The organism is Campylobacter sp. RM16189, from assembly GCF_012978815.1.
GTDB lineage: Bacteria > Campylobacterota > Campylobacteria > Campylobacterales > Campylobacteraceae > Campylobacter_A.
In genome coordinates this window covers 1-57671 of record NZ_LIWR01000001.1, presented here as the reverse complement: position 1 = coordinate 57671, position 57671 = coordinate 1, and the positions used below count along the sequence as shown (strand labels likewise).

General features: G+C 36.6%; 66 protein-coding genes (1 of these 66 running past the window's edge). 39 read left to right on the top strand and 27 right to left on the bottom strand.

The window, feature by feature from the left end:
- The 14 genes from atpA to CDOM16189_RS00260 form a co-directional block, all read left to right on the top strand.
- Positions 1 to 746, top strand: the final stretch of a protein-coding gene (gene atpA / locus CDOM16189_RS00325) for a F0F1 ATP synthase subunit alpha (RefSeq protein WP_502707244.1). It extends 775 nt beyond the left edge of the window; the window shows 746 of its 1521 coding nt (coding positions 776-1521); its start codon lies off the left edge, out of view; its stop codon occupies positions 744 to 746.
- A 9-nt stretch (positions 747 to 755) separates the two neighbouring features.
- A complete protein-coding gene (gene atpG, locus CDOM16189_RS00320; RefSeq protein ID WP_169973391.1) occupies positions 756 to 1643 on the top strand; it encodes an ATP synthase F1 subunit gamma in 888 nt (295 codons plus the stop codon).
- A gap of 12 nt (positions 1644 to 1655) precedes the next feature.
- Positions 1656 to 3053, top strand: a complete 1398-nt coding sequence (atpD, locus tag CDOM16189_RS00315; RefSeq protein WP_169973389.1) for a F0F1 ATP synthase subunit beta — start codon at positions 1656 to 1658, stop codon at positions 3051 to 3053.
- A gap of 19 nt (positions 3054 to 3072) precedes the next feature.
- Positions 3073 to 3462, top strand: a complete 390-nt coding sequence (gene atpC, locus CDOM16189_RS00310; RefSeq protein ID WP_169973387.1) for an ATP synthase F1 subunit epsilon — start codon at positions 3073 to 3075, stop codon at positions 3460 to 3462.
- Complete coding sequence (locus CDOM16189_RS00305; RefSeq protein WP_169973385.1) at positions 3462 to 4037, top strand: MotA/TolQ/ExbB proton channel family protein; 576 nt, start codon at positions 3462 to 3464, stop codon at positions 4035 to 4037. Before atpC ends, CDOM16189_RS00305 begins: the two co-directional genes overlap by 1 nt.
- 4 nt (positions 4038 to 4041) lie before the next feature.
- Positions 4042 to 4434, top strand: coding sequence for a biopolymer transporter ExbD (locus CDOM16189_RS00300; protein ID WP_169973382.1), 393 nt, complete (start codon positions 4042 to 4044; stop codon positions 4432 to 4434).
- Positions 4427 to 5167: a TonB C-terminal domain-containing protein gene (locus CDOM16189_RS00295; RefSeq protein ID WP_169973380.1), complete on the top strand. Its 741-nt coding sequence runs from the start codon at positions 4427 to 4429 to the stop codon at positions 5165 to 5167. Before CDOM16189_RS00300 ends, CDOM16189_RS00295 begins: the two co-directional genes overlap by 8 nt.
- A gap of 10 nt (positions 5168 to 5177) precedes the next feature.
- Positions 5178 to 6452: a Tol-Pal system protein TolB gene (tolB, locus tag CDOM16189_RS00290; RefSeq protein WP_169973378.1), complete on the top strand. Its 1275-nt coding sequence runs from the start codon at positions 5178 to 5180 to the stop codon at positions 6450 to 6452.
- A gap of 51 nt (positions 6453 to 6503) precedes the next feature.
- Positions 6504 to 7025 carry an OmpA family protein gene (locus tag CDOM16189_RS00285; protein WP_170000674.1) on the top strand — a complete coding sequence of 174 codons (522 nt, stop codon included), beginning with the start codon at positions 6504 to 6506 and terminating at the stop codon, positions 7023 to 7025.
- Positions 7026 to 7031: 6 nt separating this feature from the next.
- Complete coding sequence (locus CDOM16189_RS00280; protein WP_169973374.1) at positions 7032 to 7904, top strand: tol-pal system YbgF family protein; 873 nt, start codon at positions 7032 to 7034, stop codon at positions 7902 to 7904.
- Positions 7905 to 7965: 61 nt separating this feature from the next.
- A complete protein-coding gene (locus CDOM16189_RS00275) occupies positions 7966 to 8613 on the top strand; it encodes an FKBP-type peptidyl-prolyl cis-trans isomerase (RefSeq protein ID WP_502707243.1) in 648 nt (215 codons plus the stop codon).
- 9 nt (positions 8614 to 8622) lie between these two features.
- Positions 8623 to 9549, top strand: a complete 927-nt coding sequence (gene fabD, locus CDOM16189_RS00270) for an ACP S-malonyltransferase (protein ID WP_170000673.1) — start codon at positions 8623 to 8625, stop codon at positions 9547 to 9549.
- Complete coding sequence (locus tag CDOM16189_RS00265; protein WP_170000672.1) at positions 9546 to 10229, top strand: 5'-methylthioadenosine/adenosylhomocysteine nucleosidase; 684 nt, start codon at positions 9546 to 9548, stop codon at positions 10227 to 10229. Before fabD ends, CDOM16189_RS00265 begins: the two co-directional genes overlap by 4 nt.
- A complete protein-coding gene (locus tag CDOM16189_RS00260; protein WP_169973368.1) occupies positions 10226 to 10981 on the top strand; it encodes a tRNA 2-thiocytidine biosynthesis TtcA family protein in 756 nt (251 codons plus the stop codon). The genes CDOM16189_RS00265 and CDOM16189_RS00260 overlap by 4 nt, the downstream gene beginning before the upstream one ends.
- On the opposite strand, the gene recO is transcribed toward CDOM16189_RS00260, so the two are convergent.
- The 14 genes from recO to CDOM16189_RS00185 all read right to left on the bottom strand — a co-directional run bounded on the left by recO (position 10978) and on the right by CDOM16189_RS00185 (position 23711).
- Positions 10978 to 11592, bottom strand: coding sequence for a recombination protein RecO (gene recO, locus CDOM16189_RS00255; protein WP_169973366.1), 615 nt, complete (start codon positions 11590 to 11592; stop codon positions 10978 to 10980). The two genes, CDOM16189_RS00260 and recO, sit on opposite strands and share 4 nt — an antisense overlap.
- A complete protein-coding gene (locus tag CDOM16189_RS00250; protein ID WP_169973364.1) occupies positions 11593 to 12519 on the bottom strand; it encodes a tRNA dihydrouridine synthase in 927 nt (308 codons plus the stop codon).
- Positions 12516 to 13517 (bottom strand): LapA family protein, encoded by a 1002-nt coding sequence (locus tag CDOM16189_RS00245; RefSeq protein ID WP_169973362.1) that lies wholly within the window; start codon positions 13515 to 13517, stop codon positions 12516 to 12518. Before CDOM16189_RS00245 ends, CDOM16189_RS00250 begins: the two co-directional genes overlap by 4 nt.
- 9 nt (positions 13518 to 13526) lie before the next feature.
- Complete coding sequence (dksA, locus tag CDOM16189_RS00240; protein WP_169973360.1) at positions 13527 to 13883, bottom strand: RNA polymerase-binding protein DksA; 357 nt, start codon at positions 13881 to 13883, stop codon at positions 13527 to 13529.
- Positions 13884 to 13892: 9 nt separating this feature from the next.
- A complete protein-coding gene (locus tag CDOM16189_RS00235; protein WP_169973359.1) occupies positions 13893 to 14348 on the bottom strand; it encodes a 23S rRNA (pseudouridine(1915)-N(3))-methyltransferase RlmH in 456 nt (151 codons plus the stop codon).
- A 3-nt stretch (positions 14349 to 14351) separates the two neighbouring features.
- Positions 14352 to 15257, bottom strand: a complete 906-nt coding sequence (gene accD / locus CDOM16189_RS00230; RefSeq protein WP_169973357.1) for an acetyl-CoA carboxylase, carboxyltransferase subunit beta — start codon at positions 15255 to 15257, stop codon at positions 14352 to 14354.
- 127 nt (positions 15258 to 15384) lie between these two features.
- Positions 15385 to 15813, bottom strand: coding sequence for a ribosome maturation factor RimP (gene rimP / locus CDOM16189_RS00225; protein ID WP_169973355.1), 429 nt, complete (start codon positions 15811 to 15813; stop codon positions 15385 to 15387).
- Positions 15800 to 16171: a 30S ribosome-binding factor RbfA gene (rbfA, locus tag CDOM16189_RS00220; RefSeq protein WP_169973353.1), complete on the bottom strand. Its 372-nt coding sequence runs from the start codon at positions 16169 to 16171 to the stop codon at positions 15800 to 15802. Before rbfA ends, rimP begins: the two co-directional genes overlap by 14 nt.
- A complete protein-coding gene (gene infB, locus CDOM16189_RS00215) occupies positions 16168 to 18870 on the bottom strand; it encodes a translation initiation factor IF-2 (protein ID WP_169973351.1) in 2703 nt (900 codons plus the stop codon). Before infB ends, rbfA begins: the two co-directional genes overlap by 4 nt.
- 276 nt (positions 18871 to 19146) lie before the next feature.
- Positions 19147 to 20031, bottom strand: a complete 885-nt coding sequence (thrB, locus tag CDOM16189_RS00205; RefSeq protein ID WP_169973347.1) for a homoserine kinase — start codon at positions 20029 to 20031, stop codon at positions 19147 to 19149.
- 8 nt (positions 20032 to 20039) lie between these two features.
- Positions 20040 to 20408, bottom strand: a complete 369-nt coding sequence (locus CDOM16189_RS00200) for a glycoprotease (RefSeq protein WP_349304313.1) — start codon at positions 20406 to 20408, stop codon at positions 20040 to 20042.
- An 83-nt stretch (positions 20409 to 20491) separates the two neighbouring features.
- On the bottom strand, positions 20492 to 21376 hold the full coding sequence (gene lpxC / locus CDOM16189_RS00195) for a UDP-3-O-acyl-N-acetylglucosamine deacetylase (RefSeq protein ID WP_169973345.1): 885 nt from the start codon (positions 21374 to 21376) through the stop codon (positions 20492 to 20494).
- Positions 21377 to 21441: 65 nt separating this feature from the next.
- The gene (gene pgp6, locus CDOM16189_RS00190; RefSeq protein ID WP_169973343.1) at positions 21442 to 22812 is read right to left on the bottom strand and encodes a peptidoglycan metallopeptidase Pgp6; all 1371 of its coding nucleotides are present in this window, start codon (positions 22810 to 22812) and stop codon (positions 21442 to 21444) included.
- A gap of 68 nt (positions 22813 to 22880) precedes the next feature.
- The gene (locus CDOM16189_RS00185; RefSeq protein ID WP_169973342.1) at positions 22881 to 23711 is read right to left on the bottom strand and encodes a prephenate dehydrogenase; all 831 of its coding nucleotides are present in this window, start codon (positions 23709 to 23711) and stop codon (positions 22881 to 22883) included.
- 83 nt (positions 23712 to 23794) lie between these two features.
- On the opposite strand from CDOM16189_RS00185, the gene bamA reads away from it, so the two are divergent.
- Together bamA and ribD are read left to right on the top strand one after the other, a co-directional pair.
- Positions 23795 to 26017, top strand: a complete 2223-nt coding sequence (bamA, locus tag CDOM16189_RS00180) for an outer membrane protein assembly factor BamA (protein WP_169973341.1) — start codon at positions 23795 to 23797, stop codon at positions 26015 to 26017.
- A 58-nt stretch (positions 26018 to 26075) separates the two neighbouring features.
- Positions 26076 to 27077, top strand: coding sequence for a bifunctional diaminohydroxyphosphoribosylaminopyrimidine deaminase/5-amino-6-(5-phosphoribosylamino)uracil reductase RibD (gene ribD / locus CDOM16189_RS00175; RefSeq protein ID WP_211436532.1), 1002 nt, complete (start codon positions 26076 to 26078; stop codon positions 27075 to 27077).
- A 2-nt stretch (positions 27078 to 27079) separates the two neighbouring features.
- Here the strand turns inward: ribD and sppA are convergent, their stop codons facing one another.
- Both sppA and mqnF read right to left on the bottom strand, forming a co-directional pair.
- A complete protein-coding gene (gene sppA / locus CDOM16189_RS00170) occupies positions 27080 to 27949 on the bottom strand; it encodes a signal peptide peptidase SppA (protein ID WP_169973340.1) in 870 nt (289 codons plus the stop codon).
- Between the two features lie 12 nt (positions 27950 to 27961).
- Entirely contained in the window at positions 27962 to 29185 is a 1224-nt protein-coding gene (gene mqnF, locus CDOM16189_RS00165) for an aminofutalosine deaminase family hydrolase (RefSeq protein WP_169973339.1), read from the bottom strand.
- 150 nt (positions 29186 to 29335) lie between these two features.
- Here mqnF and aroQ point away from each other — a divergent pair, with 150 nt between their 5' ends.
- The 19 genes from aroQ (at position 29336) to CDOM16189_RS00080 (ending at position 43219) form a co-directional block, all read left to right on the top strand.
- Positions 29336 to 29818 carry a type II 3-dehydroquinate dehydratase gene (gene aroQ, locus CDOM16189_RS00160; RefSeq protein WP_169973338.1) on the top strand — a complete coding sequence of 161 codons (483 nt, stop codon included), beginning with the start codon at positions 29336 to 29338 and terminating at the stop codon, positions 29816 to 29818.
- A 10-nt stretch (positions 29819 to 29828) separates the two neighbouring features.
- Positions 29829 to 30854 (top strand): M24 family metallopeptidase, encoded by a 1026-nt coding sequence (locus CDOM16189_RS00155; protein WP_169973337.1) that lies wholly within the window; start codon positions 29829 to 29831, stop codon positions 30852 to 30854.
- On the top strand, positions 30851 to 31354 hold the full coding sequence (gene folK, locus CDOM16189_RS00150; RefSeq protein WP_169973335.1) for a 2-amino-4-hydroxy-6-hydroxymethyldihydropteridine diphosphokinase: 504 nt from the start codon (positions 30851 to 30853) through the stop codon (positions 31352 to 31354). Before CDOM16189_RS00155 ends, folK begins: the two co-directional genes overlap by 4 nt.
- Complete coding sequence (flhF, locus tag CDOM16189_RS00145) at positions 31344 to 32699, top strand: flagellar biosynthesis GTPase FlhF (protein WP_169973333.1); 1356 nt, start codon at positions 31344 to 31346, stop codon at positions 32697 to 32699. The genes folK and flhF overlap by 11 nt, the downstream gene beginning before the upstream one ends.
- Positions 32692 to 33558, top strand: a complete 867-nt coding sequence (locus CDOM16189_RS00140; protein WP_170000671.1) for a P-loop NTPase — start codon at positions 32692 to 32694, stop codon at positions 33556 to 33558. The genes flhF and CDOM16189_RS00140 overlap by 8 nt, the downstream gene beginning before the upstream one ends.
- Before the next feature lie 14 nt (positions 33559 to 33572).
- Positions 33573 to 33929: a hypothetical protein gene (locus CDOM16189_RS00135; RefSeq protein WP_170000670.1), complete on the top strand. Its 357-nt coding sequence runs from the start codon at positions 33573 to 33575 to the stop codon at positions 33927 to 33929.
- Complete coding sequence (locus CDOM16189_RS00130) at positions 33901 to 34608, top strand: RNA polymerase sigma factor FliA (protein WP_169973330.1); 708 nt, start codon at positions 33901 to 33903, stop codon at positions 34606 to 34608. The genes CDOM16189_RS00135 and CDOM16189_RS00130 overlap by 29 nt, the downstream gene beginning before the upstream one ends.
- Entirely contained in the window at positions 34608 to 35720 is a 1113-nt protein-coding gene (fliM, locus tag CDOM16189_RS00125; protein WP_169973329.1) for a flagellar motor switch protein FliM, read from the top strand. Before CDOM16189_RS00130 ends, fliM begins: the two co-directional genes overlap by 1 nt.
- The gene (gene fliY, locus CDOM16189_RS00120) at positions 35710 to 36555 is read left to right on the top strand and encodes a flagellar motor switch protein FliY (RefSeq protein WP_169973564.1); all 846 of its coding nucleotides are present in this window, start codon (positions 35710 to 35712) and stop codon (positions 36553 to 36555) included. Before fliM ends, fliY begins: the two co-directional genes overlap by 11 nt.
- Before the next feature lie 48 nt (positions 36556 to 36603).
- Entirely contained in the window at positions 36604 to 37194 is a 591-nt protein-coding gene (locus CDOM16189_RS00115; protein ID WP_169973328.1) for an LOG family protein, read from the top strand.
- Positions 37195 to 37247: 53 nt separating this feature from the next.
- Positions 37248 to 38261 (top strand): tRNA 2-thiouridine(34) synthase MnmA, encoded by a 1014-nt coding sequence (gene mnmA, locus CDOM16189_RS00110; RefSeq protein ID WP_169973327.1) that lies wholly within the window; start codon positions 37248 to 37250, stop codon positions 38259 to 38261.
- Positions 38262 to 38594: 333 nt separating this feature from the next.
- Positions 38595 to 38765 carry a hypothetical protein gene (locus tag CDOM16189_RS09760; RefSeq protein ID WP_211436531.1) on the top strand — a complete coding sequence of 57 codons (171 nt, stop codon included), beginning with the start codon at positions 38595 to 38597 and terminating at the stop codon, positions 38763 to 38765.
- A gap of 235 nt (positions 38766 to 39000) precedes the next feature.
- Entirely contained in the window at positions 39001 to 39135 is a 135-nt protein-coding gene (locus tag CDOM16189_RS09950) for a hypothetical protein (protein ID WP_260952209.1), read from the top strand.
- Entirely contained in the window at positions 39122 to 40051 is a 930-nt protein-coding gene (locus CDOM16189_RS00105) for a ribose-phosphate pyrophosphokinase (RefSeq protein ID WP_169973326.1), read from the top strand. The genes CDOM16189_RS09950 and CDOM16189_RS00105 overlap by 14 nt, the downstream gene beginning before the upstream one ends.
- Before the next feature lie 165 nt (positions 40052 to 40216).
- Positions 40217 to 40933, top strand: coding sequence for a DUF4198 domain-containing protein (locus CDOM16189_RS00100; protein ID WP_169973325.1), 717 nt, complete (start codon positions 40217 to 40219; stop codon positions 40931 to 40933).
- Entirely contained in the window at positions 40933 to 41355 is a 423-nt protein-coding gene (locus CDOM16189_RS00095) for a hypothetical protein (protein WP_169973324.1), read from the top strand. The genes CDOM16189_RS00100 and CDOM16189_RS00095 overlap by 1 nt, the downstream gene beginning before the upstream one ends.
- A gap of 3 nt (positions 41356 to 41358) precedes the next feature.
- The gene (gene cbiM, locus CDOM16189_RS00090) at positions 41359 to 41940 is read left to right on the top strand and encodes a cobalt transporter CbiM (RefSeq protein ID WP_169973323.1); all 582 of its coding nucleotides are present in this window, start codon (positions 41359 to 41361) and stop codon (positions 41938 to 41940) included.
- A complete protein-coding gene (locus CDOM16189_RS00085) occupies positions 41937 to 42590 on the top strand; it encodes a CbiQ family ECF transporter T component (RefSeq protein WP_169973321.1) in 654 nt (217 codons plus the stop codon). Before cbiM ends, CDOM16189_RS00085 begins: the two co-directional genes overlap by 4 nt.
- 2 nt (positions 42591 to 42592) lie before the next feature.
- On the top strand, positions 42593 to 43219 hold the full coding sequence (locus tag CDOM16189_RS00080) for an energy-coupling factor ABC transporter ATP-binding protein (protein ID WP_169973319.1): 627 nt from the start codon (positions 42593 to 42595) through the stop codon (positions 43217 to 43219).
- 16 nt (positions 43220 to 43235) lie between these two features.
- Here the strand turns inward: CDOM16189_RS00080 and CDOM16189_RS00075 are convergent, their stop codons facing one another.
- From CDOM16189_RS00075 to CDOM16189_RS00025, 11 genes are all read right to left on the bottom strand, one after another.
- Positions 43236 to 43742, bottom strand: coding sequence for a YqhA family protein (locus CDOM16189_RS00075; RefSeq protein ID WP_169973317.1), 507 nt, complete (start codon positions 43740 to 43742; stop codon positions 43236 to 43238).
- Between the two features lie 134 nt (positions 43743 to 43876).
- Positions 43877 to 44902, bottom strand: a complete 1026-nt coding sequence (locus tag CDOM16189_RS00070) for an aspartate-semialdehyde dehydrogenase (RefSeq protein ID WP_169973315.1) — start codon at positions 44900 to 44902, stop codon at positions 43877 to 43879.
- Entirely contained in the window at positions 44899 to 46203 is a 1305-nt protein-coding gene (locus CDOM16189_RS00065) for a sigma-54-dependent transcriptional regulator (protein ID WP_170000669.1), read from the bottom strand. The genes CDOM16189_RS00070 and CDOM16189_RS00065 overlap by 4 nt, the downstream gene beginning before the upstream one ends.
- Before the next feature lie 3 nt (positions 46204 to 46206).
- Complete coding sequence (locus CDOM16189_RS00060; protein WP_169973311.1) at positions 46207 to 46617, bottom strand: hypothetical protein; 411 nt, start codon at positions 46615 to 46617, stop codon at positions 46207 to 46209.
- On the bottom strand, positions 46593 to 47087 hold the full coding sequence (locus tag CDOM16189_RS00055) for an LPP20 family lipoprotein (protein WP_169973309.1): 495 nt from the start codon (positions 47085 to 47087) through the stop codon (positions 46593 to 46595). The genes CDOM16189_RS00060 and CDOM16189_RS00055 overlap by 25 nt, the downstream gene beginning before the upstream one ends.
- Positions 47088 to 47127: 40 nt before the next feature.
- Complete coding sequence (gyrA, locus tag CDOM16189_RS00050; protein WP_170000668.1) at positions 47128 to 49737, bottom strand: DNA topoisomerase (ATP-hydrolyzing) subunit A; 2610 nt, start codon at positions 49735 to 49737, stop codon at positions 47128 to 47130.
- A 60-nt stretch (positions 49738 to 49797) separates the two neighbouring features.
- Positions 49798 to 50370, bottom strand: a complete 573-nt coding sequence (locus tag CDOM16189_RS00045) for a ComF family protein (protein WP_169973304.1) — start codon at positions 50368 to 50370, stop codon at positions 49798 to 49800.
- On the bottom strand, positions 50371 to 50922 hold the full coding sequence (locus CDOM16189_RS00040; RefSeq protein WP_170000667.1) for a YajG family lipoprotein: 552 nt from the start codon (positions 50920 to 50922) through the stop codon (positions 50371 to 50373).
- Positions 50923 to 50931: 9 nt separating this feature from the next.
- On the bottom strand, positions 50932 to 51648 hold the full coding sequence (locus tag CDOM16189_RS00035) for a hypothetical protein (protein ID WP_170000666.1): 717 nt from the start codon (positions 51646 to 51648) through the stop codon (positions 50932 to 50934).
- A 74-nt stretch (positions 51649 to 51722) separates the two neighbouring features.
- Positions 51723 to 53519, bottom strand: coding sequence for a translation elongation factor 4 (lepA, locus tag CDOM16189_RS00030; protein ID WP_169973562.1), 1797 nt, complete (start codon positions 53517 to 53519; stop codon positions 51723 to 51725).
- Positions 53520 to 53574: 55 nt separating this feature from the next.
- On the bottom strand, positions 53575 to 54429 hold the full coding sequence (locus CDOM16189_RS00025) for an ABC transporter six-transmembrane domain-containing protein (RefSeq protein WP_169973299.1): 855 nt from the start codon (positions 54427 to 54429) through the stop codon (positions 53575 to 53577).
- Positions 54430 to 54588: 159 nt separating this feature from the next.
- Here CDOM16189_RS00025 and CDOM16189_RS00020 point away from each other — a divergent pair, with 159 nt between their 5' ends.
- The 4 genes from CDOM16189_RS00020 to CDOM16189_RS00005 form a co-directional block, all read left to right on the top strand.
- On the top strand, positions 54589 to 55224 hold the full coding sequence (locus CDOM16189_RS00020) for an NAD(P)-dependent oxidoreductase (RefSeq protein ID WP_169973297.1): 636 nt from the start codon (positions 54589 to 54591) through the stop codon (positions 55222 to 55224).
- Between the two features lie 69 nt (positions 55225 to 55293).
- Entirely contained in the window at positions 55294 to 55719 is a 426-nt protein-coding gene (locus CDOM16189_RS00015) for an Rrf2 family transcriptional regulator (protein ID WP_169942624.1), read from the top strand.
- 217 nt (positions 55720 to 55936) lie between these two features.
- Positions 55937 to 56959 (top strand): uroporphyrinogen decarboxylase, encoded by a 1023-nt coding sequence (hemE, locus tag CDOM16189_RS00010; RefSeq protein WP_169973295.1) that lies wholly within the window; start codon positions 55937 to 55939, stop codon positions 56957 to 56959.
- 35 nt (positions 56960 to 56994) lie between these two features.
- Positions 56995 to 57671, top strand: a 677-nt coding sequence (locus CDOM16189_RS00005; protein WP_170000665.1) for a cache domain-containing protein, incomplete at its 3' end; no start/stop codon positions are given.

Here is a 57671-nt window from a genome sequence, read left to right as displayed (position 1 = left end):
CATTAATCATTTATGATGATCTTTCAAAGCACGCTGTTGCATACCGCGAAATGTCTTTGATTCTTCGCAGACCTCCAGGACGTGAAGCATATCCTGGTGACGTTTTCTACCTTCACTCAAGACTTCTTGAGCGTGCAAGTAAGCTAAATGATAAATTAGGTGGCGGTTCACTTACTGCGCTTCCTATAATCGAGACTCAAGCGGGTGACGTTTCTGCTTATATTCCAACAAACGTTATTTCTATTACGGACGGTCAAATTTTCCTTGAGTCAGATCTATTTAACTCAGGTATCCGCCCTGCGATTAACGTTGGTCTATCTGTTTCTCGTGTTGGTGGTGCAGCTCAGATTAAAGCTATTAAGCAAGTTTCTGGTAACTTAAGACTTGACCTTGCGCAATACCGCGAGCTTCAAGCGTTTGCTCAGTTTGCGAGCGATCTTGACGAGAGTTCAAGAAGACAGCTCGAGCGTGGACAAAGAATGGTTGAGATCTTAAAACAACCTCCATACAGTCCTCTTCCTGTAGAAAATCAAGTAGTTCTTATTTTTGCTGGTGCTAAGGGTTATTTAGATGATATTTCTGTAGGCGCAATCAATAAGTTTGAATCAGAACTATATCCTTATATAGAGGCGAAATATCCTGAAATTTTTGATCAGATTAGAACAAAAAAAGTACTTGATAAAGAGATTGAAGAGCTTTTACATAAGGCACTAAAAGACTTTAAAGCGACATTTGCTGCTAACTAAGGTTAAGATATGTCAAATTTAAAAGATATAAAACGAAAGATCAAAAGCGTTCAGAACACTCAAAAGACGACGCGTGCGATGAAGCTTGTTTCTACTGCTAAACTTAGAAAAGCGGAAGATGTGGCTCGTCACTCTAGAGTATATGCGCTTAAGATCAATGAGGTTTTATCAGAGATTGCATATAAGATCAATCAATACGGCTCTGTTGATTCGGAGAGTAAATTCTTTAACACTAAAAATAGTGTAGAGAAGGTTGATATTATCTTTGTAACAGCTGATAAAGGGCTTTGCGGAGGCTTTAATATTCAGACTATTAAAACCGTTAGAAATATGATAAATGAATTTAAGGCCAAAAAAGTTAAGATCAGGCTAAGGGCCGTTGGCAAAAAAGGAATAGAATTCTTTAACTTCCAAGGCATAGAGCTTCTTAAAACTTATGTCGGATATAGCTCATCTCCTACTTACGAGAAGGCTCAAGAAGTCATAAAAGAGGCTATTGATGATTTTATAAATGGAGTTACCGATAAGGTTATTTTAGTTCATAACGGCTATAACAATATGATATCTCAGCAAATTCGTATAAATGATATAGTTCCAGTTGAGCCACCTAAGATAGTCGAGGTTGAGACTAATTCCTTAATGGAATTTGAGCCTGGCGATGATGACGGCAAAATTTTAGATGAACTACTTAAAAAATATTTTGAGTATAGTATGTATTATGCGCTTGTCGATAGTCTTGCTGCAGAGCATAGTGCTAGAATGCAGGCAATGGATAATGCAACAAATAACGCAAAAGAGCGCGTTAGGGAGCTGAATCTGGCTTATAATAAAGCTAGACAACAGTCTATTACCACTGAGCTTATCGAGATCATCAGTGGCGTTGAATCAATGAAATAAAAAGGAGTATTAATGAAAGGTATTATTTCTCAAGTAATGGGACCTGTCGTTGATGTCGATTTTAGCGAGTATTTGCCAAAAATCAACGAGGCCATTGAGGTAAATTTTGAAGTGGAAGGTAAGAAGAATAAGCTTGTTCTTGAAGTTGCCGCTCACCTTGGAGATAACCGCGTACGAACCATTGCTATGGATATGAGTGAAGGTCTTACTAGGGGTTTGGAAGCTACTGCTCTTGGAGCGCCTATTACTGTTCCGGTTGGTGAGAAAGTTTTGGGAAGAATTTTTAACGTTATTGGCAACTTGATTGATGAGGGTGAAGAATTAAATTTTGATAAGAGATGGTCTATACACCGTGATCCTCCTGCGTTTGAAGAGCAAAGCACAAAGAGTGAAATTTTTGAAACAGGCATCAAAGTAGTTGACCTTCTTGCTCCTTATGCAAAAGGTGGTAAAGTTGGACTATTTGGTGGTGCTGGTGTTGGTAAGACGGTTATTATTATGGAGCTTATTCACAACGTTGCGTTTAAACATAGCGGTTATTCTGTGTTTGCAGGCGTTGGAGAGAGAACTCGTGAAGGAAACGACCTTTATCACGAGATGAAAGAATCCAACGTTTTGGATAAAGTTGCCTTATGCTATGGCCAGATGAATGAGCCACCGGGGGCAAGAAACAGAATCGCGCTAACAGGTCTAACGATGGCTGAGTATTTCCGTGATGAGATGGGGCTTGACGTTCTTATGTTTATTGACAACATCTTTAGATTCTCTCAATCAGGTTCAGAGATGTCAGCGCTTCTTGGACGTATTCCTTCAGCCGTTGGTTATCAGCCTACACTTGCAAGCGAAATGGGTAAATTCCAAGAGAGAATTACATCGACCAAAAAAGGCTCAATTACATCCGTTCAGGCTGTTTATGTTCCGGCAGACGACCTTACAGACCCTGCTCCTGCGACAGTTTTTGCTCACCTTGATGCTACTACGGTTCTTAACCGTGCTATTGCAGAGAAGGGAATTTATCCTGCGGTTGACCCGCTTGACTCAACTTCACGTATGCTTGATCCGCAAATTTTAGGACAAGAGCACTATAAAGTTGCACGCGGTGTTCAGGCTGTTTTACAAAAATATAAAGACTTGCAAGATATTATTGCGATTCTTGGTATGGATGAGCTTAGCGAAGAGGATAAAGTTACAGTTGATAGAGCAAGAAAGATAGAAAGATTCTTGTCTCAGCCATTCTTCGTGGCTGAAGTCTTTACAGGAAGTCCCGGAAAATATGTAAGCCTAGAAGAGAGCATTGCTGGCTTTAAAGGAATTTTAGATGGTAAATATGACGATCTTCCTGAGGCAGCGTTTTATATGGTTGGAAATATAGACGAGGTAATGCAAAAAGCTGAAAAACTTAAAGGCTAAAATTTAATAAGGAAGCGTAATGAATAAATTACATTTAGAGATTGTGACGCCTGAAGGACTTGTTTTTTCAAATGATGTTAAAAGCGTGGTTTTGCCTGGAAGCGAAGGAGAATTCGGCGTTTTGCCGGGACACGCCTCTTTGATATCGCTATTAAAAGCGGGTCTTGTAGATATAGAAAACGAAGATAAAAATCACGATATCGTAGCTATAAATTGGGGATATGTGAAAATTGATGAAGGCAAGGCGGTTGTGCTTGCAGATGGTGCAGTATATGTATCAGGAAGCTCTGAGAGTGAGTTAGCTCACTCTCTTGAAAAGGCAAAAGAGCTTATTCAGAGCATGAGCAGTGAGACAAATGCATTTGCGGCAACAGTTGCAAAACTTGATAGTATGGCGAGAGCTAAATAGTGGCAGGTCTTGATATATTTTTAAATTATTATTCAAGAAGTAGCTTTATAACTATTTTTGTTCTTGCTTGGCTATCGCTATATTTTATTATAAGTTTTACCATACTTTTTTCTCGTATGGTAGAACTTGCCTTATGGAAAAAAAAAGAGCAAAATGCTTTAGAATCACTGTTTATGAGTTCTAAAGTAATTTCAAACGACTCTTCTTTAAAAAGATGCGCCTCTGGTAAAATTTGTAAAGAAAAACTTGGTATTTGTATAAGTATGGCGGAAAAAAATGCCACAAGCGGTGTTACTTGGCTTGGGATTATTGCATCTACATCGCCTTTTATTGGGCTTTTTGGCACAGTTGTGGCAATACTTGAGACCTTTTCAAAGCTTGGACAAGGAGGAAATTCGTCCCTTGGAGTAATAGCACCTGCCATATCCGAAGCTCTTGTAGCTACAGGAGCAGGTATTTTTGTCGCAATTCCTGCATATACCTTTAGTTTGCTTCTCAAAAGAAAGGCGTATGAGCTTATGAGTATTGTTAGAAGAGAAGCTGATATGTTAATCGCAAACAAAGAAGAGAGCTAAATTTATGATAAATCTCGAAGAGACTCCAGAGCTTAATATCACTCCTTTGGTTGATATTATGCTTGTTTTGCTTGCGATACTGATGGTTACTACGCCTACTCTTGTATATGAAGAGCAGGTGGTGTTACCTGACGGCTCTAAGACAAAAACACTCTCGGCAGAGCAGAAGGATCTAACCGTAATAGTAGATGCGCAAAGAAAGGTTAGGATAGATCAAAGCACTATGAGCCTTCAAGAGTTGCCAGACAATATAGCACTTCTAGGTGCAAAATATGATAAAAATTCAGCCGTTTATATAAAGGCTGATAAAAATTTACTTTATGACGATGTTATGTTTGTATTAAAAAGTATTAAAAATGCCGGATTCTCAAAGGTGGCACTCCAAACGAATGGATAAAATTTTAGAGCCAAAATTTAATACTTTTAGCTACTTTATGCTCTCTTTTATTCTGTATATTTCTATTGTGAGCGGTATTTTTATAAAACTTACATATTTTAGAAGCGAAGAACCTAAAAAATATACCGATACAAAAGATGCCTTTATGGATATTATGATAGTTGAGCGTGAGCAAGATATAGTAGTAAAGGCTCCTGAAAAAAAAGAAGAAGTGGTAAAAGTAGAGGAGCCTGAAATTGTCCAAAAAACAGAAGAGCCGAGCCTAAAGGATCTTTTTAAGGATATAAACATATCTAAGCTTAAAGACGATAAGGTTGTAAAAAAGACCGAGTCTTTAAAAGAGCAGAGCAGAAAAAAGCCTGAAAAAAATCAATCTCAAAACTCTCAAAAAAAGGCAAGCGATGTTATAAATGCATTAAAACTTGATAAAGTAGCGAAAGCTCCTAAAACGCAAATGACAGGCGAATATCACCCTTATTTCGGGCAGATTGAAAGAATTTTGCAGGCAAAATGGAGTGCTTATAAAGCTGATTCAAACGATAATGCTGAAGTTGAAATTAGTATAGATTTGAGTGGAAATTTTAGTTATGATATTAAAAAATTATCATATAATAGCGAATTTAATGACAAGGTCAGGGAATTTTTACAAAGTATGACCTTTGAAAAATTTCCGCCTTCCGAGTTAGGAAGGACAGTTACTCTTAAAACCACTTTGGTAGATAAAATAGAATAATGGAGGAAAAATGAAAAAAATTATTTTGATACTGAGTTTTGCTTTAGGCTTATTTGCCGCCGACGCTACCATATCTATTATAAATAAAGGTATGGTTTTGCCTAAAATAGTGCTTCAAGATGCTACGACTATGGTTTCTGATCAGGCATTTAAAAACAGATTCCATAAGATTATGTTGGGCGATTTAAAGGTAAGCTCTGATTTTGAGGTTGTAGATGAGTATATCGCTAGCAGTTATGAAGGGGATTCAAATACAAACGTAATGAGCCATAAAAATGCTCAATTAATCTTTAGATACGCTCTTGAAGGCATGCCAAACACATCACTTACCTTAAGAGTTAAGCTCATAAACGCTAAAACCGCAACAACTCAATATGAGAGAATTTATACCATGAATGATGGCGCTAAATTTCCTTTTTTAGCACATAAAGCAATAGTTGAGCTTGTAAATGAGCTTAATATGCCTCCTGTAAATTGGATGGAAAAATTTATAGTTTTTTCCAAATCTACAGGATCTAAACAGAGTGAAATCGTAGTAGCTGATTACACTTTAACTTATCAAAAAGTGCTTGTTAGGGGAGGACTTAATATATTCCCTAAATGGGCGGGAGCCGATCAGAAAGCATTTTATTATTCAGACTACAGCAGCTCTAAAATAATTTTATATAAATTTGATATAGCAACAGGTCAAAAAACTAAAATTTTAGATACTAAAGGCGGTATGATTGTGGCCTCTGATGTTAGCCAAAGTGGCGATAAGATGCTTCTTACTATGGCACCTCAAGATCAGCCTGATATATATCTATATGATTTAAATTCCAAAAGACTTTCCCAGGTAACAAACTACACAGGTATAGATGTAAATGGAAATTTTGTGGATAATGATACTAGGGTAGTTTTTGTATCAGACAGATTGGGTTATCCTAATATTTTTTCACAAAATATAGCAGGAGGTGCTGTCGAGCAGATGGTATATCACGGTAAAAACAATAACTCTGTAAGTACATATCAAAACTATATAGTTTATTCAAGTAGAGAGAATGAAAAAAGTGAATTTGGAACCAGAGATTTTAATATCTATATGATTTCAACCAAAACAGACTATATAAGGCAGCTTACCGCAAGCGGAAAGAATTTATATCCTAGATTTTCTAGCGACGGACAAAGTGTAGTGTTTATTAAGGAACTTGGAGGTCAGAGCTCACTAGGAATAATACGCATAAATGAAAATAGGAGTTTTCAATTTCCTCTAAAGATAGGTAGAATACAGTCTATTGATTGGTAATCTTATTAAAAAAATATGATATAATCACTAAAATTTTTGCAAAGGATTAAAATGAAAAAAGTAGCTTTAGCTTCTGCTGTTGTCGCAGCTTTACTAATGAGCGGTTGTAGCTCAAAAGCCCCTGAGGTTGATATGAGTGCTGATTCTAAACAAGGTAGCGTATCTACCATGGGTTCTAGCGATAGCATGATGAGTGCTAGCGATAAATTACAACAACTAATATCTATGGTTGAAGGACATGTTAAAAACGTATATTTTGATTTTGATAAATTTAATATTAAAAGCGATATGCAATCGGTTGTAAACATGAATGCTAGTGTATTTAACCATGCAGATGCAAAAAACCTAACTATTAAAGTAGAAGGAAATTGCGACGAGTGGGGAAGTGATGAGTATAACTATGCTCTTGGTCTAAAAAGAGCAAAGGCTACAAAAGATGCTCTTGTAAAACAAGGTGTTGCTGCTGATAGAATTACCGTTGTAAGCTATGGAGAGAGCAATCCTATTTGTACAGATAAAACAAAAGCTTGCGACGCACAAAATAGACGTGCCGAATTCAAAGTTCTTCCGTAATAAAATATGACAAATTTAAAGAAAATAGCGACTCTGTCTTTTGGAGTCGCTATTTTATACTCTGCTGAAATTTCAGTATTTGATGCCGGTAATTTAGATAGCACAAACCCTTATGGTCTAACCGATAGTGAAAAAGTTCTGCTTAAAAATAAGCAACGCGTAGAAAATTTAAGCAGAAACATGGGTGATGTAGAGTCTAGTTTAAGCGGGGCACAGGAGAGAATTGAAGGTCTGCAAAGTATTATGGACGGCATTAATGAGCGAATATCCAGGTTAGAAAAACGCATAAACGATCTTGAAGCCCAAACAATAAATAAAGAAGATAGTCTAAAAAACGATCTTGAAGTTCTAAAAAAATACTCTGAAGAGACTAGGGCGATTCAGGAAACCAATAATAAAAAAATTACAAAAACTCTTAAAGACCTCGGCACACTTATAGATAAATCAAATGCAGCTAAAGAGGAGTCAAAATCTACGAAAAACAAGTCTGAAGAGTCAGATAAACAGACTTCAGCAGATTTTACTAAGCAAAAAATTCAAGATGTCGCAGCTGATGCTAAGAAGCTTTTTGATGAAGGAAAGCTGGATGAAGCTAAGGATAGATATGAATTTTTGATAACAAAAGGTCATAAGCCGGCTGCCGCAAATTTTTATCTTGGCGAAATTTCATATAAACAAAAAGCATACAATAACGCTATCAAATATTATCAACAAAGCATAACTCTTTACGATAAGGCTGATTATATACCAAAACTACTATATCATACTGCGATTAGTTTCGATAAGATTAATGATACTCAAAGCGCAAATCGATTTTATAAAGCATTGAAATTAGGCTATCCTGAAAGTAAAGAAGCCAAAGCATCTCCTGATAGATAAGTCAATTTACATTAATAAATTTACGATATAATCATACTTATTTTAATTTTTAGGAGAAAGTGTGAATCAAGTTATATCTATGTTTTATGAACTAAAAGACGCTAAGACAGGTGAAATTTTAGAATCTAACATGCAAGAAGGCGGTCAAATTTCATTTTTGACAGGTAGAGGACACATAATACAAAAGCTAGAGGATGAGGTTAGCTCACTAAAAGCCGGAGATACAAAGAGAGTTATTATAGAAGCGGCCGATGCTTGCGGACTTTATGATGAGAGTGCTCTTCAAAAATTACCAAAAGAACAATTCGCAGGAATTGAACTCAAAGAGGGAATGGAGCTATTTGGACAAGGAGAGGACGGCTCAAACGTTCGCGTTACCGTAGCAAAAATAGACGAAAATGAAGTCACTGTTGATTTTAATCACCCTTATGCTGGTAAAGACCTAGAGTTTAACGTTCAAATAACAGAAGTTAGAGAGGCCACTGAAGATGAGATAGCTACTGGTGTTGTTGCTCATGCTCATGCTTGCGGATGCGGTAGTGGACATGGAGACAAAGAGGGTGGCTGCTGCGGAGGTCATGGCCATGATCATGAAGAAGGCGGATGTTGCGGTGGCGGACACCATCACCACGATGATGAAGGTGGATGTTGTGGCGGAGGACACCACCATAATGATGGTGGCGGATGCTGCGGAAAACATCATCACTAAGAAACTATAATGAAATTTTCTTTTATATTCCCTGGTCAGGGGTCTCAAGCCATTGGAATGGGCAAAGAAATTTATGAAAATTTCAATGAGGCTAAAGAGCTTTTGCATAATGCAAGTGATGCTCTTAGCGTAGATTTCAAGAAGCTTCTTTTTGAAGAGAACGAGCTGATTAATCAGAGTGAGTTTACTCAGCCTGCAATAGTTTTAAATTCTTTAATGTGCTATTTGGCTCTAAAATCAAAATTAAATTTAGAGCCAAATTTCAGCCTCGGACACTCTCTTGGAGAGTTTAGTGCCTTGGCTGTAAATAGCGGATTTGACTTTGTAGATGCACTTAAGGTGGTAAATATCAGAGGCAAGCTTATGCAAGAGGCTTGCAATGGTAAAGATGTGTCTATGATGGTTGTTTTAGGACTAAATGATCAAATTGTCGAAGAAATTTGCGTAGGCGCTCAAAAAGATGGTTTGCAAATTTACGCAGCAAATTACAACTGTGATGGACAGATAGTCGTAGCCGGAGTTAGAGAGCATTTGGTTAAATTTGAATCAGTATTTAAAGAGGCTGGGGCAAAGAGGGCTATGCTTTTAAATATGTCTGTTGCCAGCCATTGCCCTATTCTTAGTAGTGCAAGCATAGGTCTTGTTAGCCATCTTGAGGCGACATTAAAAGATAAATTTAAAAGTGTTATATCTAACGCAACTGCTAAACCATATAGTAGCAAGAATGAGGCTTTAAATTTATTAAAAGATCAGCTTGTAAAACCTGTTTTATATAAACAAAGTATTCAAAATTCACAAAGTGAAATTGATATTTTTGTAGAATTTGGTTCAAGCGTGCTAAAAGGGATCAATAAAAAGATCACTGATAAACCGACCTATTCTATAACGGATATTAAGAGCTTGGATGAATTTTTAGTATTTTTGGAGGGTAAATGATAGCGATTTTAGGTGCAATGCCTGAAGAGATTACTCCGCTTTTGGACGCTTTAAAAGATTATGAAGAGATACGTTATGCGAATAATGTCTTTTATTTGGCGAAATTTAAAGATAAAGAGCTTGTAATAGCATATTCAAAGATAGGCAAAGTAAATGCCGCCCTGACGGCTACAATAATGATTGAGAAATTTAAGGCTCAAAAGTTGCTTTTTACAGGTGTTGCCGGCGCTTTAAATGAAAATTTGAAAATCAAAGACATGTTGTATGCCGAATCATTGGTGCAACATGATCTTGATATTACAGCATTTGGCCATCCGCATGGATTTGTGCCCGGCACTAGTATATTTATGAAAAGCGATGTAAATTTAAATGTCCTGGCTACTAAAATTGCTAAGCAAAAGGGAATAAATTTAAAAAGTGGAATTATAGCTACTGGAGATCAGTTTATTTGCGAACAAAGTAAAAAAGATTGGATAAAAAATACATTTAAAGCCGATGCAACAGAGATGGAAGGTGCCAGTGTAGCCCTAGTATGTGAGAGCTTAAATGTGCCGTTTTTTATCCTGCGTGCGATAAGCGATGAGGCTGGAGGCGGAGCAGAGTTTGATTTTGACGAATTCTTACAAAGCTCTGCTAATATAAGTGCAGATTTCATCCTCTCCATGGTTGAGGAGTTATGATAGAGCTGAGCAAAAAGATACTTCGTATAGTCGGACAGACAAATGCGAAGTATCAGATGTTCGAAGAGGGTGATAAAATTTTGCTTGCCCTAAGCGGTGGTAAAGACAGCATGACTCTTGCTCACCTACTTAAGCATTTTTGCTCAGTAAGCCCTTTGAATTGGGAATTTGAAGCGGTTACAGTAAGCTACGGAATAGGCGAAAATCTTGAGCCTATAAAGGAGCACTTTAAAATTCATCAAATTCCCTACAAGGTAATTGATACTAAAATTTTTGAATTCGGTAGAGAAAAGATACGCGAAAATACTACATTTTGCAGCTTCTGCAGTCGTATGCGAAGAGGCTATCTATACACCTATGCTCTTGAAAACGGATTTAATAAGATTGCCATAGCACATCATCTTGATGACGCTGCAGAGAGCTTTTTTATGAATTTTACATATAATGGCGCACTTAGAACTTTGGCTCCAAGATATAAGGCTGAAAATGGTTTGACAATAATCAGGCCTTTAATACTTGTAAGAGAGCGACAGATTAGGGATTGTGCTATTAAAAATGAGCTTCCTTTGATGAATGAAGAGGAGAGCTGTCCTGCTAGATCATATGGCGGCAAAGCACCTAGAGCAAGAGCTGAAACAAAGGCTATGCTTGCAAATTTAGAGAGTGAAAATCATAAGTTTTTCGTCTCTTTAAAGGCTGCATTTGAAAATGTTCACTTGGATACATTTTTTGGTGCTGATGAAAACTATTAAAATCCTTGCAAAACTATACTGTAAAGCTCGTTTATCTCTCTATCATCCAATAAAATCGTAGATTTTTTCTTAAATAGATGTTGGATTTTTTCAAATTTTAGATTTAAATTGCCAAAACAATTTGAGTGAGAGGGTAAAAAACCTCTTGCTAAAGAGAGGTGGCTTTCTATTTTTTCGTCACAAACAAAACAGGTGAGCTCATCGTGAAGCCTTCCTTCATGCTCTAAAATTCGTACATAAGCCTCGATAATAAGGCGTTTTGGATTTTGTTTTAAAAGCCTTTGAGCACAAAGCTCAACTTCTTGAAAATATATTTCGTCAATATGCTCCACATCTTTTAAATGTGTGTAAAATAGGCGCATAAACTGCTGCCAAATTATTAGTCGTTCTCGTAAAATCAGCCAGCTAAAGCCAAGGTGTAATACACTCCTAAGATGTGGCAAAAAATTTGCACTCTCTACAAGCTCGAAGTCTATTTTATATCCCTGCATAATACTAGGATGGCGTGCACCGTAAAACCTATAGCATTTGATGAGTGAATTTGAAGTCAAGAGATAGACTATCATATCCTCGTCCTTGACTTTTTGTGTGTGGATTATGTAGCCTTGCATTTAAATTGTGAAGAAATCCTCGATCTTATCTCGCATAAGTCCTATATCATTTATTCTGTTTATCTCATCTCTAAAATTGCTTGCCCCATCAATTCCTTTGGAGTATTGATGCAGATGTTTTCTGAAAATAGATACCCCATAAGAGCCGTAGTGGCTTATCATGGCATCAAAATGAGCCAAAATAATCTCTCTTTTGAGCTCACTACTTACCTTATTTGTAGTTTTTATCTCATGAAATATCCATGGCTTACCTATGCTTGCGCGCCCTATCATAATTGCATCACAACCTGTCAGTGTAAAAACTTCATTAGCGTTTTTTTCGTCTATATCGCCATTTGCAACTACTGGTATTTTCACGGAGTCTTTTGCTCTTTTTATGGCGCCATAATCAACCTCTGCACTGTATCCACCAGCCCTTGTTCTTCCGTGAATGCTTATAAAGTCAACCCCCGCATCTTCTGCAGCCGTTGCTAAAATTTCAGGAATTTTCTCATCAAATCCAAGCCTCATCTTGACACTAAGCATCTTTTTATTTGATGTTTTTTTAATAGTTTCTACTATATTTTTTAGATTATCTACATCTTTTAAAAGAGCCGAGCCTGCCGATTGTTTCACGACTTTTGGAACCGGACAGCCGCAGTTTAGATCTATGCCATCAATTCCTTCAAATTTATTGATAATTTCAACCGCTTTTTTTATTATTTGAGCATCACTTCCTGCTATTTGAACGATATATGGAGTCTCTTCCGGAGATTTTTTAAGCATCTCGAGAGTTTTTTCGGAGCTCTCGTATACAAGGGCATTTGCACTTATCATCTCGCTAATAGTAACATCACAACCAAATTTCTTTACCACGCTTCTTAAAGGCAGATCAGAAAAACCTGCCAATGGGGCTAGAAAAATAGGCTTTTTGCTAAAATCTATCATCTAAAAAGCATATTTGCAGGCACCATCCTGCCATTTTCTCTAAGGTAGAGTAAAATTCTAAAATTTTGATACTCGTAAGGATCTGAATTTTCTAAAATTTCACGAATGCGCTCTATCATTTGCAGTTCAAATAGTACGTACAAATAGGCCTCTTCAGCATCTTGATGAGAGCCTCTTAGTCTTTCAAATATTCCAATAAGAGTATCTGGAGCTAGTTTATCTTTTAGTACGATAGCGCTGTGATTATACTGCTCTTTTGTGATTTGGTGGTGGTTTAAAATCTCAAAAATTTCTTCACTGTTCATATCTATCTCGTCATTGACAAAACGATCTATCATGATCATGACCTCTTCTCCGCTCTTTTCAAACCCATATCTTTTAATATCTGTAAAAGAGCCAAGTCTAATGAGTTTTTCGTTTGCTTTTTTTGAAATTTCATCATTTAACTCTTGATAGCTTTTTACCACTTCAACGAAGTAGTTTGGTATCTTTTCTAGCTTATTTAGCTCATTTTGTATGAATAGTTTATTGTCTTTTGGTAGTTTAAATTTCTTTAGGTCCATAACTTCTCCATTTTGGGCACCCTTTACAATTTTTACTACACTATCTAACTCATCGTTGCTAACTGCAATTTGGTCATATTTTTTCCAAGGTGATAAAATTTTAGTTGTCTGCGAAGGTGTTTTGTAAAGCTCTGTTTTAAACTCTTTGTTTGTATCAAGCCCTAAAAAGACTTCCTTCGCTAGCTCGTTATAAAGATGCTCGTCTTTTTTTATTGAGCGTTTAAATACATATATTTCAAATCCATGATATGCAATATGGACTATGGAGAGTATAGCAAATATAGCAATAGGGATTACTATCCATGCAGCAAGTGGAAGAGTAAGTGAATACTCAAGAAAGTTAAAAGTATGCTCTGAGGCATCTAGTGAATATACAAAAATGCCGACTAATACTATATAAATTAAACTATAAACTATAAAACGTCTAGTTTTCATAACAATCCCCTATTTTTTAGATGTTTTTTCGACTATCTCTCTACAAACTATACAATATCTTGCATGAGGTTTTACTTTAAGTCTTGGTATTCCAATATCTTCTTCACACATTTCACAAATTCCGTAAGTCTTGTTGGTTATCTTGCTAAGGGCTACGTCTATAGCGGCCAATTCGTATCTTTGTTGTGCACTTATTGATTGTTCTATTAGCTGATCGGCATTTACAGTTGCTATATCAAATTCATCGCTTATGCCGCTATCTCTAAGAGCTGCCAACTCGTTACTTGCATCAAGTATATTTTTCTTGATTTGGATTTTTCTCTCTTCCAAAATAGATTTAAAAAGTTCTAGATCGCTTTTGCGCATCTGTTTCCTTTACTTATGATATGGGTGATTTGCATTTATACAAAGAGCCCTAAAAATTTGTTCAAAAAGTATTAGTTTGGCTATTTTATGAGCCATTGTAAGAGGGCTCAGACTTATAATTTTATCCACTTTTTGTTTGAAATTTTGACTAAGCCCATAAGCTCCACCTATAAAAAATGAAATTTGCGAATTGCTTTCTAAAATTTTAGCAAATTGAATACTATCAAGCTTTTCGCCCTTTTCGTCAAGTGCTATACAAAAACCCTTTAAATTTGGCTCATAAATATCATCATAGCTTTTTAATGCCGATTCGCTTCTGGCACTTTGAGCTTTGGCGATTTTTTCATTGAATATAGTTATATCAGAAATTTTGGCAAATTTTGATGACATTTTTATATACTCTTTTATCTCGTTTTCAAAGTTATCAGCTTTGGATTTTTGTATCGAGAAGACAGAAATTTCCAATACCTACTCTTCCTCTTCATCATTATCATTGTTTTGCAAAATAAGCTCGGCACTCTCTTCTTTTACAGGCTTAGAATTCGATAGAAGCCTTATCATATCACTTACAAATTTTTTATGATCTTTTCTTTCAACTATAGCGTCTATCAGTCCGTGTTCAAGCAAAAATTCAGATCTTTGAAATCCTTCCGGAAGATCTGAGCCTATAGTTTGCTTGATAACTCTTTGCCCAGCAAATCCTATAAGTGCGCCAGGTTCTGCTATGATAATATCTCCAAGCCAAGCAAAACTAGCACTAACTCCACCCATTGTAGGATCTGTTAGTATCGATATATAGGGTACCTTAGCCTCATCAAGCAGTTTTAACGCTGCGGAAGTCTTTGACATCTGCATTAAAGAAAATGTGCTTTCTTGCATTCTTGCTCCGCCTGATGCCGAGATTATTATAAGCGGGTGTTTTTTGTCTATGGATCTTTTGATAGCTCTAACTATCTTTTCACCTTCTACTGAGCCTAGGCTTCCACCCATGAAACTAAAGTCAAAGACCACAAGCTGTACGTCCATATTGTCTATTTTTGCTTCGCCGCATATTACGGCACTGCTTCTTCCAGTTTTCTCTTCGCTCTCATTGATACGCTTTTTGTATGATTTTTTATCCACAAATTTAAGCGGATCTACAGGTTTTAAGTTTTTATCAAATTCTACAAAGGTTTCAGGGTCGCATAAAAGCTCTATTCTTCTTTGAGGTTTGAGTCTCATATGGTATCCGCATTTCGGGCATACGTTAAAGCAGGCTTCTACCTCTTTATAATACATTAATGAGTGGCAGCTTTCGCACTTTACCCAGTGCGCAGGAGCTTCACTCGGAGATGATTGATTTCTTGTTTTTGAAAAAATATCTAAAAAGCCCATTTTCTACCTACTTAAATATAAAAATTATGCGATTATATCTAATTTTAGCATTGTATTTGCTTATATTTGATTGTTAAATTAGTTAAATTTAAATTTTATATATTTAAAGTTTGTAGTAAAATTTATTTTACCACTCTATGTATGTTTTTGCTTTTTTGATGTCTGAAATTTTTATTTTGATAGGTTTATTGTCTACTTCAAGATCTATTTCATCGTCATTTACGGCTAAAATTTTACCTTTTAGTTTTTGATTTCCTCCATCGATTGAGGCTGTAATTTTTACAAGCTCTCCTATGCTTGAGCTAAAATGAGCGATTGTTTCGAGCTTTCTTTCAAGTCCGGGACTGCTAACTTCAAGAGTGTAGTCACCATTAACGGGTGGTTCTACATCAAAGATAGGTGAAAGTAATCTCGATACTTTTTCACAGTCGTCTAAATTTACTCCATCTTTTTTAGTAATATAAATTCTGTAAATAGTTTTGCCGTTTTCATTGGCTAGTTCGGTATCATAAAGCTCTACCCCGCACTCTTTAATTAGTTTTTCAAGATTTTGCATTTTTATCTAAATCCTTTGAAATTTTATCAAACAAACTATCCATATGATTTTGATACTCTAGCCTATCATCAAATTTGAAGTGAAAATTCGGGCATCTATACCAACCTTCAGCTTCCATGCAGTGGTTTTGTAGATATTTTGATATGCGTTTTAAGTGACTTAATACATAGGCTTGTTCTTTGTCGTCAAACGCCATCTTATCAAGATATACAAAGGCGTCATATCTACCTTTTTTGCACTCTACATCAGTTACGCAAAGACCTCTTAAAAACTCATCCTCTAAAGTCGCAAGAGCTTCAGGAATAAGCTCTTTCAACACACTTTCGGTTCTTAGTCTTTTAATTTCGGCTGAATTCATAGAGTCGCTTGCTCCTCAATCTCTTTAAAGCTTTCTATATAATCACCCTCTCTTATATCATTATATCCGTCTATTCCTACGCCACACTCATAGCCTTTTGCCACCTCGCGAACGTCGTCTTTAAAGCGTTTTAGTGAGCTTACCGTACCTTCATGAACTACTATACCATTTCTAATGAGCCTTATTTTTGCTCCTCTGTTTATACTGCCTTCTGTTACCATACATCCAGCTATAGCACCTATTTTTGGCACATTTATTACTTGGCGAACTTGAGCTTGTCCTAAGTGCTCTTCTCGTAATATAGGTGACATTAATCCGCTCAGTAGCACTTTAACATCATCTAGAAGGTTATAGATTACATTATATGTTTTAATCTCTATTCCGCTTTCTTTCGCTTTTTCTTTTATCTCTCCGGTTGGGCGTATGTTAAATCCTAAGATTACACTATTTTCACTGGCTTTTGCCAAAGCTACGTCACTTTGAGTTATTCCGCCTACTCCAGAGTGTATAATATTTACCTTAATCTCATCATTTCTTAGTTTTTCAAGACTTGATTTTATGGCTTCTAATGATCCGCCAACATCTGCTTTTACAATAACAGGCAGTGATTTTAGCTCACCTTCCGCAATCTTTTCACTAAGCTCTTCAAGGCTTACTTTTGTAGTCTTACTAAGCTCTTTTTGACGTAGGTATTCTGCCTTTTTCTGAGCATATTCGCGAGCCTCTTTGTCTGTTTTAACACTTATTAGAGTCTCTCCCGCCTCAGGAATTTCACTTAAACCCATTATTACGCCACATTCACCGGGCTTTATCTCTTTTAAAACATTGGCTTTATCGTCTGTTATGCTTCTTATTTTACCGTAGGCCACTCCTGCCACTACAGTATCTCCAACTTTTAAAGTACCGTTTTCTACGATTATGGTTGCAACAGGTCCCCTGCCTTTTTGTTGCGAGCTTTCTATTATGGTAGCTTTCGCATTTGCTTTCGCATTTGCCTTAAGTTCCAGAATGTCTGCTTGCAGAAGCACTATCTCCAATAGGTCTTCTATACCCATTCCTGTTTTTGCTGAAATAGGAACAAATTCATATGCTCCGCCCCATTCGGTAGATAGTATGTCAAGATCTGCGAGTTCGCTTTTTACTTTGTCCGGATTTGCTGCCTCTTTATCCATCTTATTGATAGCTATTATAATAGGTACATTTGCAGCCTTAGCATGACTAATGGCCTCTTTTGTCTGTGGTTTTACTCCATCGTCGGCAGCAACGACTATTATAACTATATCTGTTACTCCTGCCCCTCTAGCTCTCATGGCAGTAAAGGCCTCGTGGCCAGGAGTGTCTATAAATGTTATGTTTCGATTATTTTTGTTAACCATATATGCGCCTACGTGCTGGGTTATACCGCCAGCTTCTCCGGATGCTACGCGTGAGTTTCTTATATAGTCAAGCAAAGATGTTTTACCGTGATCAACGTGACCCATTATCGTTATAACAGGAGCTCTTTGAGTTAAATTTTCTTCCCCGTTTTGCTCATCGTATGCCTTTACGTAGTCAAACGCCTCTTGAATATCTACAATATTTATTTCCACTCCAAATTCATCGGCTAGAATTTCTATCGAATCCTCGTCTAAAAAGTCGTTTTTAGTAGTCATCATACCTAGCATAAACAGTTTGCTAATAATCTCACTAGGCTGTTTATTTAACTTCTCAGCAAATTCATATACACGTATCTCTTTTGGGATCTCAATAGATGTTATTGTCTCGCTGTTATTTGAGTCTTTTGAAACTTTTTTATGTTTTTTTCTCGAGCGCCTGCTTATGCCTTGCTCTAAAAAAGATCCTATCGAGTTATTTAAAGACGGCTTATATATATTTGTCTGTTTAGTTTTTTGAGTCGGCTGTGGAGCAGGCGTTCTTACTGAAAAATCAGGCAGAACCACTACATCCTCATCTTCTAAAACTATATCGGCTAGATCTCTATCACTTAAGAGATCGACTTTTTGGATCCCATCTTTTTTAGTTGCAATTACAGGTTTTTTCTCTTTTTTTTTCTTTTTAAGCGTAGATTCTGCGTTATTAAATGAGAACATACTCTCTAAATTTCTAATAGGCTCGTTTTCGGTTTTTTCTGCTTGTTTTATAGGTCTTGGAGTAGTCGCAGGCTCTTCTTTCTTTTTCTTAACTATCATAAGTCCTCTTCTTTTTTGAAGACTTACGTCAGCTAGGCTCTCTTTTGCTTCAAGTTTTTTTTCAACTATGACAGGTTTTTCAGGTTGCTTATCCTCTTTTTGTCTTGTATTTTCTTTTGTTTCTATTTCAGATTTTATTTCAGGAATTTCTACTTTTTCTTTAGGTTGTTTTGTTGAAGCTTGCCCTGTTTTAAGAGTTTTTTCTGCTACCTTATCATCTTTTTTGGTGGTTTTAGAAGACTCTTTTTTAGTATCTTTGTTCTCTTTTTGCTCTTTTGTCTGTTTTGGGGCTGATTTTTTAGGCTCGGATTTTTTCTTTTCAGGCTTTTTCTTAAAACTTTCCGGAATTTCTCCTGTCTGCACATATGTATATAGCGCCTCGGCCTCTTCAGGCGTAACTCCGCTGGAGTGTGTTTTTACTTTTAACCCTAGCTCATTAGCCTTTTCTACAATTTCTTTGCTAGGATAACCTAGCTCATTTGCTATCTCTGAAATACGAACAGTCCCCATTTAAGAGTATCTCCTTTAAAATTTGCCCATTTTTTAAGGTGGCGATAAAATTTCCCGCCACTCTGCCGAGCGATTTTTTCAAATTTTTTTCATCTTTTTTTAAACAGTCTTCACATATATAAAAACTTCTTCCATTTCCGCTACCAAAAAAAAGTGAAGAATTAATGATGCGAAATCTGCGTAAATCATATTGTTTGAATCTTATCTTACAAACTACGCACATTCTAATGGGAATATAATTTTTAACCATATATTATAACTTTTGTTTGCTTTTTTTTAGCTTTTTGAGATGATAAATCCGTTATTATCAAATGATAAAATTTCAACTCTAAAATTTTTAAATTTATCTTTTAGTCTCTCTTGTAGATTAGCGGCATCTGATTTATAAGTTATATTTAAAAATGTCGAACCACTTCCAGATAGTGTGCTCATCAAAGCCCCGTTTTCATAAGCCGTTTTACGAACATCAAAGAGCTCAGGAAGAGTTTGCATTCTAAGTTCTTCATGCATCATATCTTTTGATGCTATTTTTAAAAGATCGTATTTTTCTTCTAAGAAACAGGCCGTTAAAAATGCTGAATGAGATAGATTACTCACGCATTTACTCATTGAGTAGTGTTTAGGCAGTTTTGTGCGAGATTCTTTTGTGCTCATCGGTTTATCTGGAATAACCACCACGGCTTTAATATCGTCTCCTATAGCTTTTTTAATGGAATTTACCTGATTATTATGCACCACAGAGGTTACAAAGCCTCCAAGAACTGCTGGAGAGATATTGTCAGGATGATTTTCATATACTAAGGATCTATTTAATACTACGTTTTTATCGACCTTAAACTCAGCCATAGCGTAAGCCAAAGCAATCGCGGAGGTAATAACTGCAGATGAGCTCCCAAGACCACGAGAAAATGGAATATGATTTTTAAAAACTATTCTAAAACTATCTTTTTTGCCTGTTAGTTCATAATAAATTTCATTAAAAATTGATAGAAAAAGATTATTTTTTTTGAGTTTTATATTTTCTGCGCCTTCGCCTATTATGGATATTGATGAAAAATTTGCTCTTTTTATATCAATTTCGTTATATAAACTCAAAGCAAGTCCTAAGGCATCAAAGCCAGGACCTAAATTTGCACTTGTTGCAGGAACACTGATAGTCAAAACAACTCCTAAACCGCTTGGATAATATAGTTTGGTAGAGTATCAAAATTTAAATTTAAAACATCTAAATTTGATGGGAGTTTGAAATTTCCTGCTTCAGTTTTTTCCAACCTAATCTCGTCTTGAAATTTAACAAAACTTAGCGCCTTATTTGCACGTATAGGTGCATTGTCATTTAGTTCAAAACCGCTTACTGCGTAAAACTCACACTCTTTTATGATGCTTAATGTCTTTAAAATTATATATGAAACTTTTATACCCATAAAGCTTCCGGGGCCATTTGCATAGATTATTTTTGAAATTTTATATCTGTTTTTATTTAAAATTTCATCTATTATTTCTATTAAAGCCTCATCGGATTTTTTATCACTTTGTATCTCTTGTATAAACTCACCTTTTTCATCATATATACCAAATAAAAGTGGAGAAGTGAGCGCTATGACTAAAATTTGGATATTTTTTATGCAAATACCTTTTGGTATTCAAGTGATAGCTGATCTTTTAGGGTCACAACTTCATAGTTTTTAGCATCACTTAAAATCGCTAAAGTAAGTTCGTGATTTAGCTCATGGCTTCCAGCAAAAGATGTATAATCAGCCATTAAAGGAGCGCCCATTAGGCTAAGATCTCCAATTGCATCTAAGATTTTGTGTCTTACGAATTCGTTTTCAAACCTAAGTCCTTCCGGGTTTAAAATCCTAGTATCATCTATTACTACGGCATTATCAAGACTTCCACCAAGGGCTAGATTATTGGCTCTTAGCATCTGAACATCTTTTAAAAATCCAAAAGTTCTAGCTCTGGCAATCTCCTCTATAAATGCACTTTTGCTAAACTCAAACAGGTATCTTTGTTCGCCTATTATAGGGTGATCAAATTTGATTGTAAAATCAAATTTTGGATTTTTTGACGGCGTCACTTTGGCAAATTTACCGTTCTTGCTGACTTCAACCTCTTTTTTTATTATAATTACTCTTTTGTGATCATTGAGTTTAGCAGTGCCGGCTTCATCAAGCATCATGCAGTAGCTTATTGCACTTCCGTCCATTACGGGAACCTCGTTTGCGTCAAGAACTATACGTATATTGTCTATTCCGTATCCGCTAATTGCAGACAACAGATGCTCTATTGTCGATATATAGCCTTTTTGAGAGCCTATAACAGTTGCCATTTGAGTATTTATAACATTTTTTGGTTCCGCTTTAAAACTTATACCCAGATCTTTTCTATAAAAAACTATACCTGTATTTGCACTCATAGGCTCTAAGATTATTTTTATCGGCTCACCCTTGTGAAGACCTATTCCAACACCTTCTACAGCCTTTTTTATAGTTGTTTGTTGCAAAATTTTCCTTTTAAATTTTCTAAATTTTTCGTATTATACAATTTTTTAGTAACAAATAATAAATTTTATTTACCATCAATCATCTTTTTTGCGGCATTTAAAACATTTAAGACATTATCTCTCATCCAGCTTGTATCCATCCACTCTTCAGGTCTTACCTCGATGCCTTGAACTATCATTCCAAAGTGCAAGTGATCTCCCATGGCAAGCCCGCTTACTCCGGTAGCCCCTATCCGATCTCCCGCCCCTATCCGATCTCCTGTTTTTACCGCTATCGAGTTACAGTGTCCATATAGTGAAAATATTCCAAAGTCATGATTAATAATGATGGTTTGCCCGTAAATTCCATTCTCTCCGGCAAAATCCACTGTGCCGTTGTTGCTTGTTATAATACTTGCGTTTTTAGTAGAGGCAAGATCTAGCCCCATATGCCAAGACTCACTAATGTCTTGTCCATCAAAAGTATAATATCTGTGATCACCAAAACTCGCAACAGCCTTTGCGTTTTTAAGAGGATAGAATTTTTTTAGACTAAATTCGCTTATAGTATCTGTAGATATTTTTGATGTGATGTCAGAGATTAGTTTCTCGTTGGCTCCGCGTAAATTTTCGTTTACGAATTTCATTTTTTCTAGATTTGACATTGACTCGTGATTTTGTGCGTATTGTGCAGCTAGCTCGGGTATCTTCTCGTTTAAAAATCTATTTTGGTTATCAAGTTTTATTTTTGAGCTTTTATAAGTTCTGTTTTGATAAAAAAATCTTATTTTGCTCTTTGTGATATTTCCCGCATAATCTATCGCGACCACATCTGCGCTAAACGAGCTTTGTGTCGCGGGCCAAGCTACTAAAGAGGCATAGTAATCATCTTTATAAAATTTAGAAGGTATAAATTTCTTGCCGAAATTTGTCTGTATATATAGCTCTTTTAATCTCTCGTCCGTTACCTTAAATACGACCGTTGCACTTCCGCCTTTATTGATTGCGTAGGAGTGATTTAGGATGTTTACTTCAGGTCTTTTGCCATCGACTATGACTTCAACATTTTTTGTCTGCTTGTTTCCCATAAAAAAGCCCCATTTGCTCGCATCAATCGCTTCAATGCTCATGGTATAATTCTTTTTTTGAGACTGAAATCCGGTCTTTGGAAATGATAAATTTATATCTAAAATATCCAAGGGGGCTTCAAAATTTTGGTTAGTTAAAATCATCTGATGCTCTGCATCAAGCATGCTTATTTTTAAAGATTTTATGCCACTTTCATCGGTTATTTTTATAGGTAAGGGTGATGTAAGGTTCCAATAAATTTGATCCTCTATCGATATCAGTGGTTTTTCTTTTTCAAACGATTTTGAGCTAAACAGCATAAAAATTCCAGCAATTATTAAAATAAAAAGCACACTATAAGCTATAAAATTTGATCTATTTTTTCTCATTAAATAATCCTAAAACCTAAATCTTATTTTTCGAGATTTTACTAAAAAGCTATAAATTTGGAGTAAATTTATAAAATTTCGCGTATCTTTCTTGCCTCACTCATCCAGTTTTTAAGCTCTTCCCATTTTTCGTTTTTAACTAAAATTTCGCAATCTTCTAGCTCTTTTTTAAACATATCTATTGCGTTTATTAGGTTGTCTTTGTTTTGTTTAAAAATATCGCTCCACATTACTGGTGAGCTTTTTGCTATTCTTATCATATCCTTAAAGCTTGTTCCACCAAGTGCGATAATGTCTTTTTTATTTTCTTTTTTTAATACGCTTGATGCAAGTGAAAAACTGATGACGTGAGGTAGATGAGATATTACACTTGTGCGATGATCGTGTTCTTTTGCGCTCATAAACACAATTTTCATGCCAATATGAGAAAATAGCTCTACACAGCGTTTTACATGTTTTTCGCTACTTTCTTTAAAGTCACAAATTATTACAACGGCATCTTTAAATAAACCAGGAAAAGCTGCTTGTGGGCCTGAGTATTCCGTACCTGCCATAGGGTGAGCTGGGATAAAATTTTGTCTTATTTTTTCAGGAACTGCCTCTATAATCTTCTCTTTTGTGCTTCCAAGATCAATTATTGTAGTATTTTCATCTATGTCTTCAAGGTCTTTTACTATTTTTATTATCGCTTCAACAGGAATAGCTAGAAATATCATATCGCACTTTTTTTTCATCTCGTCAAGGGTTAAAATTTCATGTACCAAGCCAAGCTCCAGTGCTTTTTGTTCATGCTCTTTATTTAAATCAAGTCCGCTTACGCAAGAGATTAATTTTTCATTTTTTAAGCTAAGTCCTAAAGAGCCACCGATTAGCCCTAATCCGATGATGCCTATTTTCATAAAAAAAGCCTTTGTAAATTTATATTGTTTAAAATTAAAATGTGTTATTATACCGCCTAATACTCATTTTTAGGTTAAATTCAATGAAAAAAAGCGTTTTTTTAATACTTGCCGCGGCATGTTTAGGCAGTGCTGTAGAGATAAAGTCTATAAATTTCAAAGGTCTTTTACGCCTATCTCCCGAGGTTGCAAAAGATATTATGGGGCTAAAAGTAGGAGATCAATTAACTGGTGAAAATAGCGATACTGCAATTTCAAATTTGTTTAGACAAAATTATTTTGATGATATCTACATCGAGGAAAGTGATGGTAATGTCTTAGTCGTCGTAAAAGAAAAACCGAGTATAGCAAGACTTGATATAAAAGGCGTTGTAACAAACGATAAGACTACGATAGATCAACTAATTGGCATCAAACAAGGAAATATGTATGATGAACTCGCTATCAGTAGAGCAAAAGAGCGAATTAGACAGTTTTATGAGTCAAAGGGCTATTTTGATACCGTTGTGGATGTAACCAAAGAGAGTGTAGCCGGCAATGACAGTAGTTTATTTGTAACCTTGAATGTAAATCGTGGTGAAAATATCATAATTCAAAAGGTAAATTTAGTAGGCGCTAAGATTTTTGATTATAGCGATATAGAGCCTGTTGTGGCTAATAAAGAACGTGAATTTATGGGTTGGATGTGGGGTAGAAATGACGGAAAAGTAAAACTTTTTGAGCTACCAAACGATCCGGGACGAATCCAAGATAAATACTTTCAAAAGGGCTATCTTGACGCTACGGTTTCTACGCCATATCTAAATGCCTATATGGATAACTATACTGCAGAGCTTACTTACTATATCAGTGAGGGTGAGCCTTACAGAGTATCTAGTGTTGATATAGAAGCACCTGAGTTTTTAGAGCTTGATAAGGAAAAAATTTTAAAAGAATTTAAACTAGAAGCGGGCGATAGGATGAATTCGGCGAGGCTTAGACGAGATATGCAAAAGCTTGACGATATAGTTGCCGATAGAGGATACGCTTTTGTAAAAGTTATGCCAAGAACGGATAAGAATAGCCAAGATAAGAGCGTGAGCATAGTTTACGAGGTAGCTCCTGGAGATAAGGCGTATATCAGAAACGTTCAAATTTCAGGAAACGATAGAACCGTAGATAGGGTCGTAAGAAGAGAGCTTTATTTAACAGAAGGAAATTTATACAGCAGAACTGATCTTGAAGATAGTAAAACAGCGCTTAAAAGAACCGGATACTTTGAAGATGTGGAGATAAAAGAAGAGAGGGTGGGAGCTAATGAGGTTGATCTTTTAGTAAATGTCAAAGAGGCCTCAACCGGATCAATAAGCGGTGGTATAGGATATGGAAGCTCTGATGGATTGCTACTTAATGCAAGTGTATCTGATACAAACGTATTTGGTAGCGGTATGAAAGGCGTATTGAGCGTAGACAGAAGCGATAATGAGCTTTCAGGGCAGATTGGTCTTACTAATCCTAGAATATTTGATTCTGAGTATAGCTTAGGAGGAACTCTATATGCCAACGATTACGATTGGAATAACTACGATGAGAGATCATATGGATTTAATACCGTTTTAGGAAGAAAATTAACTAGAAATTTAAGCGCTTCGATAGGGTATGTCATAGAGCAAAGCAATATTAAAAAGCTAAACGAGACTCTTATTAGGACAGGCTATAAAGAGGGTAAAAGTCTAAAAAGCGCCTTTATTCCGTCTATTACATATAATAATACAGATGATTATTATTTGCCAAGAACCGGCATAATAGCCACTACCAGCCTTGAATACGCAGGAGTTGGCGGAGATGAGAAATTTATAAAAAGCAGAACGGGATTTAACTGGTATCTTGGGCTTAGGGAGTGGATTGATTATGATTTAATCTTAAGATACAAGGCAAATTTTGCTAAAATTTGGGATAGAGGATATGTGCCTATTAACGAGAAGCTGTATTTAGGTGGTATTAAAAATTTAAGAGGATATGATTCAAGGACAGTCTCTCCTAAAAACCAATATGGAGATGAAACGGGAGGAACTATATCTTTTAATAACTCATTTGAGCTTAGTTTTCCTATAATAGATAGAGTAAAAATGCGTGGTGTGTTATTTTTTGACTACGGCAAGATAGGCCAAAACAGTATAAATGAGAATACAAGATACTCAACCGGCGCAGGTATAGAGTGGATCACGCCTATAGGACCGCTTCAACTGATTTTTGCCAAACCACTTAACGATAAGCCAGGAGATGAGACTAGCTCGTTTGAATTTACGATCGGACAGCGCTTCTAAAAGGCTTATTTGGATATAGACTCTGGTCTATATCCTTTCTATAACTTTTGGTTTTTATATGATAAATGATGAATTTTATATGAATTTAGCCTTGCAAAAGGCTTGGGAATTTCAAATTTTAACCTATCCAAATCCTGCCGTTGGCTGTGTGATCCTGGATAAAAACGGTGCAATTCTTGCATGTGAAGCTCATGAGAGAGCTGGAGAGGCTCATGCTGAGCTAAATGCCGTAAAATCGGCACTTTTTAAGCTAAATCCTGATTTTAAATTTCCAAACGGCCCAAAAGAGCTTTATGAGTTTATTTTGGCTAATCATAACGGTATTTTAAAGGGCTCAAAGGCCTATGTAACTCTTGAGCCGTGCTCTCATCATGGCAAAACTCCGCCTTGTGCCAATCTGCTTAAAGTTTTAGGTTTTAAAGAGGTCATAATAGCTAGGCGAGATGAGAATAAAAAGGCAAGTGGCGGGGCTGAAATTTTAAGAGACGGAAATATCAAGCTTAAATTCGATGTTTTAAAAGAGAGGGCCGATGAGCTTATAGAACCTTTTTTGTTTTGGCAGAATGGAAATTTCAGCTTTTTTAAAATAGCCCTTTGCGCAAATGGAGTAGCCACCGGCGGAGTCATATCAAACGAACAAAGCCGCACTCGTATGCATAGACTAAGAAGCGCATCAGATCTGCTTGTAATAGGTGGCAATACAGTGCGAACAGACCGCCCTACTCTTGATACCAGACTGATAAAAAACGGTAAAAATCCGGATATTCTTATCTACTCTAAGGCGCAAAATTTTGATAAAACAATTCCGCTTTTTAATGTTAGTGGTAGAATCGTTGAGATATCAAATAGTCTTGAAAAGGCTTTTAAAGTTCCTCTTGTGATGTTTGAAGGCGGGGAGAGTTTTTTAAACTCACTTGATGAAAGAGTAAGCTGGGTGTTAATCTATCAATCAAGCGAGTTTAAAAACTTGCAAAATTTAAGAGCAAATTTAAGGCTAAAAAGGCTGTTTAGCTCAAATTTTGGCAGCGATAACTATGGCTGGTACAAAATAATAAGATAAACTTACCTGATCCAGTTTATAAAAACAGAGTTTATCACGCTATTTACACTATCTTTTAAAATTCCGTCCAGAGCTCTTTCGTAAGCATGCTTCTCTTTCCACACAGGCATAGCCACACCGCTTAGATTTTCTATCTCTTCTCTTGCCGAGTAATAATCGCTTACATCGTCGATAAGCCCGACTCTTTTAGCATCAGAGGCTAAAAATACTCTAGCGTTTGCCCATTCTAAGCTTTTATTGACATCTAAATTTCTTGCCAAGGCCACGTCTTGCACAAACATATCGTAAGATTTTTTGACCAGTTTTTCAAGCTCATTTCGCTCAATACTGCTCCACTCTCTGGCAAATGTTCCTACCTCTTTAAACTCTCCCGCCTTTACAACTTGCTGAGATATTCCGATTTTATTAGCCAGTTCGCTTATATTTGGAGCTTGAATTATAACCCCTATTGAGCCTATGAACGAGCCCGGATTTGCCAAAATTTTATTTGAATTTACTCCGGAGTAATAACTTCCGCTAGTCATTGTTCCGCCCGCATAAGCTATCACGGGTTTTTTGGCTCTTAATTTTTTTACCGCCATAGCTATCTCTGTGCTTGGCGCAAGAGCTCCTCCGGGACTATCTATGAACAGCAAAACACCTTTGATATGATCATCCTTGGTCGCTTCATGTATCTCTTTTAGCGTCTTTTGGCTATCTAAAATCACGCCACTTATATCTATTTGAACCAAATTGGGTCTGTTTACTCCTTTTGAATCGGGGTAGATGAATATCAAAAATAAGATTAAGAGAAAAATCATAGTTTTAAAATATTCATTTATAAATTTAAATATCGCAACTATCGGCGAGAAAAGTAGTTTTAAAAAATTCAATTTCTTTCCTTATTAGTCTAAATTTAAAGGTTTGCCTTGGATATATAGCTTTTTGCACTCTTTTGCGTGTAACAAAAACATCAAAGCAAGCCCATCTTGCTCTGTGTTACCAAATCTATCATACAATGCCATATCCGCCAGTTTTCCCTCTTTAATCTCTCCAAGATTTAAATTTAGGGACTTTGCACACCATGAAGTGGATGCAAGGAGCAAAATTTTAGCTAAATTTTTTAAATCAAAATCGCTATGGATTAATAAATTAGCTCTCAATTCGTCTAAAAAATTTAGACTTATATTTGAACTAAGCCCGTCTGTGCCTATATTGAAAGAGATATTTTGATCTAATAAATTTTGTAAATTCAAAGTCTTTTTACTTAGTAGCCTATTTGAAAAAGCGCAATGTGTAACGCTGTGAATAGGGTTATCAAATTTGCTAAAATCACTCATATAAACGCAGTGCGTAAAGAGAGTTCTAGCGCCAGCAAACAGTTTAATAAAACTATCCACGCTATAAAGAGGTTTTGGAAATTTACTAAATTTACCAAGCCACTCTTTAAATCCGCCTACGCCACTTTTTAGCCACTCTCTTTCGTGATCTGACTCCATTAGGTGCGTTGATACTAGTAAATTTTGCTCTTTTGCGAGATTTATAGCGGCTTTAGCCAAATTTGGATGTGTAGAGTATGGCGAGTGAACGGATATAGCGGGAGTGAAAAATTCGCTTTTAAATTTCACGCTCTCATCGAAACGCTTTTTAAAGCCCTGCCAATTTACATCTAAAAATTCCTCATTGGAGCCTAAAATCTCGTTAAAGTATATTACTCTAGCAGAGCTTTTAACACAGGCTTTGAGGTCTGTTCCGAAGCTAGAAACCGCACCTATAGTGCCTACTCCACTTTTTTGCATAGTTTTTATAGCGGATTTTATAACTTCTTCATTGGCTTGCTGCGAAAGCGTGGAACGAGAGTTTATTACGCTACTTAGCCACTCCAAAAAATCCCCATAAACAAGGCTAGTTTTATTAGCGCTAAACTCTAAATGAACATGTGGATTTATAAATGCCGGAGCCAGGATTGTTTCTTTTTCTTCTATAAATTCGGCATCCTTGAATTCTTTTTTTAGCTCGCTCGCTTCGCCTATTTTTATTATCTTGTCGTCAAAAGCAACTGCCTTATCTTGTAAAATAGTGAAATTTTCATCGCAGAGCATTATAAATTTTGGCTTTAAAATAGTCATTTTTAACCTTTTTTTGTTGTGATTGTAACAAAATTTTCTTATTTCAAAGCTTCAATATGATCGGATGAAGCAACGGCTGATAAAAACAAAAATTTAGAAATAAAAATGTATAATTAAAGCTAAATTTAAAATTTACAAAAAGGAAATGCTATGGATAAAAAATTTAAGGTTATGGTTATTCAAGGACCAAATATTAACATGCTGGGCACTAGAGAGACTTCTATTTACGGTGTTATGAAAATGGAAGACATTCATAATCAAATGAAACTTTTTGCAGAGCAAAACGATGTAGATATAGAGTTTTTTCAAAGCAATTTAGAGGGTGAGCTTGTGGATAAAATTCAAGAGTGCTACGGAGATGCTGACGGTATTATAATAAACCCTGCAGCCTATACACATAGCTCTATTGCCATAAGAGACGCATTAAGCGCTGTTAGCTTACCTGCGATAGAGGTTCATATCAGCAATATTCACCGCAGAGAAGAATTTCGCCAAAAGAGCATGATATCTGTGGTAACCGCCGGCCAAATAGTTGGTTTTGGACCTGTAGGATATCATCTGGCAATGATTGCAATGCTTCAAATTTTCGAGCAAATCAAAGCGGTAAGGCAGGCTCAAAATACACAAGAATAATTAAAAAATCATGAGAAATTTTATTCTAAAAAATGAAAATGCCATATATCATGAGTGCGGATATAGCTGTGATAATGCGCTCTTTGTCGATATTAGTGGCAGAAGATTTTTTTTAACAGACGCTAGATACGGGATAGAGGCTAAAGAGTTGGCTAAAAACTGTCAAGTATTGCAGGTTCAAAGAGGCTTGATAAAAGACGTCAGAGAATTTTTACGAGACAAAAGAGTTAAAAATTTGACCTTCGATCCTTGTGATTTTAGTGTGGCAGAGTTTGAAGAGCTAAATAAAAATTCAAAAATCAATTTTAAACCAAAGCCTAATTTTTCACAAATTTCACGTATTTTAAAGAATGAAGATGAGATTAAAATTTTAAAAGAGGCCGCAAGATTAGGAGCTAAATGCTTTGACGAATTTGCAAAATTTGTAAGAGAAAAAGGCGAAGGAATGAGCGAAGAGGAGTTGTTTTTTAACGCTGAGCTCATATTTAAGCAAAAAGGATCACTTGAGCTTAGCTTCTCCCCGATTGTGGCGATAAATGAAAATGCAGCCAAAGCGCATGCGCTACCAAGCAAAAAGAGACTAAAAGAGGGCGACTTACTCTTGCTTGATGCCGGAGTAAAATTTAAAAGATACTTCTCTGATAGAACAAGAACAGCTTGTTTTACATCCGATTTTAACTTTTCTAAAGAGCAAAAATTTAAGAATCAAAAACATCAAGAGGTTTACGAGATCGTAAAAGAGGCTCAAAGTTTGGCCATAAACTCTATTGAAATAGGCAAAAAAGCCAAAGAGATAGATGATGTAGCGCGCAAATTTATATCTAAGCACGGCTTTGAAAAGGAGTTTTTCCACTCTACAGGACATGGTGTGGGAGTAGATATACATGAGCTTCCAAGGATATCGATGAAAGACAAAACGCTTTTAAAAGCCGGGATGGTTTTTAGCGTGGAGCCAGGAGTATATATAGAGAATGAATTTGGCGTCAGAATCGAGGATGTGGTTGTAGTTCGAGAAAACGGAGCTGAAATTTTATGAGGTTAAAGGGAATGAGACGCTTTGTTAGAAGCGTTTTTTTTCCAAAAGTTTTAAGTTTTAAATCCGATTTTAAATATAGCGTTCTTTTGGGCATAGGTGGAAATATAGGGGACTCTAAAAGGCGTTTTGATAAGTTTTTTAGACTTTTGCAAGATGATAAGCGGATAAATTTAGTAGAGAGTTCTCAAATTTTGGTAAATGAGGCATTTGGTTTTAGAGAACAGGCGGATTTTTACAACGCTGTGATTTTGATTCAAACTAGCCTTAGTGCGAGAGCCTTGTTGAAAGTAACTTTAAATTTAGAGAGGCGATTTAGGCGTGTAAGAAGTTTTAAAAATGCGCCAAGAACGCTTGATGTAGATATATTGTATTTTAGTGGGCGAAATAGAAATGACTCTAGGCTTACTCTTCCACATAAAGGAGCAGGAGAGAGACTAAGTGTAATTTTACCGCTTGGTGTGATGAAAATGGGTTTTAAAAGGAGTAGATTTGGCAACTAAATTTCATACATTTACAGGTGAAAGCAGTATAGAAGCGCTAAAAAAAGCTAGAGCTCAGTGTGGTGAAAAGGCGATTTTGGTAACTACTAAGCAGATTCAGCCAAAGACCATAAATAAAAAACCTTTATATGAAATTTTAGTTAGTGTTGAAGAGGATGAGCCACAAAAGCAGCCTTTAAAGCCGGTAAGTTTAAAGGGCTACGATCAATTTCAAAATATTAATCAAGCTCCTAAATTTGAGATTATAGAAGAGCCTAAAAATAGCGATTTTGTGCCTGATGATGAGCTGTTTGGAAATAAAAAAAATACAAACAAAGATAACGATATACTAATAAATATATCAAAGGCTGCAAAAGAGATAAGTGAAATAACAAAGATAAGTATGGAAACCAGCCCAAATGAAGGACAAAATCCATCTTATAATAAAAAAATAGATGATGTGGCAAAGCAGATGAACGCCATCGGAGATAAGGTAAATCTGATGATGGATATGCTCTGGGAGGATAGGGCTTCTAGCAGAAATAATCTCATTATACCGCCTGAGTTTGCGAGCATATATAAAGCTGCGAAAAAAAGCGGTATGAAAGATGAGCATTTAAACTCAATTATGCAGATTACGATTGAAAATATGCCTACTTCTATGAAAACCAATCCAAATGCGGTAAAAAGATATTTTTACTCCTTGCTTCGTAAAATGCTTCCTTGCAGAAACGAGCAAAAAAATAGAAAACAACGTATTATGATGCTAGTAGGACCTACTGGAGTTGGCAAGACAACGACTCTAGCAAAGCTTGCGGCACGCTTTGCCTATGGTAAGGATATAAGGTATAAAACCGGAATAATCACTCTTGATACATATAGAATCGGAGCTGTGGAGCAATTGTTTCAATATGCCAAGATGATGAAGTTGCCGATACTTGACGTAATTGAAGTAGATGATTTTAAAGATGCTCTTAAGCAGCTAAACCACTGCGATGTGATCTTGATAGATACTACCGGGAATTCTCAGTATGATAAAGAAAAATTAGCTAGACTTGAAAAGTTTTTAAAGAGTGCTGACGCTCAAATAGATGTAAATTTAGTTCTCTCTGCCGGATCAAAGGCGGAGGATTTATTAGAAATTTATAACGGTTTTAGCTTCCTTGACATAGATACTTTGATAATTACTAAATTTGACGAGACTAAAATTTTTGGAAACGTATTCTCTCTTATTTACGAGACAAATACGCCTGTGAGTTACTTTTGTGTAGGGCAAGAGGTGCCTGATGATCTAATGGAGGCTAAGAGTGAATTTTTAGTAGAGTGTATATTGGATGGATACAGCAAGGAGAGTAAAGATGAATAATCAAGCTAATAAGCTAAAGACTCTTGTCTCTTCAAGCATGGTTCCTAGAAGCACTCATTTTATCGCTGTTACAAGCGGTAAGGGTGGAGTCGGTAAGAGTACTATAAGTGCAAATTTAGCAAATGTTTTGGCTAATAACGGCTACAAAGTAGCATTATTTGATGCTGATATCGGACTTGCAAATTTAGACGTGATTTTAAATGTAAGAGTTAATAAAAACCTACTTCACGTATTAAAAGGCGAATGCTCTTTAAATGATATTTTAGTAAAAATCAAGCCAAACTTGATCCTTATTCCCGGAGAGAGCGGGGATGAAATTTTAAAATTTAATAATCAGTTTTTATACGAGAGGTTTTTAGACGAGGCTAGCGCTTTAAACGATCTTGATTTTTTGATAATAGATACGGGAGCCGGAATAGGGGGTAATACACATCTGTTTTTAGAGGCTGCTGATGAGGTTATAGTAGTCACGGTGCCAGATCCTGCCGCAATTACCGATGCTTATGCTGTTATAAAGGTAACTTCAAGAGTAAAAAACAATATCTTTATGCTTTTTAATATGGTGAAAAATGATAAAGAGGCTGTTAAAATCTTTGAAAACATCCGAAAAGTCGCCAAGGCCAATATTACCAATGATCTTAACCTTGAGCTAATAGGCTATCTTAGCGAAAATAAGAACGTATCAAAGAGTATTAAGCAAAGGACTTTATTTACAGATGACGCTGAATTTTCGACAAGCAGCGGAGAACTAAAGGAGATAGCATCAAAACTGCTTTATAGATTGGAACGAAAAGTGCTTGATACAAGCGAAAATAGAAGCTTTGGCAGCTTTTTTAAGCGGTTGATTGAGCAATTTTAAAATAGGATGTTATTTTGCGAGCGGAAAATTTTATAGCTTTTTTTACTGTATGCGGTTTTTTTATAGGACTTATGTTTGTTACTTTAAAGGTTGATGAGCCTATAGAGATGATGATATATACTTTTTTGATAACATTCTTTTTCTACCTTCTGATACATATTGTTATAATGAACTATATCGATGTAAGGAATATTTTTAAAGGACATTTTAATAAGCATGAACATGAGGAGAGTGCTGATTATTTGATTACTGAACTTAGCGTAAGGGAGAAAAGAATCGAGAGTATGCTTGCTAAACTTGCTGTAGAGAATGCGCTTATAAAACAGACATTAAGTAATAATAATGGACAATCTAAAGCAAAAGCAGCTTAATGCCTATTCCGCAACTATAAAAAAAGAGCAAGATGATATAGTTTTGCAATATATGCCCGCACTTAGGGCTATGGCCTTTAGGCTCAAAGAGCGTTTGCCTGCTACTATTGATGTAAACGACCTTATAGGCATAGGCGTAGAGGAGATGATAAAACTCTCCAGAAAATATGATAAAGAGCAGAATGATTCTTTCTGGGGGTATGCTAAAAAGCGTGTTTACGGTTCGATGCTTGATTTTTTAAGAGGACTTGATGTGGTAAGCCGAGCTAGTAGAACTCTTATAAAATCAATAGATACTCTTGTAGATCAGTATTTTAATAAGTATGAGTGCGAGCCCGATGATGAGTATCTGGCAGATGCTCTTGGTGAAGATATAGAAAAAATTCGAGACGCCAGAAATGTAAGCTCAGTAATAGTGACTCTTGGAATAGACGATCAAATTGATATAATGAGCGAAGAAAACACTCTTGATAGGATAGAAAAAGAGAATTTGATAGAGAAAATAGAAGAAATTTTATCTACTTTTGATAAGCGCGATCAACTCGTCATCCAGTTATATTATTACGAAGAGCTAAGCTTAAAGGAGATAAGTGAAATTTTACAAATTAGCGAAGGAAGAATTTCGCAAATTCATAAAAGATTAATGAATAAACTAAGAGAGAGGCTTGAGGGTAAATAATGGCTGATATTTTAAGTCAAGAAGAGATAGATGCGCTGCTTGAAGTCGTAGACGAGGATGCAGAGGGTGCCGATATAGGCATAGGGGGTTCGTCTAGCGAGGATCAAAGACAGATTATAATCTATGACTTTAAAAGACCAAATCGTGTCTCCAAAGAGCAGCTTCGTGCCATAAAAGGCATACACGATAAACTTGCGAGAAATTTGGCTTCTCAAATTTCAAGCGTAATGAGAAGTATTGTAGAGATTAGACTTCATAGCGTAGACCAGATGACTTATGGCGAGTTTTTGATGAGTTTGCCAAGCCCAACCAGCTTTAACGTATTTTCGATCAAACCTCTTGACGGTAACTGCGTGCTTGAGATAAATCCAAGTATAGCCTTTCCTATGATAGATAGACTTCTAGGTGGCAATGGCGAGGGTTTTGAGACAAGTAGAGAGCTAACCGATATAGAGGTAAATTTGCTTGACGCGATACTTAGAATGATGATGCAAAGGCTAAAAGACAGTTGGAGTATTATTACTGATATGTATCCAAACGTTGAGGCTAAAGAGAGTAGCCCTAATGTTGTTCAAATAGTATCTCAAAACGAAATCGTAATAATGGTTGTCATGGAGATCATAGTCGGCAACTCAAGCGGAATGATAAATATATGCTACCCTGTTATCTATCTTGAACCGATTTTATCACGTCTTGCGAACCGTGATATAATGCTTGGTGAGACAAGTGCTAAAAAGAGCAGAAACAAAGAGTTAAAGACGCTAATAGGTCGTGCCGAAGTATTATATGAGGCGATACTGGGTAAGGCGGTAATAAGCGTAAATGAGTTTTTAAACTTAAAAGAAGGCGACATACTACGTCTTGATCGTTCTGCTGATAATAGAGCTATAGTTACGATAGATAAAAAAGAGGTCTTTTTAGCAGAAGTAGGGCTTCATAGATTTAGAAAATCAATAAAGATAGAAGAGCTTATCAGAACCGATAAAGATGAGATTAAGCATATCTTAGAGCAATATGAAGAGGAGCGAAAGGCTAGGCTAATGAGTTACGAGCAAGAAGAAAACGAGTATGATGAAAATATGATGGAAGAGAGCGATGAATATAATGAATGATTTTTTTGAAATTTTTATAAATGAATGCAAGGCTACTATCGAGGGGCTTACCGGTAGGACTCCTGAATTTGGTGCCAAGGCTGAATTTGACGCTCCAAGTCAAGAAGGCATTAAGCCGCCTATTGCCGTAGCAAATATAAATGTTAGCGGTGATATAACGGCTAAGATAATGCTTGTGGCAACTCCTGTGCTTATGAGTGCTATAGGTGAATGGATGATGGGAGAAGAGGAAATTTCACGAAATGAAAGTTTAAGCGAAGATGATTTGGATGCTACCAAAGAGGTTTTTTCAAATATCCTAGGGGCTTTTTCTACATCTCTGGGCGCTCAAAAAACTATGCCAAAGCTAAATTTTGAAATTTCAAAGGTAAATTTTATAGACGAAGATTCAAGTTTTGATATAAGTAGCTTTGAAAAAATTTATATTTATGGCGTAAATATCGAAGATATTAGTGAGCAATTGGGTGTGGTCGTAGATTTTTCTTTTTTTAGTTTTTTTAATAAAGATCAAAAAAAAGGTTCTGATGCCAGTGAAAAATCTGGACAATATAAGATGGAGCTAAGTCCAACAGAGCTTCAAAATATCAATCTTATTATGGATGTTAGACTACCTATCAGGGTTAGAATCGGATCTAAAAAAATGCTTTTAAAAGATGTTTTGAGTATGGATATAGGCTCGGTTATAGAGCTAAACCAGCTTGCAAACGATCCTCTTGAGATCCTTATTAACGATAAGGTAATCGCACTTGGTGAAGTTGTTATAGTGGACGGAAATTTTGGTATCCAGATCACTGAAATAGGAAGCAAAAAAGAGCGTTTAGAGCAGCTTCGATAAATTTGATATACTTGCCGTTTTTAAAATAAGAAAATTTAAAGAGAGTTGATGGAAGAAATTTTAAATGATTTAAGCAAATTTAGAGATTTTTTAGCTTATAAAAATCCTAGTGTTACCTTTTTTGGCTCTGCTAGATTTGAGCCTGATAATAAATATTGCAAAATGGCTTATGAACTGGCTTTCGCTCTGGCTAGCGAGGGTTTTGCTATAATAAGTGGAGGGGGAGGCGGTATAATGGAGGCTGCCAATAAAGCCGCCTATGATAGCGGCAAGAGTCCTTCCATAGGGCTAAATATCGTGCTTCCTTTCGAGCAGGTTACAAATCCGTATGCTACCGACAAATTTGTATTTTCTAATTTAAACGCACGCAAATTTGCCCTTATTGAGCGCTCAAAGGCATTTTTAGTATTTCCAGGCGGATTTGGAACTTTAGATGAACTGTTTGAAATTTTAGTATTAGCTCAAATCGGTAGAAAAAAATCTAAAATTTATCTCATAGGAAGTGAATTTTGGAGTAAATTGGATGACTTTATTAAAACTACTTTAATAAATGAAAAATCTATCAGCAAAGAGGATCTAAACATTTACGAAATAACCGATGATCTAAAAAAAATTTCAGAAGAGATTTTAAAAATTTAATAATATTTTATGAAATGAGATAAATTTATCCAAAGTATTTCAAAAAGGAAGATATGAAAATTTTAATAGCTATGAGTGGCGGAGTGGATTCTACGATGAGTGCTAAGATGTTAAAAGAGCAGGGGCATGAGATCGTGGGTTGCTATATGAAACTGCACAAAAAACCCGGATATCACGAAAAAAACATAGAAAAAGTAGAGAAAGTATGTGATTTCTTGGGTATTAAGATGCATATTTTAGACCTTGAAGAAAAATTTAATAAATATGTATATTCGCCTTTTATAGATACTTACAAAGAGGGTAAAACTCCAAATCCTTGCGCTTTGTGTAATAAATTTATAAAATTTGGTGAGCTTTTGAAATTTGCTAAAAGTATAGGATGTCAAAAGCTAGCTACGGGACACTATGTGCAAATTGAAAACGGATTAATAAAGACAGCAAGGGATCTGAATAAGGATCAGAGCTACTTTATTGCACAAGTTCCAAAAGAAGTTTTAGCCGATATGATATTTCCTCTTGGAGACAAGATGAAGAGCGATATCAAAGAGATGGCTAAAAATTTACCTGACTTTAAAGAATTTGGCGAGCAGGCCGAGAGTAGCGAAATCTGCTTTGTGGATACTACATATATTGATATTTTAAATAGGCATTATGATACAAATTTGCCGGGAGATGTGGTAGATGCCTCAGGTAAAATTATAGGCAGACATAGCGGATATATGCACTATACCATAGGTAAAAGACGAGGTTTTGAAGTGTTTGGTGCACACGAACCACATTTTGTTTTATCTATTGATGCCACAAAAAACCAGATAGTGGTGGGCACTAAAAGCGAACTTGAAAAGAGCGAAGTGTTAGTCAAAGAATTAAATATGTTTGTGAATGAGAGTGAATTTGAGTGTGAGGTTAAAGTAAGATACCGAAGCATACCGCTTCAGGCTCATGTTGTTATAGATGATGATATTGCAAAGATAAGTTTAAAGCAGAGCGCTTACGGAGTTGCCAGCGGACAACTTGCCGTATTTTACAGAGGTGATTTTGTTATAGGGAGTGGGTTTATAGTCTGATTAATAAATAAAATTTATATGTTTTAAGCAAACAAACCTTAAAATTCATCTAAGATTATGAAAGATTGTAAATTTAGATGGATAAAATTTTTCTCGCTCTGCTATTACTCGATTTTTATTGCACTTTCTATCTATATTTCAGATAGATATGTTTTAATAAATTTACTTAAAAATTTTTATATCATACTTGAAAAGTCTATAAAAATTGATTTAAATTTGATAGATATAGTGTTAAAACTTTAGTCGGCAGTTGAAGAAATTTAATATCTGTTGTTTGCGAAATTGAGTTTGCAATAGAATCAGAGTCTATGATAAAGCCCGTAATAAAAGAGTTTGCAAAGAGCTAAAAAGCTAGATCCTCAAAAACCGCCTAGTTCAAAAAGAGCATTAAAAATAGAGCAGCAAGTTCTAATGGTATATTTAAATCTGGCAACTTCCGTTTCATCTACTGATCAAAATTTAAATATAAGTTTAAAGATAGGTGGTCTATCCGGCAAAATTTAGCAAAGTTAAATAGAAATGATATTGCCAAAAACTCGCTTTAATAAAATTGGCTATAAAAAGCATAAGCGCTATCTCGAAAAAGAACTCAAACTAAGATAATAAGGTATTGGCAATATACAATCTACGCTTGCAAAAAATGGAGAGATAAAAGATCTAAAATATCCAAAAGCTCATCAAAAACCGCATTGAATGAGACTGCACTAAAAGAGCCTTAAAAGATGCTAAAAGCGAGTTTGTGAGGTTTAAAGAGGATATGAATATAAAGCTAAGCCTTAAATTTATACTAAATAGGATATTTAAATTTAGGTTCGTTTTGGTAAAATGGGCTATCTTAAAAAACACAAAGGCAAAATCTTATGAGAGGTTATAAAATTTTTTCCGGTACGGCAAATGTTGAATTTTCTAAAAAAATATCTCAATACCTTTCTCTCCCGCTAAGCGAGTCATCGATAAAGCGTTTTAGCGATGGCGAAATAAGCGTGCAAATAGGCGAAAGTGTGCGCGGCAAGGATATATTTGTAATTCAGCCTACCTGCGCTCCGGCTAATGTAAATTTAATGGAACTTTTAATATTAACGGACGCTTTAAGAAGAAGCTCGGCAAGCTCTATAACGGCTGTAATTCCATATTTTGGATATGCAAGACAGGATAGAAAGGCGGCTCCTAGGGTACCAATTACTGCAAAACTTGTGGCAAATATGATTCAGGTTGCAGGCATAGATCGTGTCGTCACAATCGATCTTCATGCCGGACAAATTCAAGGATTTTTCGATATTCCGGTGGATAATCTTTATGGTTCAATAATATTTAACGAGTATATAAAAAATAAAAATTTAAAAAATCCAATCATTGCAAGCCCTGATATAGGTGGAGTGGCTCGTGCTAGAAGCGTGGCTAAAACACTTGATCTTGATATAGTAATCGTAGATAAACGCCGCGAAAAGGCAAATGAGAGCGAGGTAATGAATGTAATAGGCGATGTTGCCGGAAAAGATGTGATTTTGGTAGATGATATGATAGATACTGCAGGCACTATAGTAAAGGCTGCCGAAGTGTTTAAAGAAAAAGGCGCTACAAGTGTGATGGCATGTTGCACTCATGCGGTTTTAAGTGGACCTGCGTATGATAGATTAAGAAGCGATGCATTAGATGAGCTTGTGGTAACTGATACCATACCTCTAAAAGAGCAGCATGAAAAAATAAAGGTCTTAAGCGTAGCACCTATATTTGGAGAGGTTATAAGACGCGTATATCACAATGAAAGCGTAAATTCTCTATTTTTATAAAATTAAAGTCGGTGAATTTGTCTAAATTTGCCGACTTGGCTTCCGGAAAAATATAAATTACTCAAAATATAATCTATTGTTTATAAATTATATATTTTTTTATATAGATTTAAATATCCTAATTATATAATACTAAATATAGAAATTTATTACTAAAGGAATACTATGTTTAAGAAAATATTATTTAGCACCGCCGTTTTTATTATCGGACTTACGATGTCCGCTCAGGCTCATCAGGTTATTGCCAATAGCGTAGGTAAAAATAAATTTGAAGTAAAATTTTGGGCTCATGATAAATTTGAATCCTACTCTTCAGAGCAACTTTTGGGGGCGAAGGCTTATGATGAGAATTTAAATCGTATCAAAACCGGCATAGCTTATAATTTTAATGATGCTAAAAAAGCTCCTGAAGTACTGACAGAAAAGGCTCCTGCAATAGTAACTATGTTTTTTGATGCAAACTACTGGGTGCAGACTGACGATGGCTATATAGTAGGAGATAAAGTAAAGACTAAAGGCATCGTGTTTGACGCTATTAAGAGTATAAAAATCGGTAAAACATATTTTTCTTGGAATGAGAAATTTTTAAATCCTATAGGACTAAAACTAGAAGTTATAGCGTTAAAAAATCCTTTAGAGGTTAGAGTTGGAGAGTCTTTGCCCGTTTTGGTTTTAAAAGATGGCGAACCTCTTGAGGGTGCTGGTTTTGAGACTGCAAAAGACGATCTTGAAACAGTCACTAATAAATTTGGCATTGCGCTAATTCCTATTAAGGAAAAAGGTCTAAATATTATCGCAGCAAAGAGTGCAGAGCCTATATTTACAGACCCGAAAGCCGAAAGGCTACTTATCCAAAGCTCAATATCATTTGAGGTTAAATAGTGAGAATCCTACCCCTTCTTTCACTATTTCTCTCGGCCTTGTTCTCGCACGGACTCTTTTATAGTGTCCATGAGGACAAAGCCGTAATAATAAACGCAAATTTTTCAGAAAAAATCCCAGCCGCTTACGCGAGTATAGTCATATACGAGGGTGAGTCGGCTATACCTCTTCTAACATCCAAGCTTGATAGTGGTGGAAATTTTGCATTTTTGCCACCTAGAAGCGGAGAGTATAGGGTTAAAATCAGTGCAAGTAGCGATCATGGAAGCCATGATAAAGAATTTAGTTTAAATGTAGATGAAGGTAGCCTAAGCGGATATAAAGAGCCTGTTTATCAGAAGTATTTAGGGATTTTAAGCGTTATAGGCATAATATTTGGAATTTTTGGTATCATTGTGCTAATTAAATCTAAAAAAGCGTGATAGGTGCATATATCTGAGGGAATTTTAAATAGCGAAATTTTAGTAGCCGGCTGGGTCGTATCTGGCGTAATCAGTGCATATGCTCTATACAAAATGAATTCTCAAGAGATACCGAAAGTCGCCATGCTTACATCTTTATTTTTCATAGGTTCTTTTGTCCATATTCCGGTAGGGCCAACTAGTGTTCATCTGCTTTTTAGTGGTCTTATAGGCGCTATAGGTGGTGTGAACGGATTTTTGGCTATATTTATAGCTCTTTTTTTTCAGGCTTTACTTTACGGATTTGGCGGTATAGGAGTGCTTGGCGTAAATACTCTTATTATAGCTGGACCGGCGGTTTTTCTGTGGTATTTTTTAAGACCCAAGATAACAACTCATCTAAATTTTGTCTCTTTTGTTGGCGGATTTTTGCCCGTATTTTTTAGTGTTTTACTATTGGTTGGAGTTTTGATTTTAAATAGTGTGCATCTTGACTATGCAGTATATATGATAATTTTATTTAATTTGCCACTTATGATAATAGAGGGCTTAATATCTCTATTTACTCTTAAATTTATCATGAAATATAGACTAAATTTCTTATGAGTAAGCCGGTTTGCTATCTTTTTATAGTTTTGATTTATGATATTTTTTTGCTTTCGGCTAGCGAATTTTATCCTCTTGACTTTTTAATCCCGTTGCTTGCATTTTTGCTGTTTGCAGAGAATAAATTTAAAGTTTTAACCTGGCTTTTAACGCTTGATGTTTTTTTGTTTTTTGTTGTTTTTTCATATATTTTAAACGGTGATTTTTTTATCGCAAAAGTAGTTTTTATAAGGACAAATTTGATACTTCTTTTAGTGCTTAGCCTATTTTTGGGCAGGAATCAATACTTTTTAATTAAAGCTCTTTATTCTATAAAAATTCCTCAAAAATTACTAGCGGTAATGATTATAAACAGCAAATTATTTGAAGAGCTTTTAAATCAAATTTCTAAGATACCAAACACTTTACAAGTGCGTGGTGTAAAGGTAAATTTTTCTATTTTTACCTATAGGGCCTATGCTAATTTGATTGGAAAGATTATAGTTAATGGATTTGATAGATCGTTTGAAATCTACTCTGCTATGAGAGTTAGGGGATATAAAGGATATATAAGTTTTTTGGATATGCAAAGAGCAAATTTAAGTGAAATTTCGCTTTTGATTTTGACCTTGATTGCAGCTGGTTTTAGGATTTATAAATTTGTAGGATAGAGATGGAAAATATAATAGAGGTTAGAAATTTATCCTTTGGATTTGATGGAAAAACTATTTTTGAAAATATAAATTTAGATATCAAAAAGAATTCTAAAATTTTAATTTATGGTGCAAATGGAGTTGGTAAAAGCACATTTTTATCTATTTTAGCATCTATTAATAGTGCAACAGGCGGACAGGTCATAATAAAAGAAAATTTAAAAATTTCATATCTTTTTCAAAATAGCAACGATCAATTTATAGCTCCAAGCGTAATTGAGGATGTGGCTTTTTCGCTTTTGGCCGAAGGAGTGGATGCTAAAATAGCTCAAAATAATGCTACTGAAATTTTAGAAAAATTTGAAATTTCACACCTTAAGGATCGCTCTATCTACAATCTCTCGGGCGGCGAAAAGAGGCTTGTAGCAATAGCCGGAGCTTTAGTAAGGGATGCCGATATATATCTTTTTGATGAGCCGTTTAATGAGCTTGATAGTTATAAAAGCGAGCTTGTTTTAAAAAATTTAAACGAAAAAAATAGAGCTTTTGTGATAATCACACATCATAAAAGAGATATTTTTGATAAAGATACGATTAGTTGTGAATTTTTTAAAAATGGATTGGTTATAGATGATTTAAAGAGCTAGCTAAGGGCTCTTTAAATCAATGTTCACCTTTATGTAGGAAATAAAGTCCTAAACAAAGAGCCAGAATAGACACTGCTAGGTATGCCATTTCAAGAGGTGTATTAAAATTTGCATGTAGGACTCTTTGGAAAAAATTTACGATTAAAACCATTACTATTACTTTTGCCAGCTTATCTTTTAGCTGATCTAGCGAATGCACTTCAAGCACGCTAGAGTGTCTTGAGTCTTTCATATGCTCGATTTCACCGATAAAAAGCTCGTAAATTCCAAAGCTAAATATAAAAAGCACTAACGCCATCAAATAAAGATCTATCGCTCCCACTATGACCCCTACGACATCCGAGTGAAAGCTCTCAGGATGATGCCCTTTAAAAAAGTAAGCGTAAATATCTCCAAAGATAACAAAAATATCGTAACTTGCGATAATAAACAGCACTATAGCCCCAAGCAGACAAAATATTACAGGCAAGATGGCAAAAATTCTGCTTGACCACATTAGCCTTCCAAATATACTCTTTAGCATTAAATCTCCTTAAATTTTAAGAGTCGACATTCTATAATATTTTGACTGAATTTGCAAAAATAATTAGAAAAATAAATCATAATATTAAGCGGTAGCCGTAAAATTTATATATGATTTTACGGCTAAATTTATAGCTAGTCTTGTAGTTCAATCCATTTTTGCGCGATTCTTACCGCGTTTGTCGCAGCTCCTACGCGAATTTGATCGGCTACACACCAAAGATGAAGCACGTTATTTCGGTAGTTATCCTTGCGAATTCTGCCGACGTAAGTGTCGTTTGTGTTGCTTGCAGTTAGCGGCATAGGATAAATTTTCTCTTTCGGTTCATCTTCTATAACGATGCTTGGCGCGTTTTTTAGTATCTCTCTTGCACGCGCTGCGTCTATGTCTCTGTCAAAATGTATAGTGATGGCTTCCGAGTGGCTTCTAAGCACAGGCACTCTAACGCAGGTAGCGCTTACTTCCATCTTTTTGTGAAGGATTTTTTGAGTCTCATTAACCATTTTCATCTCTTCTTTTGTGTAGTCGTTATCCAAAAACACGTCGATGTGAGGTATGAGGTTAAACGCAAGTTGATGCGCAAAAACTTTCGGCTCGCACTCGTCAAGCTTAAATTCAAAGAATTTTTGAAGTTGCAGCACAAGCTCTTCCATGCCCTCTTTGCCTGCACCGCTTGCTGCTTGATATGTGGCCACATCCACGCGGTTTATGCCAAATGCGTCATCAAGCGGCTTTAGAACCTGCACCATTTGGATGGTTGAGCAGTTTGGGTTGGCGATTATGCCGCGATTTGTCCATTGAGCGATATCTTGCGGGTTGCACTCAGGCACCACTAGCGGGATATCTGTTTCCATTCTAAAGTGGCTTGTGTTATCTATGACTACAGCTCCGCTTTGTGCTGCAAACGGCGCAAATTTAGCTGATATCGAGCCGCCAGCGCTAAAAAACGCTATATCTATCTCATGCTCGTCAAAGACACTCTCTGTAAGCTCAACGACCTTATACATCTTACCGTTAAACTCGACTTCGCTTCCAGCACTTCTTGCGCTTGCAAGCGGTAAAAGCTCGTTCACCGGGAAATTTACCTCTTCCATCACGCGAAATATCTCTTCTCCCACAGCCCCTGTAGCACCCACCACAGCAACGTTAAATTTTCTCATAGCCACTCCTTTATACCGTATTTATCAAGTTTATCACGCAAATTTTCTTCGCTTAAATTTAAAATTTCGCAAGCCTCTTTTATATTTCCGTCCACGCTTTTTATCACGTCTATGATGAGCTCTTGCTTGATCGTCTCTTTATCTTTTACCCTTCTAGCTTGTAAAAATAGATCTGCGGCTGAAATTTCTTCGCCTTCGCTCATTATCGCAGCTCTTTGAACTACCGAGATAAGCTCTCTTATATTGCCAGGAAATTCGTAGCTTTCAAGTTCGGCTTCGGCTTCTCTTGAAAATTTCTTAGCGTTAAAGCCAAATTCGGCGCATGAGCCTTCAAGCGCTTTTTTTGCGATTGGTAAAATTTCCTCTTTTCGCTCTCTAAGCGGTGGGATGAGCACCGGGATAGTATTTAGTCGGTAAAAGAGATCTTCTCTAAATTTGCCTTGTTTTATCAAATTTTCTAAATTTGCATTAGTCGCACATACGATCCTAACGTCTATCTTCGTGCTTTTAGTTGCGCCAAGCCTTGTTATCTCGCGCTCTTGCAGTGCACGCAGAAGCTTTGGTTGAAGAGATATAGGCATCTCGCCGATCTCATCTAAAAACAAAGTTCCGCCGTCCGCAAGCTCAAATTGACCTTTTTTTTGCGCGGAAGCGTCGGTAAAAGCTCCCTTTTCAAAGCCAAAAAGCTCACTTTCTATGAGATTTTCAGGGATGGCTGCCATGTTTAGCGCGATAAAAGGCTTGTTCGCGCGAGGCGAGTTTTTATGTATGAAATTTGCAAAGAGCTCTTTGCCAACCCCGCTTTCGCCCATAAGCATTATGCTTACGTCCGTTGCTGCCGCTTTTTTGGCTATGTTTAAAGCCTTATCAAGCTTTGGTGAAGTAGCGTAGAAGTCGCCTTTAGTTTCTTCTTTTTTTTCGCTTTGTTTTTTTAAATTTGAAGGCGTTTTTTGATTTAAAATTTCAACTCTTTTTATAGCCTGATAAAGAGTTTGGACATCAAAAGGCTTTGTTAAAAAATCTTTTACTCCAAGCCTAACACTCTCGATAGCTTTGTTAAGGGTGGCGTTGCCCGTCATGATGATCACATCAAATTTGCCATCCAGCGTCTTTATGAACTCCAGTCCGTCCATCGTAGGCATGTTTATATCGGTTATGATAAGATCAGTCTCATCGCTCATCTTTTTAAGCGCTTCAACGGCACTTTTGTAGCTTTTTATTTTTAGCTCTTTGTATTCGCCAAGTGCTATTTCAAGGGATTTTCGCATATTTATGTCATCTTCGACAATGACTACATTCATAACCTACTCTTTTATCTTAAATACGCCGATAATAGCAGAATTTGGCTTAAATTTAATAGTAAATCGAATCGGCAAAAGCGTAGTATCCGTTTTGGTGTGTAGATTTATTCCTTGTGGATTTTGGCTGTGAGTATAGAAGTCCTGAACCTTAAATTTCTGTGACAAAAAGCACTCAAACAGCTTTTCTTTATGTAAATTTAAATACTCTAAAGCGCTATCTTTTTTATCTTTTTCTTCATCTATTTCGCACAAAAACTCATCTTCAAGACCGGTTAAAACCATAGCCTTTGAGATAGCGAAATTTTCGTAATTTACAATGTGATTTTTAGTAGAAATTTTGGCCCAAAGGATAAACTCCTCCGAGCCAAAAAAATTGGTTATTATAAGGATTAATAAGCAAAAATTTCTTGCCACTTGCTTTGATCTAGCTTAAGTTCCATTCTAACGCGATACAAACCATCTTTGAAGTCGTGCTCGACTATAGAGGCGTTTTTGATAAGACCGCTTACTTGGGCTGTGATAGTTGAGTCCCTTAGCATCGCGTCTCTTACTGTATCTTTTGAGTTTATTTTAACGCCGTAAAGTTTTTCCGCAAGCTGTCTGTGCGCATCAGCTATCGCCGCACGTTTTGCAAGGGCTAAAGACTGAGCTTGAGAGACTGTGTTAAGCGGTGCTATGCCCTCTCCAACAGCGCTAAAAGAAGCTTCCACCGGAGCTGTGTCATATATCATCTTCTCTTGTCTCATCACATCTCTGATATCGTCTTTATCGACTTTTTGGACAACAACATCTTGCTGTGCCATATTTGCAGTAACATCCTTGCTAGAACAACCACTCATGATCAGCATAGCTACGCCAACTATCGCAACATAAAAACTCTTCATTTTATAACCTTTTTATAAATTTCATTTGATTAAGCAAAATTTATTCCAAAATACTACCGCTATCTTCGCCGTTTTCTTCGCCTGCTTCAAACTCTTGGCTGTCGCTTTCTTCTTTAGGGCATTTCGCTACGCTTACTACGTCATCACCGTCTACGTTTACGACGATTACACCGCTTGTGTTACGTCCGGCCTTTCTGATGCTTTGCATATCGACTCTTATCATCTTTCCGCTTGAAGTTAGCGCCATCAGGTCTTGCTCTTCATCAACCATCACAACGCCTACCAGATCGCCTGTGCGGTTGTTTAGCTTCATGCATATTACGCCCTTGCCGCCGCGGTTTGTTAGGCGGTACTCTTCAGCAGTTGTGCGCTTACCGATACCTTTTTGAGATATGCTAAGCACCTCTTGTTCGTTGTGTTCGATTACTGCTGCGCCTACGACTTCATCGCCTGACTCTTTAAATTTAATGCCGGTTACGCCGCGAGCAGTTCTTCCCATCTGGCGAACTTTGCTAACGTTAAATTTAAGGCACATTCCTTTTTTAGTAACGATAAATAGCATCTTTCCTGCCGCTACGTTATCAGCGTTTTCATCTAAATTTTCATCTTGAATTTGCTCTTCTTGCACCACCTCTACGCTTTCATCATCACTTATAGACGGTATAAATTCATTTTCGTCGCTTTCGACGATTAGCGCTGTGACTAGCTCGTCGTTTTCATCTAGGCTGATAGCGCGAACACCGATAGAGCGGATGTTTTTAAACTCGCTTAAATTTGTGCGTTTTACTACACCGTTTTTCGTAAAGAAAGCAAGCGATTTGTTTTCGTTAAAATCAGTTGTCGGAATGATCGCTTTTATCTTTTCGTCAGGCTGAAGCTGAACTAGATTTACTACCGCTTTACCCTTAGCCGTGCGGCTTCCTTCAGGAATTTTATAAACTTTTAGCCAGTAGAGCTGTCCGCGATCGGTCACAAACATCAGCGTATCGTGAGTGTTTGAAGTAAAGAAACTTTCGATAAAATCATCATCGTAAGTTGTCACAGCCACTTTACCCTTGCCACCGCGTTTTTGCTTCTCGTACTGCTTGCTTGGCACGCGTTTTATATATCCGCGGTGAGTGATGGTTACAACCATGTTTTCATTAGGGATAAGATCTTCGATGTCGATATCATCGTAGTCATCGACGATCTCGGTCACGCGAGGAACTTTAAATTTGCTCTTTATTTCGATTAGCTCTTCTTTTATTAGCTTTTCAAGAAGTGTTTCACTCTTTAAAATTTCATCAAGTCTTGCTATCTCGGATAGTAGTTCTTGAAGCTCGTTATCAAGTTTTTCGCGCTCAAGACCGGTTAGTTTGCTTAGTCTCATATCCAAAATCGCATTTGACTGAAGCTCACTAAGCCCAAATTTCGCCATCAATCCATCTCTGGCCGAAGTCGTATCGGGGCTATTTTTTATAAGTTCTATTACTTCATCGATATTATCAAGCGCGATTTTAAGGCCCTCTAAGATATGGGCTCTTGCGCGTGCTTTTTGAAGTTCAAAAATAGTGCGTCTTATTATAACCGTCTTGCGGTGATTTAAAAATAACTTAAGCAGATCGATAAGACCGAAAATTTTAGGCTCTTTGTTATCTATCGCAAGCATTATGACGCCAAAGGTGCTCTCCATAGTTGTAGATTTAAAGAGATTGTTTAGCACGATATCGCTCATCGCATCGCGTTTAAGCTCAATAACTACGCGAATTCCGTCTCTATCGGACTCATCGCGCACTTCGCTAATGCCCTCTATCTGTTTTTCTTTAACAAGATCGGCTATTTGCTCGATTAAGCGAGCCTTGTTTGTTTGGTAAGGAAGCTCGTCAATTACTATCACGTCCTTGTTTGGCTTTTTTTCGATATGGGTTTTTGCTCTTATCTTTACGCGACCTCTACCTGTTTTGTAAGCTTCGATAATGCCTTTTTTGCCAAATATTATACCGCCTGTCGGGAAATCAGGACCCTTGATATGCTCCATAACCTCTTCAAGAGTTGCGTTTTTATTATCAAGAACCAGCAAAAGTCCGCTTATCAGCTCATCAAGACTATGCGGAGGGATGTTTGTAGCCATACCTACCGCTATACCGCTTGAACCGTTTAAAAGCAAATTCGGAACTCTGCTAGGCAAAACATCCGGCTCAACGGTGCTGTCATCGTAGTTTGGAATAAAATCAACCGTGTCTTTATCTATATCGCGAAGAAGCTCTTCAGCCAAATTTGTCATTCTAGCTTCCGTATAACGCATCGCCGCCGCACCGTCGCCATCAACCGAACCAAAGTTTCCTTGACCGTCAACGCTTGGATATCTCATAGAAAATGGCTGAGCCATACGAACAAGCGCGTCATATACGGCTGTATCGCCGTGTGGGTGGTATTTACCGATGACGTCGCCGACTATACGGGCTGATTTCTTATACGGGCTTCTTGAGCCTACGCCAAGGTCGTTCATAGCGTATAAAATTCTTCTGTGAACAGGTTTTAAGCCGTCTCTTGCGTCAGGAAGTGCGCGTCCGATGATGACGCTCATAGAGTAGTCTAGATAGCTTGCTTTTATAGAGTCTTCGATGTCTATAACTTCGATATCTTGATTTGCTTCAAATATATTTTCCATTTGTATCCTTAAAATTAACTCATAGATTTTAGCTGAAATTTGATAAAAAGTTGCTAAATACTAATACTTTGCATCGGCTAATACTAGTGCGAATAGTACTTGAACTCCAGCTTTTTCAAGTGTGTTTTTGGCTTCTAAAATTGTTGTGCCTGTGGTTATTATGTCATCGACTAGGATAACTGGAAATTTGGGCTTTTTGTTGATTTTAAAATTTCTTGGATTTTTGAGGCGATAGGCTAAGTTTTTTCCTGCATAGGTTAAATTTGAAGTCGCATGTAAGCTGGCATAAAGTGGCTTTATCTCCTTATTTTTAAGAGCTCTTGCTAAAATTGCCGTGTGAGAATAGTCAAACTTAACTCTATCATCTATCGCAACCGCATTTATAAAAGAGCCGAATTTAAACTCTTTAGCAAACTGTTTAAAGCTTAAATTTGCTAAAAATTTATAAACGAAATTCCCGTGAAATTTATGTTTTGAGGCGAGCAAATTTTTAATTTCAGAATAATCAAAAAAACTGTAAATTTTAAACTCATCCTCTAAAACTCTAGTTCTTAAAGATGAGTTTTGAAGATGATTAGCGCAAGTTTTGCAGATTATTTTTAGGTTAAAATTTCCACAATTAACACAACGCATCTAGCTTTTTATAATTTGAAGAGCAGCTCTTTTTACAATATCGCTTAAAAGCTCATTCAAAAATTTATCAAAAACTCCGCTTGTGTGAATAAGTGCAAATTTTGTCTGGCTTTGGGCTACGTTTTTTGTAATAGTAGTCTCTCCTTTTTTAATTGTAAGCAGGAGTTTAGCATTGCCTTTTAGGTTATCACTGCCATATCCGCTTAAATTGGCCCTTAGTTCAACTATCTTTATATCTACTATTAGATCGTTTGAAAAATTACTCACATTTCCACCAAGCCTTACTAGCTCGTTTGTGATGCCGTCTTGTAGCCAAGCTTTAATATCGTTTTGAAGTGTGACATACTCGCTGACACTTCCCTTTGAATCGGTAATTGTAGCTATTACACTTTTGTTTTGGCGCATATCTGTTACGCTATTTATATGAATCTGTCTATTGAATCCTAGGTTGCTTGAATTTGATTGATATGGGCTTAAATTTATCACATCACTTCTTTGAGAGCAGCCTAAAAAAGCAAAAGCGATCAAGACCGACAGGATGTATTTTTTCATAAATTTACCTTACATCTTTGAAATTTCTTCCGCGACCTTGTTGGCTGCTTGTTTTACCAGCAAGGATACGTAGATGTCAAACTGTCCTGTCCTGCTTGCTGCAAGCTTTTTTACCTCTTGTTTTGTAGTGATGTTTAGCATTCTGCTGAAGTTTATATTTTTGATCTTAAGCACGCCAAAAAGCTGAGAATTTAGCTGCTCTTGGTTTCTGCTGTAAACGCCTTTAAGCTCGGTAAAGGCAAAATCCAGTCTATAAGTGTAAGGCGAGGTTTGATCTTCTACTACAAGGATGCCTCGCGAGAGTAGCTCTTGCTTTAAAAACATATAAAATAAAAGCTCAAGCCTTGGATTTGAGTTAAATATAACCGTGCTTCCGTTGGCTCTTATGTATTTTATGCTTTGAACATCCTCTCTTTCGTCGGTTATCCTGTGTAAATAGATCTTTTTAAGCGCGACTTTCGTGTCTATCATATTTTTTTTAAGGCAGCATTTTATGGCAACGTCGCTTCTGTATTTTGTGCCGTTTATCGTTACCGTGTCTCCCGAGCCCTTGCAGGAGCTGCAATCAACAGGGATCTTCATGACTTCTTCGAAGTGAAATTTAGCATCGCTTGAAGATGAGCTAAAGACGTTGCCGGCTAAAACAGGTCCGTCGCTTGTCTTTGAAGAGCAACCTAAAAATAAAAAAGCCGCCGCTATCATCAAAAAAATCGTCTTAAATTTCATTCTGTATCCTTAAAATTTTATATTAATCAAAGCAAATTTTATTCCGCCTGCGAAATTTAGCCCTAATTTAAGCCTTAATCTATCTTAAGCACGCTTAAAAACGCCTCTTGAGGTAAATTTACCTTGCCTATGGCTTTCATTCTTTTTTTGCCCTCTTTTTGCTTTTCAAGCAATTTTCTCTTACGCGTGATATCACCGCCGTAGCACTTGGCGGTGACGTTTTTGCCCATTGACTTAACCGTCTCGCGCGCTATGATTTTATTTCCGATACTTGCTTGGATAGCCACTTCAAAGAGCTGCCTTGGCACGATCTCTTTCATCGCTTTTACGAAGTCGCGACCCTTGCTTTGCGCCTTGCTTTCAGGCACGATGATGGATAGTGCATCAACCGTTTCGCCGGCAACCTTGATATCAAGCTTTATTAGATCTCCTTCGCGGTACTCGCTAGGCTCATAATCAAAGCTCGCGTAGCCTTTTGTGCTTGATTTTAGCTTATCGTAAAAGTCCATAACGATCTCATTCATCGGTATATCGTATTCAAGCAACACACGCTCTGGTGTTATGTAGTCCATCTTAGTCTGAATCGCTCGGCGGTTGTTTAAAAGCGTGATGATATTGCCTAAAAATTCACTCGGCGTGATGATGGTCGAGCGTACGTAAGGCTCTTTGATCATCTCGATTTTATTTACAGGCGGAAGCTGGCTTGGGTTTTGAATCTCTAAAATTTGCCCGTCTGTCTGGATAACTTCGTATGTTACGGTCGGTGCAGTTGCTATCAGATCAAGGTCAAATTCACGCTCCAAACGCTCTTTGATGACCTCCATGTGAAGCAGTCCCAAAAATCCAACGCGAAAGCCAAATCCAAGAGCCACAGAAGTCTCGGGCTCGTAGCTTATGGAGCTGTCGTTTAGCTTAAGCTTATCAAGAGCGTCGCGCAGATCTTCAAATTTGTCCGTTTCTATCGGATAAAGTCCTGCAAATACAAATGGCTTTGCTCGCTCAAAGCCGCCGACCGGCTCTTTAAGCGGATTTTTAGCAAGCGTTATCGTATCTCCTACCTGTACGTCGCTTACGTTTTTAAGTCCAAGCACGACTATGCCTACTTCGCCCGCGCTTAGCTTGCTTGTCTTAATCGGCGCGATTGGGTTTGGATACATAAGATCAAGCACGATATGCTTTTTGCCCGTTCCCATAACCAAAATTTCGTCGTTTTTGGATAACTCGCCGTCGTATACGCGCACAAGAGCCAGCGCGCCAAGGTAGTTGTCAAACCAACTATCGTAAATCAGCGTCTTAAGCGGACTTTTTAGCTCTCCGTGAGGCGGCGGAATTCTCGTGATGATGGCTTGGGCGAGCTCTTTTATGCCTATTCCGCTCTTTGCGCTTACTTCAATAGCATTTGAGCAGTCAAGTCCGATAACGTGCTCTATCTCGTTTTTTACGCGCTCAGGGTCTGCTGCCGTAAGGTCGATTTTATTTATCACGGGAATGATTTCAAGGTTGTTTTCAAGCGCGATGTAGACGTTTGCGATCGTTTGAGCCTCGACCCCTTGGCTTGCATCAACCACAAGCAGCGCTCCTTCGCAGCTTGCAAGGCTTCTGCTTACTTCGTAGCTAAAGTCGACGTGGCCCGGAGTGTCGATTAGATTTAGGATAAATTTTTCGCCGTTTAGATTATATTCAAGCCTTACGCTTTGAGCTTTTATCGTGATGCCGCGCTCTTTTTCGATATCCATCGTGTCCATTATCTGGCTGCTCATCTCGCGGTCGCTTACTGCTCCGCACTCTTGGATCAAGCGGTCTGCAAGAGTGCTTTTGCCGTGGTCGATGTGGGCGATGATGCTGAAATTTCTTATGTTTTTCATTAAAATTTGCTCTTGTGTTTTAAAATTTGTCTTATTTTGCCAAAAAATCTTTTATTTTTCGCTAAATTTGAGCATTTATACGTCTGCCTATATCTTTTAGTTTTGAAAACTGCTCGATGAGGTTTGGCGCGTCATCAAGGCTTATGGCAAATGTCCACAGATATGTTATCACCGAGTAAATATGTCCTGCGTTTGCCTTAGTGCTTGCAAGCAGGGCGATCGCTATAGCAAAGATAATACCCGCGCCTACTCCGATAATCAAAAAACTCATGGCTTCGCGGTTTGATATTCTTACTCTTAACAGCGAAAGTAGCTTGTAGTGCCTTTTTAGCTTGTTTTCTCTAGCTTCTTTTATCCTGCTAACCTCTTTTTCTATCTGGTTGTTTAGCCTTAAGTAGAGTTTATCGTTTTTGCTTATGTATCTTGGCAGCAAAAGAGCAAAAATAATAATAGCTATAAATGTCACCAAACCTACGTAAAATTCGATAAAAAACAGCATAGCAACAGAGCCGAAAATAGAAACCGCCGACGTAAAAAGCATAGGGAAGTGCTGCTCGAAAAAATCCACAAATTCACGCGATAAATTCGCTCTTGCTATTATTACGGAGTCGTCTTTGGACTCTGCTTTTTCATTCATTATCACTTTTACGGCAAGATCTGCATAAATTTTAGTAAAGACCTGCGTATCAATCCTGCGTCTTGCAGCTCCTATGCCCCATCCTATAAAGACCATAAGCGAATAGGTAAGCGCTAGCAAGACTTTACCTTCTATGATGGCGTTTATGGCGATACCTGCTAGTAGCGGATATATGAGAAACAGTCCATTTTCGGCAAGCACCAAACTAAATGCTAAAAATAGCTTTTTGAAATTTTGCTTGGCGATGAACTTTAGCGTTTTAAAAGCGCTATTTTGCATGAAATTCCTTTGTTTGAGTTAAGCTAAATTTTATAGGCTTTTAAATTTGATGTCAAATTTAAAATTAGTTGTAACTATTGACATTACAATAAAAATTAGATAGACTTCGCTCGTAAGTTGTAATTAAAAACATTACAACAAAATTTTAAAGGATCTAAAATGAAAAAAGTAGCTATCATAGGCGCAAACGGAAAGAGTGGCAAAGAGTTGGTAAAAGAAGCCTTGCTTCAAGGTTATGAAGTAACCGCTATCGTGCGAAACAAAGAGTATAAAAACGATAAAGTTAAGGTTGTTTATAAAGACGTGTTTGAGCTTAATAAAGAAGATTTGAGCGAATTTGACGTAGTTATAAGCGCATTTGCCGTATGGACGAAAGAGACTTTTCATCTTCATGCAAAGCACACCAAGCATCTTGCCGATCTTCTTAGCGGTAGCAAAACTAGGCTGTTTATCGTGGGCGGAGCGGGAACGCTTTATGTAGATAGCGACCGCAAAGTAATGCTAATGGATGCACCTGATTTTCCGCCTGAATACCTAGATGTAGCAAAGGCTGATGCAGGATCGTTTTATGAGCTAAAAGATAGAAAAGATACACTTTGGACTTATGTTTCGCCTGCTCTAAATTACGATGAAGGCGGAGCTAGAACTGGTAAATATAAAATCGGAAGCGATGAGCTTATTTTAAATTCAAGCAACCAAAGCTACATAAGCTATCCTGATCTTGCTTTGGCGATAATTGACGAGATAAAAAACCAAAATCATATAAATAGATGCCTAACTGCGGTAAGCGGCTGAAATTTATGTTTTTGCCCGTAAAATTTGCTATTTTTAGCTAGAATAACGAAAAAATATTTTTAGGTAAAAATGCAAATAGGGCAAAAATTTTCAATTGCGGTTCATATTCTTTTGAGTGTCGAGTTTTTTAAAGAGGATAAAAACACTAGCGAATTTCTGGCTGAAGGCATAGGAGTAAACCCCGTAATCGTAAGAAATATCACGGCTCTTTTGAAAAAAGCCAAATTGATAAAAACTTCTCCCGGTGTAGGCGGACTATCCTTGCTAAAACAGCCAAGCGAAATTACGCTACTAGATATTTATAACGCTGTAAATTCGGATCAAAAAGAGCTTTTTAAAATACATCAAAAATCCCCTGCCGCTTGTCCTCTCGGCGGGCAAATTCAAAATTTGCTAAGCGGACATTTTTTAGCCGCGCAAAACGCTATGCAAAACAAACTCTCTTGTATAAATTTACAAAATTTACTTGACGAGCTAAGGGTTTTAGGCTCTTAATCTCGCTTTGTTTTTAAATTTTATTTAAGAAAATTAATGATTTTAATCAAGAATAGAATTAAAATAAATTTTAAAATTGCCGATATGGAGTGAATATTTAAAATATTTGGTAAATGAAAGTTTAAAATATGCATAAAATAACACTCGGCTTATTGTCAAATTTTAAATACTTTAATAATAAATGTGATACAATCGGTAAAAATTTAAAGGAAATTTAATGATATTTGTAGATGCTTGTTTCAAAAGACCTACGCCTTATACCCCTGTGTGGATGATGCGTCAGGCAGGGCGCTATCTGCCTGAATATATGGCGGTTCGCAAGTCGGCGGGAGATTTTTTATCACTTTGTAAGGATTATAAAAAGGCAAGCGAAGTAACCATCCAGCCTGTTGATATTTTAGGTGTTGATGCGGCGATACTTTTTAGCGATATCTTGGTTGTGCCGCTTGAAATGGGCATGGATCTTAAATTTGTGCAAGGCGAGGGGCCTATTTTTAGCGATCCGATCAAGACAAAAGAGGATTTAGACAGGCTTGACGTGCAAAAATCAATCAAAAATTTAAGCTATGTTTATGATACGATCAAGCTAACTCGCGAAAATTTGGCTCAGGATAAAGCGTTAATCGGCTTTTGCGGCGCTCCTTGGACGATAGCTACTTATATGATTGAAGGCGGCGGGACGAAAACTTATGCCGTTAGCAAGAAGCTTTTATACTCAAATCCCGAATTTATGCATCAAATTTTAGCTAAAGTTACCGCCGCGCTTATCGGCTATATGAAAGAGCAGATTAAAGCGGGCGTAAATGCGGTGCAAATTTTTGATAGCTGGGCGGCGGCGCTTGAGATGAGTGCATATTTTGAATTCGGGTTTAAATACATCTTGGAGGTAGTTGATGCGCTTAAGGCCGAATTTCCGCAAATTCCCGTTATCGTATTTCCAAAGGGTATAAGCGGATATCTTGATAGGATAGATGGAAATTTCGAGGTTTTTGGCGTGGATTGGAGCACTCCGATAGAGCTTGCTAAAGCAAAACTAAGCCCGAAATTTGTGCTTCAAGGAAACATGGAGCCTACTAGACTATACTCAAAATCTGCGATTGATGAGGGAGTGGATAAAATTTTAAGCGTGATGAATGGTGCGCCTCATATATTTAACTTGGGGCATGGAATTTTACCTGATATACCTGTTGAAAATGCAAAGCATTTTATCAGGCAAGTTCAAGAAAAAAGCAAAAGATAAAATTAATATAAGAAATTTAAAAAATGGAGTTAAACGTGTTTAGAAAAATTTCATCAAAGATAGCTTTATTTATATTTGTTTTACTATCTATAGCATTTACTATAATGGCGGTTATAAATTACAATAAAACTAAAAATTCAGTTTTAGATGTGACGGAGATTTCAAAGGAGTCAACAACTCTTGCGAGCGGCATATTTGTTGATGAGTATATGAGTAGTAGGATAAAAGCGGTAGAGGATGCTGTGAGCTATCTTGAGAAAAATCAAGAGCTTTTTTTGGGCGATAGAGAGGCTCTTCAAAAAGACCTTGCAAATATCACAAACTTTATGAATTTGGAGGAGTTTTTTATAGGATTTGCAAATGATGGCGAGATGATTAGCATATCTTTTGCTAACGATAGAAGAGATCCTAAAATATCGGTATTTAACTCTCAAAATAAACAGTATGATGCGAGGACTCGCGGTTGGTATAAAACAGCTGTTGCTAAAGGAGGACTCGCATTTACGGCTCCTTATGTAACCAAGTCAAAAGGTCTTTTGGTGATGAGCGTTATTAAACCTGTTATGATAGAAGGAAAAGTAGCTGCTGTCCTTGGTATAGATATGCTTATAGATGAGCTTGGAAAATCTCTAAGTAAGATAAAAGACAGTCCAAGCGGCATAGTGTTTATCATAGATATGAATACAAAAAGCATGGTATATCATCCTGATAG

Coding starts and splice junctions, on each gene's coding strand:
- atpG (WP_169973391.1), top strand. CDS start 756: ATGTCAAATTTAAAAGATATAAAACGAAAGATCAAAAGCGTTCAGAAC.
- atpD (WP_169973389.1), top strand. CDS start 1,656: ATGAAAGGTATTATTTCTCAAGTAATGGGACCTGTCGTTGATGTCGAT.
- atpC (WP_169973387.1), top strand. CDS start 3,073: ATGAATAAATTACATTTAGAGATTGTGACGCCTGAAGGACTTGTTTTT.
- CDOM16189_RS00300 (WP_169973382.1), top strand. CDS start 4,042: ATGATAAATCTCGAAGAGACTCCAGAGCTTAATATCACTCCTTTGGTT.
- CDOM16189_RS00295 (WP_169973380.1), top strand. CDS start 4,427: ATGGATAAAATTTTAGAGCCAAAATTTAATACTTTTAGCTACTTTATG.
- tolB (WP_169973378.1), top strand. CDS start 5,178: ATGAAAAAAATTATTTTGATACTGAGTTTTGCTTTAGGCTTATTTGCC.
- CDOM16189_RS00285 (WP_170000674.1), top strand. CDS start 6,504: ATGAAAAAAGTAGCTTTAGCTTCTGCTGTTGTCGCAGCTTTACTAATG.
- CDOM16189_RS00280 (WP_169973374.1), top strand. CDS start 7,032: ATGACAAATTTAAAGAAAATAGCGACTCTGTCTTTTGGAGTCGCTATT.
- fabD (WP_170000673.1), top strand. CDS start 8,623: ATGAAATTTTCTTTTATATTCCCTGGTCAGGGGTCTCAAGCCATTGGA.
- CDOM16189_RS00265 (WP_170000672.1), top strand. CDS start 9,546: ATGATAGCGATTTTAGGTGCAATGCCTGAAGAGATTACTCCGCTTTTG.
- CDOM16189_RS00260 (WP_169973368.1), top strand. CDS start 10,226: ATGATAGAGCTGAGCAAAAAGATACTTCGTATAGTCGGACAGACAAAT.
- recO (WP_169973366.1), bottom strand. CDS start 11,592: ATGCAAGGCTACATAATCCACACACAAAAAGTCAAGGACGAGGATATG.
- CDOM16189_RS00250 (WP_169973364.1), bottom strand. CDS start 12,519: ATGATAGATTTTAGCAAAAAGCCTATTTTTCTAGCCCCATTGGCAGGT.
- CDOM16189_RS00245 (WP_169973362.1), bottom strand. CDS start 13,517: ATGAAAACTAGACGTTTTATAGTTTATAGTTTAATTTATATAGTATTA.
- dksA (WP_169973360.1), bottom strand. CDS start 13,883: ATGCGCAAAAGCGATCTAGAACTTTTTAAATCTATTTTGGAAGAGAGA.
- accD (WP_169973357.1), bottom strand. CDS start 15,257: ATGGGCTTTTTAGATATTTTTTCAAAAACAAGAAATCAATCATCTCCG.
- rimP (WP_169973355.1), bottom strand. CDS start 15,813: ATGCAAAATCTTGAAAAACTAATTAAAGAGTGCGGGGTAGAGCTTTAT.
- rbfA (WP_169973353.1), bottom strand. CDS start 16,171: ATGAATTCAGCCGAAATTAAAAGACTAAGAACCGAAAGTGTGTTGAAA.
- infB (WP_169973351.1), bottom strand. CDS start 18,870: ATGGGGACTGTTCGTATTTCAGAGATAGCAAATGAGCTAGGTTATCCT.
- pgp6 (WP_169973343.1), bottom strand. CDS start 22,812: ATGAGAAAAAATAGATCAAATTTTATAGCTTATAGTGTGCTTTTTATT.
- CDOM16189_RS00185 (WP_169973342.1), bottom strand. CDS start 23,711: ATGAAAATAGGCATCATCGGATTAGGGCTAATCGGTGGCTCTTTAGGA.
- bamA (WP_169973341.1), top strand. CDS start 23,795: ATGAAAAAAAGCGTTTTTTTAATACTTGCCGCGGCATGTTTAGGCAGT.
- ribD (WP_211436532.1), top strand. CDS start 26,076: ATGATAAATGATGAATTTTATATGAATTTAGCCTTGCAAAAGGCTTGG.
- mqnF (WP_169973339.1), bottom strand. CDS start 29,185: ATGACTATTTTAAAGCCAAAATTTATAATGCTCTGCGATGAAAATTTC.
- aroQ (WP_169973338.1), top strand. CDS start 29,336: ATGGATAAAAAATTTAAGGTTATGGTTATTCAAGGACCAAATATTAAC.
- CDOM16189_RS00155 (WP_169973337.1), top strand. CDS start 29,829: ATGAGAAATTTTATTCTAAAAAATGAAAATGCCATATATCATGAGTGC.
- folK (WP_169973335.1), top strand. CDS start 30,851: ATGAGGTTAAAGGGAATGAGACGCTTTGTTAGAAGCGTTTTTTTTCCA.
- CDOM16189_RS00140 (WP_170000671.1), top strand. CDS start 32,692: ATGAATAATCAAGCTAATAAGCTAAAGACTCTTGTCTCTTCAAGCATG.
- CDOM16189_RS00130 (WP_169973330.1), top strand. CDS start 33,901: ATGGACAATCTAAAGCAAAAGCAGCTTAATGCCTATTCCGCAACTATA.
- fliM (WP_169973329.1), top strand. CDS start 34,608: ATGGCTGATATTTTAAGTCAAGAAGAGATAGATGCGCTGCTTGAAGTC.
- CDOM16189_RS00115 (WP_169973328.1), top strand. CDS start 36,604: ATGGAAGAAATTTTAAATGATTTAAGCAAATTTAGAGATTTTTTAGCT.
- mnmA (WP_169973327.1), top strand. CDS start 37,248: ATGAAAATTTTAATAGCTATGAGTGGCGGAGTGGATTCTACGATGAGT.
- CDOM16189_RS00105 (WP_169973326.1), top strand. CDS start 39,122: ATGAGAGGTTATAAAATTTTTTCCGGTACGGCAAATGTTGAATTTTCT.
- CDOM16189_RS00100 (WP_169973325.1), top strand. CDS start 40,217: ATGTTTAAGAAAATATTATTTAGCACCGCCGTTTTTATTATCGGACTT.
- CDOM16189_RS00085 (WP_169973321.1), top strand. CDS start 41,937: ATGAGTAAGCCGGTTTGCTATCTTTTTATAGTTTTGATTTATGATATT.
- CDOM16189_RS00080 (WP_169973319.1), top strand. CDS start 42,593: ATGGAAAATATAATAGAGGTTAGAAATTTATCCTTTGGATTTGATGGA.
- CDOM16189_RS00075 (WP_169973317.1), bottom strand. CDS start 43,742: ATGCTAAAGAGTATATTTGGAAGGCTAATGTGGTCAAGCAGAATTTTT.
- CDOM16189_RS00070 (WP_169973315.1), bottom strand. CDS start 44,902: ATGAGAAAATTTAACGTTGCTGTGGTGGGTGCTACAGGGGCTGTGGGA.
- CDOM16189_RS00065 (WP_170000669.1), bottom strand. CDS start 46,203: ATGAATGTAGTCATTGTCGAAGATGACATAAATATGCGAAAATCCCTT.
- CDOM16189_RS00055 (WP_169973309.1), bottom strand. CDS start 47,087: ATGAAGAGTTTTTATGTTGCGATAGTTGGCGTAGCTATGCTGATCATG.
- gyrA (WP_170000668.1), bottom strand. CDS start 49,737: ATGGAAAATATATTTGAAGCAAATCAAGATATCGAAGTTATAGACATC.
- CDOM16189_RS00045 (WP_169973304.1), bottom strand. CDS start 50,370: ATGCGTTGTGTTAATTGTGGAAATTTTAACCTAAAAATAATCTGCAAA.
- CDOM16189_RS00040 (WP_170000667.1), bottom strand. CDS start 50,922: ATGAAAAAATACATCCTGTCGGTCTTGATCGCTTTTGCTTTTTTAGGC.
- CDOM16189_RS00035 (WP_170000666.1), bottom strand. CDS start 51,648: ATGAAATTTAAGACGATTTTTTTGATGATAGCGGCGGCTTTTTTATTT.
- CDOM16189_RS00025 (WP_169973299.1), bottom strand. CDS start 54,429: ATGCAAAATAGCGCTTTTAAAACGCTAAAGTTCATCGCCAAGCAAAAT.
- CDOM16189_RS00020 (WP_169973297.1), top strand. CDS start 54,589: ATGAAAAAAGTAGCTATCATAGGCGCAAACGGAAAGAGTGGCAAAGAG.
- CDOM16189_RS00015 (WP_169942624.1), top strand. CDS start 55,294: ATGCAAATAGGGCAAAAATTTTCAATTGCGGTTCATATTCTTTTGAGT.
- hemE (WP_169973295.1), top strand. CDS start 55,937: ATGATATTTGTAGATGCTTGTTTCAAAAGACCTACGCCTTATACCCCT.